The sequence below is a fragment of the Pantoea sp. Fr+CA_20 genome (assembly GCF_024520835.1).
GTDB classification, from domain to species: domain Bacteria; phylum Pseudomonadota; class Gammaproteobacteria; order Enterobacterales; family Enterobacteriaceae; genus Pantoea; species Pantoea allii.
In genome coordinates, this window is sequence record NZ_JALNPN010000010.1 from 57,672 (window position 1) to 115,342 (window position 57,671).

Sequence of the window (57,671 nt, forward strand, 5' to 3'; positions counted from 1 at the left end):
CTCTTTTGGTTGGCACCTGATTCAACTGCTGGATACTCGCCAGGTTGATAAAACCGATGCGGCCCAGAAAGAGCGCGCCTATCGCATGCTGTTTAACCGTAAGTTTGCGGAAGAAGCGCAAACCTGGATGCAGGAACAGCGCGCCGGGGCTTACGTGAAAATCCTGGATAACAATGCGCAGTGATTTTCGTGTGGTGATCACGCCCGGCGAACCCGCCGGGATTGGTCCCGATCTTGCCGTTCAACTGGCCCAGCAGGCCTGGCCCGTTGAACTGGTTGTCTGTGCGTCCCCTCATCTGTTGCTGCAACGTGCAGCACAGCTGAGGTTGCCGTTGACGTTGCGCGTTTACGATCCCGCCCGCACAGCCGAACCGCAACAGGCCGGCACGCTTACCGTCCTTCCCGTTGAGCTACCGCAGCCGGTCACGCCAGGCACGCTATGCGTCGCCAACAGCAACTACGTGCTGGAAACCCTGGCCCGCGCCTGTGACGGGTGCTTATCCGGGGAGTTTTCGGCCTTAATTACCGGCCCCGTGCACAAAGGCGTGATTAACGACGCGGGCATTCCGTTTACCGGTCATACCGAATTTTTTGCCGATCGTGCAGGTGCTCAGCGCGTGGTGATGATGTTGGCGACTGAGCAGCTCCGTGTGGCTCTGGCCACCACCCATCTGCCGTTAAAAGACGTTGCCGCCGCCGTTACCCGTGATTGTCTGCATGAAGTGATCACGATCCTGCATCAGGATCTCAGAAATAAGTTTGCCATTGCCCAGCCGCATATTTTTGTCTGCGGACTGAATCCTCATGCGGGAGAAGGCGGTCACATGGGGCGGGAAGAGATAGATACGATCATCCCGGCATTGAATGAACTTCGTCAGCAAGGCATACAACTGACCGGTCCGCTGCCTGCGGATACCCTGTTCCAGCCGAAATATCTGCAACATGCCGATGCAGTGCTGGCGATGTACCACGATCAGGGTTTACCGGTACTCAAGTTTCAGGGATTTGGTCGGGCGGTCAATATTACCCTCGGCCTGCCGTTTATCCGCACCTCAGTTGACCACGGCACCGCGCTTGAATTAGCCGGCCTGGGTCAGGCTGACGCGGGCAGCTTTATCACGGCGCTTAACCTCGCCATCACTATGATCAAGAGCAGTAATGAATAATCGCGTCCATCAGGGGCACTACGCCCGTAAACGTTTCGGGCAGAACTTCCTGAACGATCAATATATTATCGACAGTATCGTCTCCGCCATTCACCCACAACGCGATCAGGCGATAGTGGAAATTGGCCCCGGCCTTGGTGCACTCACTGAACCGGTAGGCGAACGCCTCGACAGTTTAACGGTGGTGGAGTTAGATCGCGATCTTGCTGCACGCCTGCAAACCCATCCGTTTTTGGGCCCCAAGCTGACGATTTTTCAGCAGGATGCCATGACGTTTGATTTCGCCGCGCTGGCCAAAGAGAAAGGCCAGCCGCTGCGTGTCTTTGGTAACCTGCCGTACAATATCTCGACCCCGCTGATGTTCCATCTGTTCAGCTATACTGGTTCGATTAAAGATATGCACTTTATGCTGCAGAAAGAGGTGGTTAATCGTCTGGTTGCCGGTCCTGGCAGTAAAGCCTATGGTCGTCTGAGCGTCATGGCTCAGTACTATTGTCAGATCATTCCGGTGCTGGAAGTTCCGCCGCACTCCTTTACCCCGCCACCGAAAGTGGATTCGGCGGTCGTGCGGTTAGTGCCTTATATGGCACCGCCTCATCCGGTTAAAGACGTGCGTATTCTGAGCCGTATAACCACTGAAGCATTCGGTAAACGCCGTAAAACACTGCGCAACAGCCTGAGCCATATGGTAGAGGCAGGCGCGCTGGACGCGCTGGCGATCGATACCGGCTTACGTGCCGAGAATGTTTCGGTTGCACAGTATTGCCAGTTAGCAAACTGGCTGGCAGACCATCTGGATAAAACCCAGGAGTAACCCATGAGTGAACCGGCCCGCGTATCGCTACACGTACAAAGTCTGTATGTCGCCTCTCAGTCCTCACCGGACGAAGAGCGCTATGTCTTTGCTTATACCGTCACGATTCGCAACGTAGGCCGGTCTTCTGTGCAACTGCTCAGGCGTTACTGGCTAATTACGAACGGTAACGGCCGTGAAACAGAAGTTCAGGGTGAAGGCGTGATCGGCGAACAGCCGCATATTGCGCCGGGAAATGAATATCAGTACACCAGTGGTGCTGTTCTTGAAACCCCAATGGGCACCATGCAAGGTCACTATGTGATGGTCGATGAGCAAGGCGACGAATTCCACGTTGAAATCCCGGTATTCCGCCTCGCGATTCAAACCCATATTCATTGATTTTGATGTCTCTCGCCCGTGTCTCGGGCGACTGTTTTAGTTGGATAATCCTCTATGAATACTTACCTGATTGGCGACGTTCACGGTTGTTACGATGAATTACGTGCTCTGCTAAACCAGGTTAACTATGATCCCAGTCAGGATACATTATGGCTGACGGGTGATCTGGTCGCGCGGGGCCCTGGCTCGCTGGACGTTCTGCGCTACGTCAAGTCACTGGGTGACAGTGTTCGTCTGGTGCTGGGTAATCACGATCTGCATCTGCTGGCTGTCTATGCCGGTATCAGCCGTAATAAGCCAAAAGATCGCCTGACGCCGCTGCTGGAAGCGGAAGATGCTGATGAGCTGATCAACTGGCTGCGCCGTCAGCCGCTGCTTCAGGTGGATGAAGAGAAAAAACTGGTGATGGGCCATGCCGGGATTACCCCGCAGTGGGATTTGGATACAGCGCAACGCTGTGCACGCGAAGTGGAAGCCGTGCTGTCCAGTGACAGCTATCCGCTGTTTCTTGATGCGATGTATGGTGACATGCCTAACAACTGGAACGACTCTCTGACCGGTCTGGCACGCCTGCGTTTCTCCACCAACGCCCTGACCCGGATGCGCTTCTGCTTTCCCAATGGTCAGTTAGATATGATCTGTAAGGATGCGCCGGAATCCGCGCCGCCGCCTTTAAAGCCCTGGTTTATGATTGAAGGCCCGGTCGCACGCGATCACACGATTGTCTTTGGTCACTGGGCGTCACTTGAGGGTAAAGGCACGCCGGCAGGTATTATCGGTCTGGATACCGGTTGCTGCTGGGGCGGTAACCTGACGCTCCTGCACTGGGAAACGCAACGCTATTACGTTCAGCCATCGAACCGCCAGTTATCCTTACCGGACGACCTTGCTCCGCAGCAGTCAGCCCGCTAATCCGCAGCCATAAAAAAACGCCTTGTTATGACAAGGCGTTTTTTTTACTGCGTATTCATTAACGGCGGCGTTCAAGAATCTCGAAGCAGTAACTGTGGGAGTTCTGCGCATCCGCATCATGAAACTCACTGAACGTCGAGTGCCACTCATCCGGTTCGTAATCCGGGAATTGCGTATCACCTTCGACTTCCGCATCAATGTGCGTCAGATAAAGACGGTCGGCGCGCGCCAGCATTTGCGCATAGATACGACCACCGCCAATTACCATGATCTCTTCAGCGTCACCCGCCGCGTTGATCGCATCATCCAGCGATGTCACCCAGGTGACGCCTTCCGCTTTACCCGGCTTGCTGCTGACCACAATATTCAGCCTGCCAGGCAATGGACGACCAATCGATTCAAAGGTCAGTCGGCCCATAATCACTGGTTTTTTCAGGGTGTTACGCTTAAACCACGCCAGATCTGCAGGCAGGTCCCACGGCATGGCGTTTTCCATTCCAATAATGCGATCTGCTGCTAATGCCGCGATAAGACTAATCATGTTAAAAGGCTCGCTGAAAAAAACAGGCGCCATGATACGTAAAGGTTAAACCTTCGTCGATAGGCGAAAGGGGGTTATTGCATAAAGCGGCATTGCCACCGTATTTCAGACTTTGTGCAGGGTTTTACTCCGTAAGACGGGCCACGCGCCCCAAAAGTCGCCAGATAATGGTGCCGCGTCGCGATAAACAGAGAGAATAAAACGGCTCCCGTGGGAGCCGTGGCAGGTCATCAGAAATCGTAGCGGAAACGAACCAGATTCATATCGCCCTGATTGTCCGTGCTCGACGTGAAGACATGTTCGTAATCAACACGGAAACCGTAGTCCAGGAACAGGGTTACGCCCAGACCGTTATCAATGCGCTGGTAATTGCGGCCATTCACATATTCTAAGCGGTCACCCATGACATAAGGCTGAACGGCTTTGACGCCATACTGCGCAACCGGAATTTTATAACCGGCATAATATTCAATGCCCCAGGCATCATCAGCAAAATAGTTATTCACATCGCGCTGTCTGGTCGTCAGGAAATTCTGGTACCAGCCGCCTCCTGCTGACAGGGTCCAGTTGCCTGGCGTCCAGCTTAATGCGGTACCAAAGATGTTCTGGTCGTAATCTTTATTGTCGCCGGTGACAGGATTACGCATGGTGGCGCGGGTGTAGTTCCACGCGGTGCCCCAGGCCAGATTGTTCGTGATGTTGTAATTCACACCCAGCGAGCCGCCGCCCTGACGCTTATAGCGCAGTCCGTTGCCCGGCAAATATTCGTTATCGCTAAACAGGTAAGAGGCATAAACATCAAATGCACCATAACTGTTTTTGTATTTCAGCTGCTTGCGTGAGCGGTATGAACCGTCGTAATCACCGTTAATGCCGTTACCCGGTGCCTGGGCCAGCATGTCGTAATCCCAGATATCCGTCTTGGCACCCACAACGTCGTAATACACGCTGTTCTGCTGACCGAAGGTCAACTGGCCCCAGGTTTTACTTTTCAGGCCCGTATAGAGCTGGCGACGCGTGGTTTCATGCGCCCCTTCAGCGTAGTGATTATCCCAGTTGAATACGGCCGGAATGTTAACGCCCAGCTCGTAGTAGCTGGTCCAGCTGATATCGTCGAACAGGTAGTAATCCGCGCTAAAGCGGAAACGGGAACCACCGTCAAAGCCGTTACGCTTGTAGGACTGATCCTTCCCGCCGGTTTGATGGTTGAACTGGGGACGAATGCTGCCACCGAATTTAAAATCGAGACGGCTAAGGGGATCGCCTGCTTGTGGGTCTTGTTTAAGAAGAGTGATTTCAGCCTGGCTGGAAAAAGACACCAGGGCCAACAGTGCAGCCACTGCACTCAGTGAAAAAAAACGCGCTTTCATTGTTATTAATATCCTGTTTAGGCTCTATTAATGAGCGAGCCGGATATTACAACGGTGAATGTCAGCCTGGTAGTTTTTTATATTATAGATTTGTGCGAATCAGCGGATTAGGCATGATTGGCTAAAAATTAAATCAAATTAACTTAAGCATATTAACGTCAAGCTAACAGGACGCCACGCATACCGGGTTTGTCCTGTGCGATTTCCCCCTCAGGCCGCTCTTATCTCCCGCCGCTTCATGCCGTCCGCACAGAGACGTTCAGTTTACCCCGGGCAGGTTGGCCAGCACCTTTTCGATTAACGTGGCGATGCCTCTTACCCTGACAGGAATAAAGCGTGCATCCGGAAAAACGGCATACAGAAAGCGGTCAGGATGGCGATAAGCGGGTAAAACCCTGACAAGCGAGCCGGATTTCAGTGCCTCCATTGCAAGCGGTAGCTGCATACCACCGACACCGATGTCCGCCTGCAATGCCTGCAATAATCCCTCACTGCTGTTTGCCCTGAAGACCGTATTCACCGCCAGCTCCACGGTTTCATCATCTCTGACAAGCCGTAATGGCGCAGACTCGTCGATGCTGCTAAAGCGAACATGCGGGTGAAGCGCCAGCGCATCCAGCGAAACGATTGGCGGAAAACGCGGTGACGCGAAAAGCGGCGTTTCAATTCGGGCGATCTTCCTTGCCGGAAACACATCCGGTGCGTCATGGGTCAGTCGGAAGGCAATATCCACGCCTTCTCTGGCCAGGTCAGATATCCGGTCGTCGAGCGACAGCGTCAGATTCAACCCCGGATTCGCCTTTTGCAGCGCGAGCAGGTGGGGAAGAAAAAGCCGCCCTAACCCGCCGGGCAACTGGATGTTTACCTTGCCTTGCCACTGCTGCGTGGCAGAAGACAACTGGCTCTCGACTGCCAGCATCGCCTCAAGTATCGGCCGCATCTGGCCACGGTAATATTCCCCTTGCGCCGTCAGTACCATCACGCGCGTCGTTCGGTGCAGCAAGACGACGCCCAGCTCGGCCTCAAGTGCGACGATCTGCTGACTGACCGCTGACTGCTTGATACCCAACTGGCGCGCGGCGGCAGAGAAGGAACCGGCCTCGGCTACACGTAAAAAGGTGCGAATGGCATTGAGCTTGTTATTCATTTACGCATTTCTCTTATAAGTGACATCAGCTTGCGGGGATATCGGCGAAAAGAAATTTATATCACGCTGTCTGCAACCTAACCGGAGGAAAGAAAATGTCACAGAAGCCTCAATCTAAAGTTGCACTGGTGGCTGGCGCAAGCGGTATTGTCGGCAGCCAGTTGGTCAAAACGTTGTTGCAGAATGCGTGGCAGGTTATCGGACTGTCACGTTCAGGCACCGATCGGCATGGCGCGGTCCCGTTTGTAAAAGTCGATCTGCTGGATGAGAAAGACAGCGCGCGTGCCCTTACGCCACTGAGTAACGTGACACATATTTTCTATAGCGCCTGGCTTAATGCCGCCAACTGGCAGGAGATGGTTGAACCCAACGTGACCCTGCTGCGTAATCTGGTCACCCAGGTTGAGAAAGTTGCCCCGCTGGAAACGGTGAGCCTGATGCAGGGCTACAAAATTTACGGCGCTCACCTTGGCCCCTTTAAAACGCCCGCCAGAGAAAATGATGCTGCCATTCCCGGCGCGGAATTCAATACGGCGCAACAGGCCTGGCTAAGCGACTTTCAGCGCAATAAAACCTGGAACTGGCATGCGCTTCGCCCCGGCGTGGTTGGCAGCGCATTACCCGGCAATACCATGAATCTTGCGCTGAGTATCGCGATATATGCCTCACTGTGCAAAGCGCAGAGCCTGCCCCTGCGATTTCCCGGGTCACAAGCAGCCTGGCATAGCATTGTCGATCATACGGATGACGGCTTACTTTCCGCCGCCACGCTGTGGGCCTCGACCGCCCCTGCCGCCAGAAATCAGGCATTCAATGTTAACAACGGTGACATCTGGCGGTGGAGTGAACTCTGGCCGGTCATTGCGGGCTGGTTTGAACTGGAGATGGCCCCGCCGGTCCAGCTGTCGTTTCAGCAACTCTTTAGCGATTACCGCAAGACCTGGCAGGCTCTGGCTGAAAAAATGCTGTTGGTCGAGCCTGATATCATGAAGTTGAGTAACGGTCAGTTCGCAGACTTTGTGTTTAGCTGGGATTACGACATGTTTGGTGATGGCAGCAAACTGCGGCGGGCGGGGTTTACGGATTTTCGTGCGACCGATGAGATGTTTATCCGTCTCTTTACTCAGTTCAGAACGGCGAAGATTATCCCCTGACAGATGTAGCAGGCACGTTTCCCCTGCCACCGCGCTGGCAGGGGAAAGTGTGCAGAATAATGCGAAAAAGGCCTGTTTGGCGGGCAACGCCCGATGGCGCGGGCATGAATAAAGGGCGTTTCGCCTCGCGCAGTCGCATTCCCAATATCATCGACTGACTCAGACGGGCAACAATGCGGCCTTGCCGATCTGAGCAATCAGATAATGACACGACCATTATTGACCGAATGGCACCACCGGTTTTTATAGTCCCCGGACATCGATCCATAGGAGTAATAGAGCGGGAGCTGCGTATCGGCAGCGTCCTGATACACAGACGTCAGGTTCTTCCACATCAACATCGTACCCACAGCGCCTGCGTTGCTGTCCATCCGGTAGCCGATATTAATAAAATCAACGAACATCCCGGCGCAGCTGGATACGGATAACAACAGCTGCAGCGCAACAGGTTCATTATTCAGGAACATGATGTAGCCTTTGAAACAAGGCTGAAATTCCCGGAAGAACGCTTTATTGATTTCCCTGTCAGCGATAGCCTGATTTCGTCTCGCCTGGTAAAGGGTCTCAAATACGTCAAAAATGTGTTCGCCATCCAGCTGGCTGACGTTGAGAAAACTGCCCCCGTCATTAAGAAACTTTCGTAACTCACGTTCCCGCGTGGAGACGGTTTTCCGGGAAAAGTCGGCGGCAGGGTTCTTGGTAAAAGCAGCATGGCTTTTACTCAACAGGCCATAAGACGTATTAAGAAACCGCTGACTCTGCAAGTGATGCAGCGACTTACAACGGAAAGGTAAAAGCACCTTTTGCGGAACCTCGTTGCAAAAAGGCACATAGACGGATGTTGACGGTGTAAGCAGTGCGGGAAGAGAACGTTGCCGGTGTCTGCCGTCGTTGGCAAGCCAGCCATTTTCGACGCAAACGCTCCCCACTATTTTGCCTTTACGTTTATAAGCATAAAACTCAAAGGACTGCTCATGTCGCATTTTAAATGCAATAAATCCCGGCGCTGACTCGCAGTTGTAACCAAAACTATTACAGGCTATTTGATAATCGTCAAAAGAGCACTGTCCCCACCTGAAAAATTTGGGAATAAACATATTAAACACGAGCTCTTAATTAAGTCTTTAAACTTCAGAAAAACGAGGTTGTTCTCTGAAAACGTAAAACCTTGCAAAACACAGGGCATCTTAAAGTTAAGCGGAACAACTGAACAGTTGATTATCAGGCGTGATCGACAGCAATGCAGGTTCGTTTAAAATCTGTTTAATAACAGTCAAATGGCCAGGAGAAGGCAGAGAAAGAGGAATCAACAGGGAATGAGTTGATATTATTAACAAGTATTTAAATGACAACATATCCCTATTTAGTGCGCCACGTTTCGCAAAGCAGGATTAAACATCTTTTTATTCGTAATTTGTCATGATTTTGAAAAGAACAGGTAAAACCAAATACAGAACAGCGTGTTATTCAGCACCAGCCATCATGATTAACAGCCTGTATTGCGCTGAATTTAAATAGGGTTTAACAGAGTTTGTCTGATCGGCTATGAACAGCGGTCTGATAAAACCCAGCCCCAGCAATAATGCCTGCGGCACCTCACCTTGATGAAGTCTTCGCTTGCCACTGACCGCCGATAGCAGGAACCGTATTTCCGCCATCTGTAAAACAGCCGCTGACGCCGCTCTTTGCGCGCAATGCAACGGCCTGCTGGCCGATGTTGTCCCGACAGGCTTCCTGGGATTAAACACAAAAAAGCCCCTGCAGGCAGGACGGTCTGTCAGCCTACTGACAGACGATCCCCCACAGGGGCGATGACGCGCGATCAGCCTGCGCTATTTCTGCGCAAGGATTTGTGCGTGCATCTCCTGGACTGAAATCACTTTTTCCGTTGGGTCCGCATTGAGCGCCATCGCCGTTGCAAAACCCCCGTTCAACGTGGTGTCGTAATGCACTTTATATTGCAGCGCACTGCGGCGAATCAGCTTGGAGTCTTCAATCGCCTGGCGACCTGCTGTGGTATTCACGATGTAGGCATATTCGCCGTTCTTCAGGCGGTCCTGAATATGTGGACGACCTTCATGAACCTTGTTAACCAGACGAGGATTAATGCCCGCCTCGCCCAGCACCACAGCCGTACCGTGAGTGGCATCCAGCTCAAAGCCAAACTTCTGCAGCTTAGCGGCCAAATCGACGATACGTTTCTTATCGCCCTCACGCACGGACAACAGGGCACGTCCGGTTTTCTTCATGTTGCTCTGCGCGCCCAGCATCGCTTTGGCAAAGGCTTCAGCGAAGGTCCGGCCCACGCCCATGACTTCACCGGTTGAACGCATTTCCGGACCGAGAATCGGGTCAACACCCTGGAACTTGTTAAAGGGCAGCACGACTTCTTTAACAGAGTAATAAGGTGGGATCACCTCTTTGGTTACGCCCTGCTCTGCCAGCGTTTTGCCTGCCATCACGCGCGCGGCAACCTTCGCCAGCGGGACGCCTGTCGCTTTTGACACGAAAGGCACGGTACGCGCGGCACGTGGGTTCACTTCGATCAGGTAGACTTCGTTGTCTTTCACCGCGAACTGCACGTTCATCAAACCGCGCACGCTCAGCTCAAACGCCAGTTTTTCGACCTGCTGGCGCATCACGTTTTGAATCTCTTCGCTCAGCGTATAGGCTGGCAGAGAACACGCGGAGTCACCCGAGTGGACGCCTGCCTGCTCGATATGCTCCATGATGCCGCCAATCAGTACGCGTTCGCCGTCGCAAATGGCATCGACATCAACTTCTACGGCGTCATCAAGGAAACGATCCAGCAAGACGGGTGCATCGTTGGAAACCGACACCGCCGTCTGGAAGTAACGTTTCAGATCGATTTCGTCATAGACGATTTCCATTGCACGTCCGCCCAGCACGTAGGAAGGACGCACCACCAGCGGATAACCAATGCCGGCGGCTTTCTCTACGGCCTGCTCCAGCGTGGCAACGGTGGCGTTAGCCGGCTGCTTCAGGTTCAGACGGTCAACGGCCTGCTGGAAGCGTTCGCGATCTTCTGCCCGGTCGATAGCGTCCGGGCTGGTACCGATCACCGGTACGCCTGCCGCTTCCAGGGCGCGAGCCAGTTTCAGCGGCGTCTGACCGCCGTACTGCACGATCACCCCTTTCGGTTTTTCGATGCGTACGATTTCCAGCACGTCTTCAAGCGTAACCGGCTCGAAGTAGAGGCGGTCGGAGGTGTCATAATCCGTCGAGACGGTTTCCGGGTTACAGTTCACCATGATGGTTTCAAAACCATCTTCACGCAGCGCCAGCGCCGCATGAACGCAGCAGTAGTCAAACTCAATGCCCTGGCCAATACGGTTTGGTCCGCCACCCAGCACCATGATTTTGTCACGATCCTGATTAGGATTCGCTTCGCACTCTTCTTCATAGGTGGAGTACATGTAAGCCGTATCGGTAGAGAATTCTGCTGCGCAGGTATCGACACGCTTATAAACCGGGTGCAGATTATGTTGCTGACGCAATTTACGAATTTCACCTTCCGCTACGCCCGCCAGTGAAGCCAGACGCGCATCCGCAAAACCTTTACGCTTCAGCGCACGCAGGAAATCGACGTTGAGGCCGTTCATGCCTTCACGCGCAACCTGCTCTTCCAGGCGCACCAGCTCTTCAATCTGCACCAGGAACCAGCGGTCAATGTTGGTGAGGTTAAATACGCCGTCTACAGACATCCCCGCGCGGAAGGCATCGGCGATGTACCAGATACGATCCGAACCGGCATCTTTCAGCTCACGGCGGATACGGGTTAACGCCTCTGCGTCGTCCAGGTGAACTTTCGGGTCGAAGCCATTCGCCCCGACTTCCAGGCCGCGCAGCGCTTTCTGCATCGACTCCTGGAAGGTACGACCGATCGCCATGACTTCACCCACAGATTTCATCTGCGTGGTCAGGCGGTCATTCGCACCGGCAAATTTTTCAAAGTTGAAGCGAGGGATCTTCGTGACGACGTAATCGATTGAAGGCTCAAACGAGGCCGGCGTGCGTCCACCGGTAATGTCGTTCATCAGTTCATCCAGCGTATAGCCAACCGCCAGTTTCGCTGCCACTTTCGCAATCGGGAAGCCGGTCGCTTTAGAGGCCAGTGCCGAGGAGCGCGACACACGGGGGTTCATCTCGATAACGATCAGGCGACCATTTTTTGGGTTCACCGCAAACTGTACGTTGGAACCGCCGGTTTCGACACCAATCTCACGCAGTACCGCCAGCGAGGCGTTACGCATAATCTGGTATTCCTTATCGGTCAGCGTCTGTGCTGGCGCAACCGTAATGGAATCACCGGTGTGAATGCCCATGGCGTCAAAGTTTTCGATGGAGCAGACGATAATGCAGTTGTCGTTTTTGTCACGTACCACTTCCATCTCGTACTCTTTCCAGCCAATCAGCGATTCGTCAATTAACAACTCGTTGGTAGGAGAAAGGTCGAGGCCGCGTTCGCAGATCTCTTCAAACTCTTCGCGGTTATAGGCGATACCGCCGCCGGTGCCACCCATGGTGAAAGACGGACGGATAATGCAGGGAAAGCCGACGTCTGCAGCCACCGCCAGCGCTTCATCCATGGTGTGCGCAATACCGGAGCGCGCCGTATCCAGGCCAATGCTTTTCATCGCCACATCGAAGCGACGACGGTCTTCTGCTTTATCAATGGCATCGGCGGTCGCACCGATCATGGTGACGCCGAATTCTTCCAGTACGCCCTGACGTTCCAGTTCCAGCGCACAGTTCAGCGCTGTCTGGCCGCCCATGGTGGGCAGCACCGCATCCGGGCGCTCTTTTTCAATGATTTTACGCACCACTTCCCAGTGAATCGGCTCGATGTAGGTCGCATCGGCCATTTCCGGGTCGGTCATAATGGTCGCCGGGTTTGAGTTGACCAGAATAACCCGGTAACCCTCTTCACGCAGGGCTTTACAAGCCTGGGCACCGGAATAGTCGAATTCGCAGGCCTGACCGATCACAATCGGACCGGCACCAAGAATCAGGATGGATTTTATGTCTGTACGTTTTGGCATGATTAGCTCCTGATTACTTTGCTTTCGAACGGAATGCGTCAATCAACTCAATAAAGTGGTCAAACAGCGGTGCGGCATCACCCGGTCCCGGGCTGGCTTCCGGGTGACCCTGGAAGCTAAACGCTGGCTTATCGGTGCGGTGAATGCCCTGCACGGTCTTATCAAACAGGGAGATATGGGTAACACGCAGGTTCGCGGGCAGATCGGTTTCATCAACGGCAAAACCGTGGTTCTGCGCGGTAATCATTACGCGGTTGTTATCCAGATCTTTCACCGGGTGGTTACCACCATGGTGGCCCAGCTTCATCTTGACGGTCTTCGCACCGCTGGCCAGAGCCAGCAACTGATGACCAAGGCAGATACCGAATACCGGAATATCCGTTTTCAGAAAGGCCTGAATGGCTTCAATCGCATAGTCGCAGGGTTCAGGATCGCCAGGACCGTTAGACAGGAAGATGCCATCCGGATTCATCGCCAGTACCGTTTCGGCTGGTGTTTTGGCCGGCACAACCGTCAGGCGGCAGCCACGGTCTACCAGCATACGCAGGATATTGCGCTTCGCACCGTAATCGTAAGCCACGACATGGTAGGGCAGGGCTTCCGCCGGTGTTTGTTCCGGTAAATCCCCTTCCAGTGTCCAGCTCCCCTGCTGCCAGGCGTAGGTTTCCGCCGTTGTCACTTCTTTCGCCAGATCCATACCTTTCAGGCCGGGGAAAGCCTGCGCTTTTTGTAAGGCCAGTGCGGCATCCAGGTTGTCGCCCGCGATGATACAGCCGTTCTGCGCCCCTTTTTCCCGCAGCAGACGCGTCAGCTTGCGGGTATCAATATCGGCAATCGCGACGATGTTATTGCGCTGCAGATAAGCCGATAAGCTCTCTTCGCTGCGATAGTTACTGGCAATCAGCGGCAGGTCACGAATCACCAGGCCCTGCGCATGAATTTGACTGGATTCTTCGTCGGCGGCGTTTGCACCAACATTGCCGATATGGGGATAAGTAAGAGTAACGATTTGGCGAGAATAGGAGGGATCAGTGAGGATTTCTTGATAACCGGTCATTGACGTATTGAAAACGACTTCCCCCACTGCCGACCCTGTAGCCCCGATGGCCCGACCGTGGAATTGGGTTCCGTCTTCCAGAACCAAGAGCGCTGACTTAATCAAAACATCCTCCAGGGAATAAACAGTCACAATATCTGCATATTAATTCATAATAGTGATCTGAATCAATGCAAAAACTGCCTGAGTGGTCAATTTTTGGCAAATTGCGCGCATTCTAATGATCGTCCTGATACTTGTCCACCCTGAAGCAACATTTTTAACATCTTTTCGGGCTCAGAACGAAAATGCAGAGGATAAGCGGCAAAAACAGGGGTAAACACAGCCGAATAATCGTTTGCCAATCGCAATCAACGTTTATTCTGATAGTGCACACGATTAATTTTGACCAAATGGTCAAAATTAACAGGTTTATGACAAAAACAGGGACGTAATAACCTTTATTTTAAGCCATTCACTGAAAAATTTAGCCAAACCCCTTATTTTAAATAAAATTAAGGGCAATTAAAAAATTGCCCTTTCCAATCAATTCACTAGCGATTGAAATCACCACATCACACAGGTAAACCCATTACAAACTCGATAAATCCAGCACGTCGCGCATGTCATAAAGCCCTGTTTTCTTCTCACTCACCCATAACGCTGCTTTTATCGCGCCCTTTGCAAAGGTCATGCGGCTGGAAGCCTTGTGGGTTATCTCAACGCGCTCACCGTCATCGGCAAACATCGCCGTATGTTCCCCGACAATGTCGCCTGCTCGCACGGTGGCAAAACCAATAGTGTTCGCATGACGCTCGCCGGTATGGCCTTCTCGGCTGTAAACGGCATGTTCATCCAGTTCCCAGTCCATTGCCTCTGCAATTGCCTCGCCCATCGCCAGGGCGGTCCCTGAAGGCGCATCCACTTTGTGGCGATGGTGGGCTTCGATAATCTCAATATCCGCATAATCGCCCATGACTTTGGCCGCTTTCTCCAGCAGCTTGAGTACCAGGTTAACGCCAATACTGAAGTTGGCGGCAAACACAATGCCAATCTCTGCCGCAGCATCACGAATCGCTGCCTTGCCTGCTTCGTCAAATCCTGTGGTACCAATGATCATGGCCTTACGGTGCTCACGACAAATGGCCATGTACTCCAGCGTTCCTTCGGGGCGGGTAAAATCGATCAAGACGTCAAAATCATCGATCACGGCGCGTAAGTCATCGCCCAGGATAACGCCCGCGTTGCCGGTACCGGCCAGTTCGCCTGCGTCGCTGCCGATCAACGACGATCCGGGACGGGCTAATGCAGCGCCCAGTTCAACGCCTTCCATCTGCGCAACCGCCTGGATGAGATTGCGCCCCATGCGCCCCGGTGCGCCCACGATGGCAATGCGGATATTCTTCATATTTATTCATTCCTAAAACAAAACTATGCATGCAAGCGCAATCAGGTTAACGATGAGATAACAACTGCGCCACTCTTTATCAGGGATAATAAGAATTTTTATGCCAGGCAAGGCGGATTATCAGTAAAAGCAATTTCAGCTGCCGCAGGCCTGGTCTGAAAAGCAAAAAGGCCGAACAGAGTCGGCCTTTTAATAACTGCGAGTGTGCGGTTACTGCACATTGCGGACGTCAACCCGCAACTCTTTGGGGACTTCAAACACAATGTTTTCTTCCCGCCCTTCCAGCACTCTCGCTTCGCCACCGCCCAGTTCCTGCAGGCGAGCAATCACGTTCTGAACCAGAATATCGGGCGCTGACGCACCGGCCGTAACGCCAACACAACCTACAGAGACTACCCACTCAGGCTGAATGTCCGCCGCATCATCAATCAGATAGGCAGCTTTACCCATGCGCTGTGCCAGCTCGGCCAGTCGATTGGAGTTGGACGAGTTTTTCGATCCGACCACCAGCACCACATCGGCCTGTTGCGACATTGCCCTTACGGCTTCCTGACGGTTGGTGGTGGCATAGCAAATATCGTCTTTGCGTGGCCCCACGATTTTCGGGAAACGGGCGCGCAGCGCATCAATCACGTCTGACGTATCATCCACCGACAACGTGGTTTGGGTCATAAAGGACAGGCGGTTGTCATCTTTAACGTCCAGTTTCCAGACGTCGTCCGGCGACTCCACCAGATACATCCCGCCCTTGGGGTTATTGTACTGCCCCATGGTGCCTTCCACTTCCGGATGGCCTGCGTGACCAATCAACACCGACTCTTCACCCCGACGGCTGGCACGGGCGACTTCCATATGAACTTTAGTGACTAAGGGACAGGTGGCATCGAAGACGGTGAGCTCACGCCCCTTCGCCTCATTGCGCACCGCCTGAGACACGCCGTGGGCAGAGAAGATCAGGATAGCGCCATCGGGCACTTCCGCGATCTGCTCAATAAAAATGGCCCCGCGCTGACGCAGGCTGTCCACCACGTAGCGGTTATGTACCACTTCATGACGCACATAAACCGGCGCACCAAACAGGGTGAGTGCGTTTTCAACAATGCTGATGGCACGATCGACACCCGCACAAAAACCACGTGGATTAGCCAGCAGAATTTGCATTGTTCGCCTCCAGTGCCGGATCGATATCCAGCACCTCAATATCAAACTGAACGCGGTGGCCTGCCAGCGGATGATTGAAATCCACAGTGATTGAATCACCGGAAATCTCCCGAATCACGCCCGGCATTTCACTACCGCCCATTCCGGTAAACAGCATGATGGCACCGATCTCCGGCTCGCCCGTATCGATAAAATCACGACGGGAAAAGTACTGGATAAGATCGGGGCTGACGCTACCAAAGGCATCTTCTGGCGCCAGCGTGAAATGATGTTTTTCACCCGCTTTTAATCCCAACAGTGCCTGCTCCAGCGGGCCAGACAGGCTACCGTCGCCGAGCCGAAACAGCGCAGGTTTACCGTTGGCGCGGGTGGATTCTGCCACAGAGCCGTCTTCCAGCTTCATGACGAAATGCAACAACACCGCGCTGTCGCCCTGTACAGACTCAGTCATGCTTTACCCTTTTTTAACCTGCTTGCTGGAAGGGTTGAAAAAGCCCTCCAGCACCACCAACGCGGCACCGATACAGATGCCGCAGTCAGCGATATTAAATGTAGCAAAGTGCCAGTTACCGACATAGAAATCGATAAAATCCACCACGAAGCCATGATACGAACGGTCAAACAGATTGCCCACTGCGCCGCCAATGATCAATGCATAGGCGATATTGGCTATCTTCTGACTGGCGCTGTTGCGGTACATCATCACCAGCAACGAGATCACAATTGCCAGCGCAATACCGGCAAAGAACCAGCGCTGCCAGCCGCCTTTATCAGCAAGGAAACTGAACGCTGCGCCGTAGTTGTGCGCATAGAACAGGTTAAGGAACGGCATTAGCGGCTGCGTTTCATGCAGCATCATGTTGTTCATTACCCACTGCTTGCTGACGAAATCAACAACGATAACTAACAGCACCAGCCACAGCCAGCGCAATCCGGTGGAGAAAACAGGTTTACTCATCAGGCAAACTTACGCTCTTCGCCGTTTCCGGCTACGTTGGTGTAACAGCGACCGCACACCGCAGCGTGCTCGGGATTCTGACCGACGTCAGTAGTGTAGTGCCAGCAGCGAGGGCATTTCTCGCCTTCTGCTTTATTCAGGCCGATTTTCAGACCTTTTAACAGTTCGCTCTGCTGCGCGTCACCGCCTGCCTGGGCGTAATCAGCAACCTGTGCGCCAGAGGTCAGCAGCACAAAACGCAGTTCGTTACCTAACGCCTGCAGTTTCGTCGCCAGGTCCGCATCGGCATACAGCGTCACGGACGCTTCCAGCGCGCCGCCGATACGTTTGTCGCTACGCGCCTGCTCAATCACCTTGTTCACTTCACCACGTACTTTAAGCAGTTCTGCCCAGTAGGCATCGTTCAGCGCTTCGTTTTCTGGCAGACCAAACAGGCCGGTATACCACTCTTCTGTGAACACGTACTTCGCCCGATCGCCTGGCAGATAGCCCCAGATTTCGTCGGCCGTGAAAGACATGATCGGTGCCATCCAGCGCACCAGCGCCTCAACAATGTGCCACAGTGCCGACTGGCAGCTGCGACGCGCCAGGCTGTCGCCTTTCGCGGTGTACTGACGGTCTTTGATGATATCGAGGTAGAACGACCCCATTTCCACGGAGCAGAACTGCATCAGGCGCTGAATTACCTCGTGGAAATCGTAGTTCTCGTAGGAGGCAACGATATCAGCCTGCGCAGCCTGCGCACGTCCGACTGCCCAGCGATCGACCACCACCATCTCTTCTGGCTTAACCAGATCGGTTAGCGGATTAAAGCCGCTCAGGTTGGCTAACAGGAAGCGCGCCGTATTACGGATGCGACGGTAGGCATCCGCAGAACGTTTCAGGATTTCGTCCGATACCGCCATCTCACCCGAGTAATCGGTGGAGGCGACCCACAGGCGTAAAATGTCCGCACCCAGTTTGTCCATCACATCCTGCGGTGCAACGGTGTTGCCAATGGATTTGGACATCTTGCGGCCCTGACCATCGACGGTGAAACCGTGCGTCAGCACCTGACGATAAGGCGCTTTGCCCTTCATCGCCGTGGAAATCATCAGCGAAGACATAAACCAGCCACGATGCTGATCCGAACCTTCCAGATACATATCCGGTGTATTTCCGCCAAACTCCGGACGCGCATCGACAACCGAATAGCTGGTTGAACCGGAATCAAACCAGACGTCCAGGGTGTCCGGCACTTTAACGTAGTGATCGGCATCGTCGCCCATCAGATCGCGCGGATCGAGATCCCACCAGGCCTGAATGCCCTCTTGCTCAACACGCTGGGCCACTTTTTCCATTAGCGCCAGGGTTTCAGGATGCAGTGCTTCGGTCTCTTTATGCACGAACAGCGCCATGGGCACGCCCCAGGTACGCTGACGGGAAATACACCAGTCAGGGCGGTTGGCAACCATGGATTCAATACGCGCCTGGCCCCAGTCCGGAATCCACTGAACGCCTTTGATCTCCTGCAGTGACTGAGCACGCAGGCCTTTCTGATCCATGCTGATAAACCACTGCGGCGTGGCACGGAAAATAATCGGGGTTTTGTGACGCCAGCAGTGCGGGTAGCTGTGCAGCAGTTTTTCAACATGCAGCAGGGCACCCTTCTCTTTCAGCAGTTCAACGATCATGTCGTTGGCTTTAAAGACGTTGATGCCGTCAAGACCGGGATAAGTCCCTGGCAGGTAGGCGCCATCGGGGCCGACAGGATTCGCCGTCTCCAGACCATATTTCTGACCAATCACGTAGTCATCCGGGCCATGACCGGGTGCGGTGTGAACGGCACCCGTACCGGCATCCAGCGTGACGTGTTCGCCTAAGACGACTTTGGACTGAATCTGCTCAAGCAACGGATGCTGGAACAGCTGCAATTCCAGTGCCGCGCCCTGGCACTCACCCAGCACGGTCCAGTCGCTGATGCCTGCGCGTTTCATCACGCTCTCAACCAGATCTTTTGCCAGGATCAGGCTGCGGCCATCAATCTGCAGTAGCTGGTATTCGAACTCAGGATGCAATGAAATGCCGCGGTTAGCCGGCATGGTCCATGGTGTTGTGGTCCAGATCACCAGCGAAACCGGGCCTTCTGAGGCGGTGACGCCAAAGGCTGCACGCACCGCATCGGCATCAAGGGCATTGAACATCACGTCGATGGACGGCGAGGTTTTGTCGTAGTATTCCACTTCGGCTTCGGCCAGCGCAGAACGGCAATCCATGCACCAGTGCACCGGCTTGGCGCCTTTGTGCAAGTGGCCATTGCCGATGATTTTACCCAGCGCACGAATGATATTAGCTTCGGTGGTGAAGTCCATGGTGAGGTAAGGACGATCCCAGTCACCCAGCACGCCCAGGCGAATAAAGTCGGCTTTTTGCCCCTCAACCTGTTCGGCGGCATACTGACGGCAGGCGGCGCGGAATTCGGCGGCGCTGACTTTTTCGCCCGGCTTGCCGATCATCTGCTCAACTTTATGCTCGATAGGCAAACCGTGACAGTCCCAGCCCGGCACATAAGGCGAGTCATAACCTGCCATGCCTTTAGACTTCACAATAATGTCTTTCAGAATCTTGTTAACGGAGTGACCAATATGAATGCTGCCGTTCGCATAAGGAGGGCCATCATGCAGGATAAAGGTTTTTTTCCCTTTCTTGGCTTCGCGGATGATGCCGTACAGATTGTCATCATACCAACGTTGCAGCATTCCCGGTTCGCGCTTGGCCAGATCGCCACGCATGGGGAACCCCGTTTCCGGCAAATTCAGGGTTGATTTATAGTCACTCATCAGATTCTCGATTCCGTTTTTCGCTCAGGTTACAGACCAAAAAATTGTCGGGCCGTTACCGTATCTTTCGCAATTTGCTCTTTCAACGCATCCAGTGAAGCAAAGCGCTGCTCGTTTCGTATTTTCTGCTTCAACACCACATCAATGTGGCGACCATAGAGATCCATATTGATGTCCAACAGGTGAACTTCAAGCTGTTGGCGTAAACCTTTTACCGTTGGGCGCGTACCAATATTGGCCACGCCGGGCAGCGGCGTTGGCCCCAGGCCCTCGACTTCAACTGCATAAACGCCTTTGACCGGCGATACGCAGCGCCGTAACGGGATATTGGCCGTAGGGAACCCCAGTGTCCGTCCCAGTGCATCACCGTGCACGACGCGCCCTGAGATACTGAAAGGATGGCCCAATAGCGACTGCGCCAGCGCTAAGTTGTCCTCAGCCAGTGCCTGACGCACCGCTGTGCTGCTGATGCGCTTACCGCCATCACAAAACGTTTCTGTGCTGACCACATCAAAACCATACTGGGCACCGGCTTTCTGTAATAGCAGGAAATCCCCCTGGCGACCAGCGCCAAAGCGGAAATCATCCCCGACAGCCAGATAGTTGACGCCCAGTTTGTTCACCAGCAGTTCGCTGATAAAACTCTGCGCCGATAACGCGGCAAAGCGATGGTCAAAACGCACACAGAGCACGTAATCCACGCCAATTTCTGCCAGGTATTTTAGCTTTTCCCGCAAGCGGGTGAGCCTGGCGGGTGCGCTTTCGCCCGCAAAGAGTTCTAGCGGCTGCGGTTCAAACACCATCACCATCACCGGCAAATTACGTTTGCGTCCTTCTTCCAGCAACCGCCCCATCAGCGCCTGATGACCGCGGTGCACACCATCGAAATTACCGATGGTCAAAACGCAGCCGTGATGCTGCGCATTAAGATTATGAATACCGCGGATAAACTTCATGGCTGACTCAAACCTGTGGAAATCGGCGGATTATACCCTCGAAAGCCGTCAAGGTTAACCCGTGAACACGCCTTTCATGCGTAACAGGCCGTATTTACTGACATGCAGAGCCGTTGAGAGAATTTTGTTGCGAAATACTGTATTCAGGGAGCGGAAGCTGGTAGAATCTTGCGCCATCAAATACGTAACCGAGTGTCGTACAGGTTATCACGAGTAACGACGCTTATTTGCACAAATCCATTGACAACAGAAGGTCCAAAAGGCATAGTCCTCGGCCTTTGATTTGTCTCTATCGAACATATTTGGGAGTTGGACCTTGGCTAATATCAAATCAGCTAAGAAACGTGCCGTAACATCTGAGAAACGTCGCAAGCATAATGCAAGCCGTCGCTCTATGATGCGTACCTTCGTTAAGAAAGTATACGCGGCGATCGCTTCAGGCGACAAAGCTGCTGCGCAGAACGCATTTAATGAAATGCAACCAATCGTGGACCGTCAGGCTGCTAAAGGTCTGATCCACAAAAACAAAGCTGCACGTTATAAAGCAAACCTGACTGCACAGATCAACAAACTGGCTTAATCGCTATTTGTTCATCGCTTTGTTGAAAGAACCGGCGCTACGCCGGTTTTTTTATGCCTGCTGTTTAGCGCCGCCAGGCAACTGTCTCTTCCTGACTTTATCTTCCTGCCCTGCCAGACAACCCACCGCCTCTGCACTGCTCTCAACCTGCCGAACCATGCTGCCGTTCAGGCCCGTAGCGCTCCGGACAGCCTCTCTCACGAGCCCTCTGTCGGGTTATCAGGCCCAGGGTTAACAGAGAAGGTCAATCACGGCGTCCTTGCGAGTTCAGACCGGCCGCAGAGCAACGCGATAACAGCCAGTCAACGCGCGATGTCATCGCGGGTCACAGGCCATATTGAGATGTTGAGATGTTGAGATGTTGAGATGTTGAGATGTTGAGATGTTGAGATGTTGAGATGTTGAGATGTTGAGACAGGAACCAGCATTGCTGCAACACCGGATGAATGTGTTGCAGCAATGGCTTTTTTATCGCAGCTTGATGCGCAATAAGGTGTAGCCCAGCACGGCGGAGAGCAGTGAACCGCTAAGGATACCGAGCTTAGAGAACGTCACTAACTGCTCGTGGGCAGCGTCAAAGGCTAGCGAACTGATAAATATCGACATGGTAAAGCCAATGCCGCACAGCACGCCAATCGCCATGATATCGCGAATAGTCGTGCCGCCGGGCAAGGCTGCCAGCCTCAGCTTCACCGCCAGCCAGCAAAACAGCGTAATCCCCAGTGGCTTACCGATTAACAGGCCCAGGATGATACCCAGTGGTTCCGGCGACAACACGTCGCCAAAGGTGATGCCCGTCAGCGAAATGCCAGCGTTAGCAAAGGCAAACAGCGGCAGAATCAACCAGTTCACCCACGGCATTAAACCGTGCGCAAGGTGTTCCGCTGGCGAATGACCGTTTTTCTCTTCCAACGGCACGAAGAAGCCCACAATGACGCCCGCCAGCGTGGCATGCACGCCAGACTTCAGAACCGCGGTCCACAACACCATCCCAACCAGCATGTATACCGCGATGTTCCGCACGTTACAGCGGTTCAGCACGGCCAGCACCACGATAGCGCCTGCCGCCACGCTCAGGGACATCACAGACAGGTCGCTGGTGTAAAACAGCGCGATGATGACGATGGCACCCAGGTCGTCGATAATCGCCAGCGCCATCAGGAACACCTTCAGGGCGGGGGGAACACGACTGCCAAGCAGGGCAAGCACGCCGAGCGCAAACGCGATATCAGTAGCAGTAGGAATCGCCCAGCCATTTCGGGCTATCTCATCACCATGGTTAAACAGCAAAAACACAATGGCAGGTGCTGCCATGCCACCGACTGCGGCGATAACCGGAAAGATGGCCCGATCGCGACTGGCGAGTTCACCAGAGATCAGTTCGCGCTTCACTTCCAGACCAATCAGCAGGAAAAAGAGCGCCATGAGCGCATCGTTGATCCACAGAAGCAGATTTTTACTGATATCCAGTTCGCCGAAGCGAATCTGTACCGGTGTGTCCAACAAAGCCTGGTAGCCCTGGGCGGTGGAAGCGCCATTAGCGAGGATCATAGCGACGACCGCAGCCAGAATGAGCACCATGCCGTTACTGGCATCACTCTCAATAAAACTTTTCAGTAAATGCTTGATACGACGAGGTTTTGACAAAACGCACTCCTCCTGAGCGGAAAACACAATGCCGAGCAGTGTAACGATTCACTGAACCCGAGAAAAAGCTTATTTATCTGCTTTTACACTAAGTCCGACGTTTTGTTACATCAAAGGGTGAGCCAGAGCAGGCCGGAAAGAGGACGATATCGGTGAAAGGGGCAGCATAAAGTGCGCGAGAAACCGTGTCAGCCGCGCAGAGCGCATAAAAAAACGGAGAGTCTCCTCTCCGTTTTTAATCACGCCAGACCGCTGTGAATTAACGGGTTAAGTCGTCGAAGAATTTCTTCACGCCGTCGAAGAAGCTTTTGGAGCGCGGGCTGTTATGTTCGCCGCTGGGTCCACCAAAACTCTCTTCCAGCTCACGCAGTAACGCTTTTTGCTTGTCGTTGAGGCTGACAGGGGTTTCCACCACCACACGACACAGCAGATCGCCTACCGCACCGCCGCGCACCGATTTCACACCGCGTCCACGCATACGGAACAGCTTGCCGGTTTGGGTTTCTGCCGGCACTTTCAGCTTCACCCGACCATCCAGCGTGGGCACTTCAATCTCACCGCCCAGGGCAGCCATCGCAAAGTTGATCGGTACTTCGCAGTACAGGTTATTCTCTTCACGCTCAAAGATCGGGTGTTTTTTCACCGACACCTGAACGTAGAGATCGCCCGCTGGCGCGCCCTGCTCACCGGCTTCGCCTTCACCGCTCAGACGAATACGGTCACCCGTATCCACACCAGCAGGAATTTTCACCGACAGGGTTTTCGATTTCTCTACGCGACCGTGGCCGTGACAGGCATTGCAGGGATCTTTAATCACCGAGCCGCGACCGTGACAGGTCGGACAAGCCTGCTGGACGGTGAAGAAGCCCTGACGCATCTGTACCTGACCTGCACCATGACAGGTTGAACAGGTTTGCGGTTTGGTGCCCGCTTTTGCGCCGCTGCCATGGCACACGTCGCACTCTTCCAGCGTCGGAATACGGATCTCTTTGGTCACGCCGCGAACCGCTTCTTCCAGCGTCAGCTCCATGTTGTAGCGCAAATCTGCACCACGGGATGCACGCTGACGGCGGCCACCACCAAAGATGTCACCGAAAACGTCGCCAAAGATATCGCTGAAATCTGCACCGCCGCCGCCAAAGCCGCCACCGCCGTATCCGCCACCGCCCATGCCACCTTGTTCAAAGGCAGCATGACCGTACTGATCGTAGGCCGCACGCTTCTGCGGGTCGGTCAGAATTTCGTAGGCTTCTTTCGCTTCTTTAAATTTGGTTTCCGATTCTTTATCACCGGGATTGCGGTCCGGGTGATGTTTCATCGCCAGGCGTTTGTAAGCCTTTTTGATTTCACGCTCGTCTGCAGATTTGGCGACGCCTAAAATCTCGTAGTAATCACTCTTCGCCATTTATTTAGCCCTTAACATGATCGCACGGGCGTGGAGAAAACTCCTACGCCCGTGCTGGTTTCAACGGCTGTCAGGGCAACCGTCGCGCCCGGTCAGGGGCAATTATTTCTTATTGTCTTTCACTTCTTCGAATTCAGCATCGACAACGTCGTCATCTTTTTTCGCTGACGCTTCGCCGGCTTCCGCTGCACCCGCCTGAGACTGCTGTGCTGCTTCCATCAGTTTGCTGGAGACTTCCATCAGCGCCTGCATTTTCGCGTCGATTTCTGCTTTATCTTCGCCTTTCAGCGCAGTTTCCAGCGCACTCAGTGCAGCTTCGATAGGCGCTTTGTCGTCGGCTGACAGTTTATCGCCCACTTCGTCCAGTTGCTTACGTGTGCTGTGAGCAATCTGGTCGCCCTGGTTACGGGTCTGCACCAGCTCTTCGAACTTACGGTCAGATTCAGCGTTAGCTTCCGCATCACGTACCATTTTCGCAATTTCATCTTCATTCAGACCTGAAGAGGCTTTAATGGTGATCTTCTGCTCTTTACCGCTGTTTTTGTCCTTCGCCGATACGTGCAGGATACCGTCCGCATCGATGTCAAAGGTTACTTCAACCTGCGGCATGCCGCGTGGCGCAGGCTGGATGCCGTCCAGGTTAAACTGGCCCAGTGACTTGTTGTCATTGGCACGCTTACGCTCACCCTGCAGCACGTGAATCGTTACCGCAGACTGGTTGTCTTCTGCCGTTGAGAACACCTGGCTGTGCTTGGTCGGGATGGTGGTGTTCTTGCTGATCAGCGAGGTCATCACGCCGCCCATGGTTTCGATACCCAGCGACAGCGGGGTTACGTCCAGCAGCAGAACGTCTTTAACATCACCACCTAACACACCGCCCTGTACCGCAGCACCCACGGCAACCGCTTCGTCCGGGTTAACGTCTTTACGTGGTTCTTTACCAAAGAATTCCGTTACTTTTGCCTGAACCAGTGGCATACGCGTCTGACCACCCACCAGGATGACGTCGTTGATGTCAGAAACGGACAGACCGGCATCCTGCAGAGCGACTTTCAGCGGCTCGATAGAGCGGGCAACCAGATCTTCAACCAGTGATTCCAGTTTCGAACGCGTTACTTTAATGTTCAGGTGCTTAGGACCGGTTGCATCCGCCGTGATGTACGGCAGGTTAACGTCAGTCTGCTGCGCAGAAGACAGCTCGATCTTGGCCTTCTCTGCGGCTTCTTTCAGACGCTGCATCGCCAGCGGATCGTTGTGCAGGTCAATGCCCTGATCTTTCTTGAATTCCGCAACCAGGTAGTTAATCAGACGGCTGTCGAAGTCTTCACCACCCAGGTGGGTATCACCGTTGGTCGCCAGTACTTCAAAGGTTTTTTCGCCATCAACTTCATCGATTTCGATGATAGAGATATCAAACGTACCACCACCCAGGTCATACACCGCGATAGTGCGGTTGCCCTGGCCTTTATCCAGACCGTAGGCCAGCGCCGCGGCGGTAGGTTCGTTGATGATACGTTTTACTTCCAGACCTGCGATACGGCCGGCGTCTTTGGTCGCCTGACGCTGCGCATCGTTAAAGTAGGCTGGAACAGTGATAACCGCTTCAGTAACGGGCTCACCCAGAAAATCTTCAGCCGTTTTCTTCATCTTTTTCAGGACTTCCGCAGAAATCTGCGGTGGTGCCATTTTCTGGCCTTTGACTTCCAGCCATGCGTCGCCGTTATCGGCACCCACAATTTTGTATGGCATGATTTTGATATCACGCTGTACTTCTTCGTCCTGGAAGCGACGGCCAATCAGGCGCTTGATCGCAAACAGGGTATTCTGCGGGTTGGTGACAGCCTGACGTTTAGCCGGTTGTCCGACCAGAGTTTCCCCGTCCTGGGTGTAAGCGATGATCGAAGGCGTGGTGCGATCGCCTTCCGCGTTTTCAAGCACACGCGCTTTCGTGCCGTCCATGACCGCAACACAAGAGTTGGTTGTACCCAGGTCAATACCAATAATCTTACCCATCTAAACATCTCCCACTTAAATTCGTTGCCAGTTTGGGTTGTGAACCTTTTATGTGGGCGGGTTGCTTACATTCAACCCATCCTCACATGCTTTTTTTTACAACGTTCACAACGCTCGATGACAAGTAAATGGGGTCGCTTAGAAGCGCATCAAGGGTTAAATGAAAAAAAATTTTCAGTACCTGTCAGACCAGGATCAAAGACGGTGATGATTACGCTGAAGATTATGCGGCTCGCCGCGCTCATTCTGCGTTAAGCCGACCACCCGATTAACGAGGAGAATTGCGCTGAGTAACGCTGACAACAACAATGGCTACCCTGCCCCTGAGAGTTAACAGGATGTGGCATGGGCTGTTGTTTGCCACGCAACAGTACACAGGACGCAAGTGTACCCTTCTGCCGACTGGCGCGCACGCCGCCCGCTCAAAGCAACACGCGAAGCCAGGCTCCGCGTGTGATTTATGCCTGTTTTATCCCGTCGTACAGGTCCGGCTCATGACTGATATCTTGTCTGAGCCAGAGACCGGTCAGCAATCCCACCAGCGCAAGCGCCATGACATACCAGCCAGGCGCCATAGGGGAGACCGCTGTCAGCAGCGTCACGCAAATCGGCGTCAGGCCGCCAAATACCGCATAAGAAAGGTTGTAAGAGAAGGATAATCCGGTGAAACGGACCTCAGCGGGGAACGCGCGAACCATGATAAAGGGCACAATCCCGACCACGCCAACGCTAAAACCCACCAGCCCATACAGCGGAAACAGATAGTCGGGATACTGGGGAGCCAGGGAATAGAACATCCAGCTACACAGCGCCAGCAGCAGGCTTCCGATGCTTAGCGTCCGGCTGGCCCCGAAACGGTCCACCAGCAGCCCGGCAACGATGCAGCCCACACACAACATGATAATCGCCATGCTGTTCGCCTTTAAGGTGAGCGCGGGGGCCATACCATGCTGTTTCTGCAGCCAGACCGGCGCCATTAAAATCACCACCACGATGCAGGCCGACAGCATCCAGGTCAGCAGAATCGAAATCACCACCGATTTTTGATGCTTCATCACCACGGTTTTCAGCGGTAGCTCCTGTGCCAGGGTTTTACGCTGCTGCATTTCGACAAAAACCGGGGTTTCATGCAGCCAGCGGCGTAAATACATTGCGCCGAGGCCAAACAATCCGCCCAGGAAGAACGGAATGCGCCAGCCACCATCATGAATGGCCTGCTGGGTCATAGAAGTATTCATTAAGGTCGCCACCACCGAGCCCAACAGGATGCCGATAGTGAGTCCGGCGGTCAGTGTACCGCAGGCGATGCCAATCCGTTTGTAAGGCACATGCTCCGCCACAAAAACCCATGCTCCAGGGACTTCGCCGCCAATGGCCGCGCCCTGCAACATGCGCATCAGCAACATCAACAAAGGTGCAGCCAGGCCAATCGTGTCCCAACCCGGCAGCGCGCCCATGGCAAGCGTTGGCAGCGCCATTAACAAAATGCTCAGGCTAAACATTTTTTTGCGCCCGACTTTGTCGCCAAAGTGAGCCATGACAATCCCGCCCAGCGGACGTGCCAGATAACCCGCAGCGAAAATGGCAAACGTCTGTAGCTGGCGGAGCCATTCAGGAATGTCGCTGGGGAAGAAGATTTCGCCAATCACGGCGGCAAAAAAAACGAAGATGATGAAGTCGTAAAATTCCAGCGCGCCACCCAGCGCCGCGAGGGCCAGCGTTTTATAATCCTGGGGTTTCAGGCGCGGTGTCTCAAGTGTGGTCATAAGCGTCCATAGAAAGTGAAAGCAGTTGTAAAGCTGCGCTTACTATACCGTCAATTGATCACCACACCAGCGAGCCTGTAGCTTATTCCTGAAAAGCAGAATATTTAGTTATTTATCTCACGTATCGCGCTTTTGGGGCGAAAAGCTGCTACTACATCGGCGTTCGTTTCAACATAGGGACCTTCGAGCAACTGTAAACAATAAGGTACGGCGGCAAAGATACCCGGCACCTTCACCTTACCCTGCGCGTCTTTAAGCCCTTCCAGGGTTTCCTTGATCGACTTCGGCTGGCCTGGCAGATTAAGAATAAGTGACTGCTTACGGATCACCCCCACCTGACGCGACAGAATGGCGGTAGGCACAAACTGCAGGCTGATTTGCCGCATCTGCTCACCAAAACCCGGCATCTCACGATCGGCCACGGCGAGCGTGGCATCGGGCGTGACATCACGTCGCGCCGGGCCGGTCCCGCCGGTGGTCAAGACCAGATGGCAAAAGCGTTCATCGACCAGTTCACAAATCGCCTGTTCGATCATGGGCTGTTCATCAGGGACCAGGCGCGTTTCCACTTCAAAAGGGGTGCCGATCGCGCTGTTGAGCCAGGCTTCCAGGGCAGGAATCCCCTGATCCTGATAAATCCCGTTCGCGGCGCGATCGGAAACCGAGATCAATCCGATACGTAATGTGTTCATGATGATATTCGCTGTGATTTACCGCAGGGCGGTGGATGAGAAAGGACGTACTAAGAAGAATAACAAACGGTGGCGGAAAGGGAAAACCGTGGCGACAGTGCCGCCACGGTAGAAAAGATTACAGCATTTCTGCCAGCATCTTCTCGAGTTTGCCCTGGTCGATGGCAAAATTACGAATGCCTTCGGCCAGCTTGCTGACGGCCATTGGGTCCTGGTTGTGCTGCCACAGGAACTCAGATTCGGTCATCCTGGCCGGACGCGCTTTGACTTCGCCGCTATAGCTCAGCTTACGCTCCAGGGTCCCTTCACTTTCCGCCAGCTCTTTCAGCAGCGCAGGAGAAATAGTCAAACGGTCACAGCCAGCCAGTTCAATGATTTCGCCGACGTTACGGAAGCTTGCGCCCATCACCACGGTTTCATAACCATGCTGCTTGTAGTAGTCATAGATTTCAGACACGGAAACCACGCCTGGATCTTCGTGTGGCGCGAACTCTTTCTTGTCCGTGTTCGCTTTATACCAGTCGAGGATACGGCCCACAAAGGGTGAAATCAGATACACGCCCGCTTCAGCACAGGCACGCGCCTGAGCGAAAGAGAACAGCAGAGTCAGGTTACAGTTGATGCCTTCTTTTTCCAGCTGTTCTGCCGCGCGAATGCCCTGCCAGGTTGACGCCAGCTTTATCAGGATACGATCGTTGCTGATACCGGCGTCGTTATACAATTTGATCAGGCTGCGTGCTTTCGCGATGCTGGCGTCGGTGTCATAAGAAAGGCGAGCATCCACTTCGGTGGAAACACGGCCCGGCACCAGCTTAAGGATTTCCAGACCAATGTTAACGGCCAGCTTGTCGGATACCAGCTGCAGCTGCTGTTCTTTGTCGCTGCTCTGCTGGCGCGCCCAGGCGATCGCTTCATCAATCAGTTTGCGGTATTCAGGGATTTGAGCAGCGTTGAGAATCAGAGAAGGGTTGGTGGTCGCGTCCTGGGGCTGATACAGCTTCATCGCTGCGATATCACCGGTGTCGGCCACTACGGTGGTCAGTTGACGCAGGGAGGTCAGTTTGTCCGTCATGTTTTTTCTCTTAGTTAACTGTCAGGGTGATAAAAGGCTGTTGGGATAATATCACGCGGTAACGGTGGTGCAAGGTCAGGGAATGCCGTTTACGATAGCGCGAACAAATAGGAGTGATTTGCCGATCCTTGCGGCTTTTTTGCTACACTGCGGGCGACAATTACAGGCTAACCCCTTAAAAAAAGGGACTCATTGAGGACGCGACGATGTTGATGGTGATCTCTCCCGCCAAGACGCTGGATTATGAAAGCCCCCTGGCGACACAGCGCTTTACCCAGCCTGCGCTGTTAGAAAAGTCACAACAGCTGATTAAAATTGCGCGCAAGCTGTCGCCTGCGCAGGTCGCGTCATTGATGAGTATTAGCGACAAGCTGGCGCATTTAAATGCTGAGCGTTTTAACAGCTGGCAGCCCGATTTCAGCCTGGAGAATGCCCGTCAGGCCATTCTGGCGTTTAAAGGCGACGTCTATACCGGTTTGCAGGCCGAAACCTTTAGTGAAAAAGACTTCGACTTTGCTCAGGATCATCTGCGCATGCTGTCTGGCCTGTATGGCCTGCTGCGTCCGCTGGATTTAATGCAGCCTTATCGGCTGGAGATGGGCATCAAACTGGCTAACCCGGCAGGTCAGGATCTCTACAGTTTCTGGGGCGATCTGTTAACGGAAAAACTTAACGACGCGCTGGCAAGCCAGAGGGATGACGTGTTGATTAATCTGGCTTCCGATGAATACTTCAAAGCGATTAAGCCGAAGAAGCTACACGCGCGCCTGATTAAACCGGTCTTTCTGGACGAGAAAAACGGCAAGTTCAAAGTGATCAGTTTCTACGCGAAAAAGGCCCGGGGATTGATGAGTCGCTATATCATTCAGCACCGCCTGACGAAGCCAGAACAGTTAACGCGGTTTGACGTTGATGGCTATGCGTTTGCCGCTGATGAAAGCCGTGAGAACGAACTGGTGTTCAAACGCGCCGAACAGTAAAACTGCCGACGTATCGGTCTTTCAAGACGCAGAGGGGGTGAGTGCCCCCTCTGCGTGATGACCTGAACACTACTTAAGCAAAAATGCCCGCAGTTGAGCAAAATCCGCGTTCATCTTGTGCGACAGCAAGGGCAAATCCGCACGCTCAGCCAGTTCTGCAGGCAAGGCCAGTTTCTGATCCAGAATGCTTTCCACGCTCTCCAGAAACTTAGCCGGATGCGCCGTGCCAAGGAATAAACCAAACTCCCCGTCCTGCAGTTGATCACGTAACAAACGCCAGGCAATTGCCGCATGTGGCTCAGATACGTAACCCAGTTTAGCCAGTTCGCGCATGGCTTCGCGCGTCACATCGTCCGTTACCGCGCCGTAAGCCAGATCGCCCAAACGCCAGGTTTTGCGACGGAACAACTCTTCCACACGCGGCCAGTTGTTTGGCTGGCTGACGTCCATCGCATTCGACAGCGTCGCGACGGTAGCGTTAGGCTGCCATTCGCCGTTGCCAAGGAAACGTGGCACGGTGTCGTTGGCATTGGTCGCGGCGATAAAACGCTTAATTGGCAAGCCCAGTGACTTCGCCAGCAGACCGGCCGTTAAATCACCAAAGTTTCCGCTTGGCACTGACACGACCAGTTGATTACGTTTCTCCTGCGGCAGTTGGGCAACCGCTTCGAAGTAGTAACAAATCTGCGCCAGCAGGCGGCTGATATTAATTGAGTTGGCGGAGTTCAGGCCGATGGCCTTCTTTAGTTCCTGATCGTCAAACGCCTGCTTAACCAGCGACTGACAGGCATCAAAATCCCCCTCAATGGCGATGGTTTCAATGTTGCCGCCAAGGGTACAGAACAATTTTTCCTGTAACGGGCTAATTTTTCCCTGCGGATAGAGAATAACGACACGCACGTTTTCCATACCGTAAAACGCGTGGGCCACGGCGGCACCGGTATCCCCGGAGGTCGCTGTCAGAATGGTGATCTGCTCATCTGAACCGCTGACGTAGGCCAGCATTTGAGCCATAAAACGACCGCCAAAGTCTTTGAACGCCAGCGTCGGACCGTGAAACAGCTCAAGACAGGCGATATCGTCGCTCACTTCTTTCAGCGGGGCCGGGAAGGTAAAGGCGGTTTTAAGACGTTCGGTCAGATGCTGCGCCGGGATTTCATCACCAATATAGGCCGACAGGATTTTACTACTGCGCGTAACAAAATCCATTTCCAGCATGGCATCGATGTCGGTCAGTTCAAATTCCGGCAGTTCGAGCGGAAAAAACAGCCCTTGCTGTGAACCCAAACCCTGTTTCACCGCCTGGGCGAAGCTGACCTGCTCGTTGTGATCCTTAAGATTGTAGAGTTTCATGCGTTATCCCAGTTTACGTGCGCCAGCCGTATCAAGACGGCAGATATGGACGAAGCCTTCATCGTTCTGCAGATAGTGCTGGCTCAGCCAGTCGGCCACCTGCTGTGCCGTTTCCATTTGGTTGCAAATGGCGAATAGCGTGGGGCCTGAGCCCGAAATCCCGCAGGCCAGCGCCCCAATGTCCAGAGCGGCCTGACGAGCCTGGGCAAAGCCCGGTAACAGCTGAGTACGATAAGGCTCAGCAATGACATCCTGCATCAGTTTAGCGGCCAGCGCAGGTTGGCGCGTATGACAGGCGTGAACAAAACCTGCCAGCAGACGACCGTGTTTGATGCAGTCCTGTTTAGCATACTGCGCCGGTAAAATCGCCCGCGCTTCAGCGGTCGAGACTTTAATGCCCGGATAGGCCATCACCCACAGCCAGTCGTCAAATCCCGGTACTGGCTGACTGATAATACCGTTTTCTTGCAAAATCAGCTGAATGCCGCCAAGGAAACAGGGCGCAACATTATCGTAATGGACGCCACCGGAGACGCGCCCTTCCAGTTCGCCCATCAGGTTCAGAAGCCGGGTATCATCCAGGGGTTTACCGCAAAACTCATTCATCGCCATCAGTCCTGCCACTACAGAGCAGGCGCTGGAGCCAAGGCCTGAGCCAATCGGCATATTTTTTTCCAGCGTCATCGCCACCGGCACCGTTTTGCCAATCGCTTCACAGAAGCGCTGCCAGCACTGATAAACGATATTCTCTTTGGGGTCGCTGGGCAGTTTACTGACAAACCGGCCCGAATTGATCAGGCTAAAGCTGTCAGCGGCCTCAACGGACACGCAATCCCCCAGCAACGAACCATCGGCTGGCGATACCGTCGCGCCCAACACGTCAAACCCCACGCTGACGTTACCGATTGAGGCTGGCGCATAAATTTTTACCATCATTACACTCCCAACTTCCATGACAGTGTGCGCAGCAGATCGGCGAAAACGCCTGCGGCTGTCACATCATTTCCTGCACCGTATCCGCGTAATACTAACGGAATCGGCTGATAATAGCGGCTGTAAAAAGCCAGCGCGTTTTCGCCATTTTTGACTTTGAAAAGCGGATCGTTACCGTCAACCGCATCGATCTTCACTTTGCAGGCTCCGCCCTCTTCGATCACGCCAACCAGACGTAACACTTTCCCTTCAGCACGCGCCTGTTCCACTCTGGCTGCAATCGCCGCATCGGCGTCGGGTAACTGCTGCATAAACTGTTCAACATCGGCAATCGCGTTCAGGTGCGCGGGCAGTAGCGGTTCGATATCAACATCGCTCATCTCCAGCGAATGGCCTGCTTCACGTGCCAGAATCAGTAGCTTACGCGCAACATCCGTACCAGAAAGATCGTCACGTGGATCGGGCTCAGTAAAGCCCATCTCACGTGCCATGCGCGTCGCTTCTGACAACGATACACCTTCGTCCAGCTTACCAAAAATATAAGACAGTGAACCTGACAGAATACCGGAGAACTTAATCAACTCATCGCCTGCATTCAGCAGGTTCTGCAGGTTCTCGATCACCGGTAATCCCGCGCCGACGTTCGTGTCATACAGGAACTTACGACGCGAGCCGGCCGCGGCAACACGCATCTTCTGATAGTATTCCCACGACGAAGTATTGGCCTTTTTATTTGGCGTGACCACGTGAAAACCTTCGGCCAGAAAGTCCGCGTACTGGTCAGCAACCGCCTGACTCGATGTACAGTCCACAATCACCGGATTCAGTAGATGGTACTCTTTGACCAGGCGGATTAAGCGCCCCAGATTAAACGGCTCTTTGGCCTGTGCCATTTCGCCTTTCCAGTTGCTGAGATCGATACCGTGGACGTTGGTTAACAGCGCGCGGGAATTGGCGATGCCGCAAACACGCAGATCAATATGCTTTTGCTTGAGCCACGCCTGTTGACGATGCAACTGATCCAGCAATGCACCGCCGACACCGCCGACCCCTACTACAAAGACTTCAATCACCTGGTCGGTGGCAAACAGCATCTGGTGCACGACGCGCACGCCCGTGGTGACGTCATCATTATTGACCACGACCGAAATGGAGCGTTCAGACGAGCCCTGAGCAATGGCGATAATATTAATGTTGGCGCGCGCCAGCGCAGAGAAGAACTTCGCTGAAATTCCGCGCAGGGTGCGCATCCCGTCACCCACGACCGAGATAACCGCCAGATTTTCGATAACGTCCAGCGCATCCAGTAAGCCATCTTTCAACTCAAGGTAGAACTCCTCTTCCAGCACGCGGCGCGCACGCGCCTGCTCGCTCTGCGGTACGCAGAAGCTGATGCTGTATTCAGAGGACGACTGCGTGATTAACACCACCGAAATGCCGGTGCGCGACATGGTGGCGAACACGCGGGCCGCCATGCCGACCATGCCTTTCATTCCCGGGCCGGAGACGTTAAACATCGCCATATTATTCAGGTTAGTGATGCCCTTAACCGGGAAGTCGTCCTGTTCGCCATGACCGCTAATCAGCGTGCCGGGGGCTTGCGGGTTAGCGGTGTTTTTGATCAGGCAAGGGATTTGAAACTGTGCAATAGGCGCGATAGTGCGTGGATGCAGGACTTTAGCCCCGAAATAGGACAGCTCCATGGCTTCCTGATAAGACATGGATTTAAGCAGGCGAGCATCCGGCACCTGGCGCGGATCGCAAGTATAAACCCCGTCCACATCGGTCCAGATCTCACAGCAATCGGCGCGCAGGCAGGCAGCCAGCACCGCCGCCGAGTAGTCAGAACCGTTACGTCCCAGCACGACCAGCTCACCCCGCTCGTTCCCGGCGGTAAAACCGGCCATCAGGATCATATTTTCTGCGGGAATTTTACTGGCTTCAATGCGGCGGGTTGATTCGGTGATATCGACAGTCGACTCAAGATAGTGGCCAATGGCTAAGAGTTTCTCGACCGGATCGATAACGCTGACGCCATAGCCTCGCGCCTCAAGCAGCTTTTCCATAATGGCGATAGAGAGCTTCTCACCACGACAAATAATGGCGGCATTGACGCTGTCCGGGCACTGTCCCAACAGGCTGATACCGTGCAGCACCTGCTTGAGTTGGGCAAACTCGCTGTCCACGCGGCTTTTGAGTCCGTCATAGTCAAAACCGGGTTGAGCCTCGGCCAGGCCCTGCAACAGTTCAGCAAAGATGCGCGTAGCGTCACTGATATTCGGCAGCGCATCCTGGCCGCTGATGGTTTTTTCAATCATCGCGACCAGATGGTTGGTGATCTTAGCAGGCGCAGAAAGCACGGTGGCAACCTGTCCTTGTTGCGCATTACTTTCCAGAATATCGGCCACGCGCAGAAAACGTTCTGCATTCGCAACCGAGGTCCCACCGAATTTCAGCACTCGCATGATGTCAACTCTCCTGATTTTGAGTCAAAAAAAAACCCGCACTCGTGAGGTGCGGGCTTCTTTTCTGTTTTTCCTGGATGCGTCAGCCCGCCCCTTTACCGATGGTAATGGTAATGGTGGTGGTAATAATTGTGGTGTTCAGGCTGTGATTACGCATTCAGATTTATTTTTTTCTGTCTGTCATTGATTGTCCGTCTGCGTCAAGAAGTAAAGCAAAGCGCACATCAAGTCAACGGTTTTATCCTTTGCGCAAATATAAACCACAATGTTTAGCATCCTGTTAAACAAAAAAAACCTGGCGAATCGTTTGGCATACCGCGCTTCATTAACATCTGTCACTAGATAGTCAGGTTTAACCCGAGGATTTATCTGCCAGCTTTTTTTCCACGTCATGCAGTAAACGATGCAGCATGGCACTGTCGCGCTGCTCCAGCAGGCCAATGCGCTGGTTAATCCAGTCTGACATTTTGCTGTCGTCACTGACCTCTAACTGCAACAGTAGCTGTTCAAACCGCTGGCGCAGCGCATGGAGCTGTTGTGCATCGGCAGACGGTGCCACCGGCGCGGCCACCTGGTTGAGCGCCGACAGCTGGTAGCAGTAAACCATGACCGCCTGCCCCAGGTTCAGTGAGGGATAGTCATTTGCCATCGGAATACCGGTGAGCAGGTCGACCTGTTCAAGCTCTTCGTTGGTCAGGCCGCTGTCTTCACGGCCAAACACCAACGCCATGCTGTTCACCCACTGCCGTTTCTCAAGCAACTGGGCCTCAACCTGTTGTGGCGTCGCATAATAGCGGAACCGGGCCCGGCTTCGCGCAGTGGTGGCGACGGAAAAATCGATATCCGCCAGCGCGTCGGTCAGTGTCTCAAAGGTTTTTACCCTATCCAGAATGTCTCCCGCACCATGTGCCACGCGCCGTGCTGCCGGGTCCTGCCATGCATCGCTGGCAACAATCCGCAATTCGCTGAATCCCATGGTTTTCATGGCGCGGGCAGCCGCACCGATATTTTCGGCCCGGGCAGGTGAAACGAGGATAAGAGGAAAAAGCATGATTGTTCCATCAGTTAATGTGTACGCCAGTAGTGTAACATGGCCCCTTATTATTAAGGGATATAGGCAGTCAGGTTAAGACCCTGAAATACATGTTAAAACACGTTAAAAAAGGCCGGAGAGTGTGTTTTTATCATAAAGTGCACATTATCAGAATAGTCCAAATAAAAGCCTTTCATTTCAGTCCACTGTAATAGTAAGTTCCTAACATCATATTTTGTGACAACCCCGTCTCACCGGCACAAAGATGATGCTTTATGTCAGCCAGCACGCTATTTTTTGAGATGTTTTTCACAGAAATGTTAACGTGCTACAATTGCATTTGATATAAGTCAACGAAGCGTTGTTTTTATGCTTACCAGTTGTTGTTATTGCTGTTAGGTTGCTGTTAATACAGTTAGTATATGTTTCAAATTATTTATTCCGCAGGGCATGGAATCTTTATCCCGGCTGGCTGAGCTAACACTGTTGTTGACCTTGATAAAAGCTTATCAAAATTTACTTTCGTACAACGGTTCAGCAAAGCTTGCCGTTCTCCGCACTGGAGAGCACCTAACCGCTGTACGCCCTGTTTTCAATTTAGTTGGCAAAATTAGGTAGCTAAACATGCAGACCCCGCACATTCTCATCGTTGAAGACGAACTGGTCACGCGTAATACCCTCAAAAGTATTTTTGAGGCGGAAGGTTATGTCGTATATGAAGCCACCGACGGTGCAGAAATGCATCAGGTGTTGACCGACAATGATGTCAATCTGGTTATCATGGACATCAACCTGCCAGGCAAAAATGGCCTGTTACTGGCGCGTGAACTGCGTGAGCAAGCTAATGTGGCATTGATGTTCCTGACCGGACGCGATAATGAAGTCGATAAGATCCTTGGGCTGGAAATTGGTGCAGATGACTACATCACCAAACCGTTCAACCCACGTGAATTAACTATTCGTGCCCGTAACCTGCTGTTGCGCACCATGAATTTGCCTTTGCCTAATGAAGAGCGCCGCCAGGTTGAAAGCTACAAGTTCAACGGCTGGGAGCTGGACATCAACAGCCGATCGCTGATCAATCCCAACGGTGAGCAGTACAAACTGCCGCGCAGTGAGTTCCGTGCGATGCTGCACTTCTGCGAAAATCCGGGCAAGATTCAGACACGTGCTGATTTGCTGAAGAAGATGACCGGACGCGACCTCAAGCCACACGATCGTACCGTTGACGTGACGATCCGTCGTATCCGCAAACATTTTGAATCCACGCCAGATACCCCGGAAATCATCGCCACCATTCATGGTGAAGGCTATCGTTTCTGCGGCGACCTGCAGGATTAATCTGTCGTTTTTTAAACGCCCTCACGGGCGTTTTTTATGTCCTGGCCTTAATGCCACGGCATAATCGGTACGGCGCTCAACGCATTTTTGGGTGAGCCATCCACCACTTTGTCTGAGTACGCCAGATAGACTAATGCGTTACGCTTGCTGTCAAAGAAACGCACAACCTGCAGTTTCTTAAAGATCAGCGACGTCCGCTGGCGGAACACCACGTCCCCTTCTGCTTTACCTTTGGCAATTTTTTCACTCAGTTCAATCGGCCCAATTTGCTGGCACGAAATGGCCGCGTCAGATGTATCCTCCGCTAATCCCAGCCCGCCCTTAATGCCGCCTGTTTTAGCCCGGCTAATGTAGCAAGTGACATTTTTTACGTCAGGATCGTCAAACGCCTCCACCACAATTTTATGATCAGGTCCAAATATCTTAAACACGGTGTTGACGGAGCCAATCTCTTCAGCCAGCAGCGGACCGGAAAACAGTAAACCTGCGAAGGTGAGGATTACAAGACGAAGTGTTGTCATTGAGTTACCATTGCAAATGTAATAGATGAGCATGTAATGTACTGTTAATTGATGCAATCACCAACGTAAAAAGGGTAGAAATTCCCGCGTAGATAGCACAACAATCCCTGTCAAAACCGAACATGTCTTTTAAGCAATAAGTGCTATTATTCGTCGACTTCATTTAGCTGCGCCACCAGAGTATGAGGATGTTTTATGGACCAAGCCGGTATCATTCGCGATTTGCTTGCCTGGCTGGAGAGCCATTTGGATCAACCACTTTCACTGGATAATGTTTCCATTAAAGCGGGTTATTCTAAATGGCATCTACAACGGATGTTTAAAGACGTTACCGGACACGCCATTGGCGCTTACATCCGGGCACGACGTCTTTCCAAAGCAGCGGTAGCACTTCGCCTGACCAGCCGCCCGATTCTCGATATTGCTCTGCAGTATCGTTTTGATTCACAACAAACCTTTACGCGAGCCTTTAAAAAGCAGTTTAATCAAACACCTGCATGGTATCGCCGTTCGTCAGAATGGAACTCCTTTGGTATCCGCCCGCCGATTCGGTTAGGGAATGAACAGCAGCCGGAACCGCAGTTCGTGACGCTTCCGGAAACCGTGCTGGTGGGACAGACACAGAGTTATACCTGTACCCTGGAACAAATCTCCAGCTACCGTGATGAGATGCGTGTTCATTTCTGGAAACAGTTTCTGCTGGAAACGGATACGGTTCCGCCCGTGCTTTATGGGTTGCACCAGGTCCGTGCCAGTCATGAAAAGGATGATGAGCAGGAGATTCTGTACACCACGGCCGTTCCTGCCGACAGCGCAACCACGATGTATTCAGGGCAGAAGGTGATTCTTGAAGCGGGGGATTACGTTCAGTTCAACTACAATGGCCCGCGCGTGGAACTGCAGGAATTTATTCTGTTGCTGTACGGAACCTGTATGCCAACGCTGGGCCTGACGCGCCGTATGGGGCAGGATATTGAACGCTTTATTACCCATGGCGGCAAAAAGCGCAGCGAGCCGCCAACAGAGATTCACTGTGAATATCTGATTCCGATTCGCCGTTAAACGCTTGCGGTTATGCCGTCATCATGACGGCATAACCGATTAACGCTGAAGCTCGTCCATCGCAGGCGCGTCGAGGTGGGTGATATCACCCGCGGTCTCCACGACCCAACCCTGCGCCAGCCACGCGCTCTGCTGATGATCGACGCGTGAGATCGAACAGTTGCGCAGGCGAAGACGACGCTCGGCATAAGCCGGCAGCCCCAGAATCGTGCTGACCAGAACCCCCAGCGCCATACCGTGGCTGACCAATAATGGACGGCTACCTGCTGGCAGCGCAAGACAGGCATCCAGAGCAGCCTGCATACGTTGCGCCAGCTCCGTCATTGACTCGCCCTGAGGAATACGGCCACCCTCGGTTCCGTTAACCAGCGAAGCGCGCCAGCGCTCTTCTTCCGCGCTCAGTTCGTCAAGCAGACGCTTTTCCAGTACGCCCATATTCAGCTCCCGCAAACGCGGGTCGAAGGTAATGTCACATCCACAGGCATCAGCAATGATTTCAGCGGTGCGCCGGGTGCGCCCTAAATCGCTGGAAATGATATGTGTGATACCTGCGTTTTTGATACGTTCACCGACCTGACGGGCTTGTTGCTCACCTTTTTCCGTCAGCGGACTGTCGGAGTGCCCTTGAATGCGACGCTCTGCATTCCATACCGTTTCACCGTGACGAACAAGATAGACCTGTAGCATGCTTAGTTTCCGTTATACTGCGACCAAAATCGCCTTTATTACCTGAGGGTTCAATTGATTATGTACCATGTTGTCGCAGCTACCATTAATCCAGCAAAGATTCGTGCAATTGCTCAGGCATTCAACGACGTTTTCGGCGAGGGATCCTGCCATATTGAAGGGGTCGAGGTCGAGAGCGGCGTTGCCGCACAGCCATTAACCAATCACGAAACGCGAACTGGCGCACGTCAGCGTGTCATGAATGCCCGTCAGGTTCGCCCGGAAGCCGACTTCTGGGTGGCGATTGAAGCCGGTATTGAAGAAGAGTCTGCCTTTGCCTGGATGGTGGTGGAAAACCAGAAACAGCGTGGCGAGTCGCGTTCGGCCAGTTTTACCCTGCCGCCGGTTGTGATGGCCGGATTACGTGAAGGTCGCGAACTGGGCGAAGAGATGGCACGTCTGACCGGGGTCGAAAACATTAAACACAAAGGTGGCGCGATCGGTACCTTGACCAATGGCCTGCTTAGCCGCACCAGCGTCTACCACCAGGCCTTGATTCTGGCGCTCTGCCCGCTCACGCATCCGTTCTATCAGCAATAATCAGCGGCGATGAAGTTGCGCTTCCAGCCAGCGCTTCAGCTCTGGAGGGGCTTCTTTCAGGCTGTTTGAACCACGGGTTATCGTGGCAATTCCCACGCCCAGTTCATTTTTCAACTCACGCTGGCTGATATCGCCATTCAGCAAGGATTCAATGATACGCAAGCGTGTACCAAAAGCCTCTCGCTCATCAGGCGTCATCATCAGTTGCAACAGCGGCAGCGCGTGATGGTCCGCAAAAGCCTGTTGCATCAGGTCAACAAAACGCAGCCAGTCAGCGTCCGCAGCCGGTTCAGTGTTGGATGGCACAGAGGGTTGATTCATGAAAGGCTTCCGTACTCGCTAAAGAGTACGGAAGCTTAACACAGCTAGTAGCGGCGATTCCACTCAGCATCTGACAGGATCTTGTCAGGCTGGCCCATGAAATACCGGTAGTAGGCATCATAAGCCAGCACGTTCTTCACGTAACCTCGGGTTTCGGAAAACGGAATGGTTTCGATAAAGGCGACCGCGCTCAGATTCCCTGCGGTACTGCCCTGCCACGTCCGTACCCGGCCCGGCCCGGCGTTGTATGCCGCGGACGAGAAAATCCGGTTCTTATCAAACTGCTGGTAAACATACTCCAGATACTGCGTCCCGATCTGGATATTGGTTTGCGGATCGAACAGCTGAGACGGATTGACATAGCCGGGTATGTTGAACATCTTCACGGTGTGCGTCGCTGTCGCGGGCATAATCTGCATCAGCCCACTGGCCCCCACCGGTGAACGCGCTTTGGGGTTCCACGCACTTTCCTGACGGGAAATGGCCATCGCATAACTTTGCGGAATGGTTTTCCCCTGGGTGTTCTGCTTATACAGATCCTGCCATGCCAGCGGGAAACGTTCTTTCAGGCTGTCCCACATTTTCGCGGTAATCGTCGCCTGTACGCTCAGATCCCACCAGTCCTGTTCGCTGGCATAACGCGCCAGCATCTGCTGCTGCACATGGGTTTTGCTGCCAATCAGGTTAGCCCATTCGCTGCGTGCCAGGTTGTCCATCCCCCAGTACATCAGCTCACGCACACGTGCCAACTCCGGCCCCTGGATTGTTGCACTGTCCGGTTTTGGAGCGGCATCCACCTGGAGTGGATATTCCACGCCCAAACGTTGCGCGGCGACCATGGGATAAAAACCGCGTGACTTCATCAGCTTATGCAGTATTTCATCCGCTTCTTCTTTGCGATCTTTTGAATAAAGCAGATCGGCCTGCCAGTATTGCCACTCATCTTTCTCTTTTGCCTCAACCGGCAGACGAGCAATCCAGGTGTTCAGACCACGGCGATCGTTTTCAGTGAGCGCCAGGCGCACCCGCCGCTCTATTAACGCGGTAGACTCACTGTCCATCACCACCGCATCGCGCCAGCGCGCCTGCTCGGACGTCAGATCGCTCCCCATCATGCGCCAGACCACAATTTCTTTCAGCGCCTGCTCATCTTCGGGGCCCATTTTTTGCGCCCGCACCAGTTGCGGGATCATGCTACGGGCATTTTCCATATCGGCACGCGCGACGCGGGTGAACGCAAAAATCGTGGCCTGCCGTGTGAAATCGGTCGCACCGACGCTGTTGGCAAAGGTTGTAACGGATTGGGGATCTTTCTGCAGTGCCAGCAACGCATCCGACATCGTCTTATAATCGGCGGGCAGCGTTTTCGCCAGGTAGCTGACCAGGCTGTCATTGCCCGCTTTCATCGCCAGACGGATACGTTCAAGAATGGTGATGGGAGAAAGCTGACCGCTGGCCTGCCAGACAGAAAATAACTTGTCACAGTCATTCGGCAGGGCCGTACCACGCAGCCAAATCGCTTTTGCACCGTCAAAGGCGACCTGCTGCTGACCGGTTGACCATTTGGCATAGTACCAGTTACAGCGCGCCTGAACCGGCGTGGGTTCATCGGGGCTGAAGTTGAGCACGCCTTGCCAGTCCTGACGATGTGCCAGTACGTTAACAAAACGCGTTTTCAGCGAGCGGGCGGGCGGTAACGTGGGATACTTTTGAATGAAATTCTGTACCGCCAGGCTGGTTTCCTGATCGAGATCCTGTGCCAGCAGACGATATTCTAAATACGGGTAAAGCGGATAATCCTGCAGCGTCGGTAACAGCTGTTCGACTGTCGCCATTTGATTACTGTCCCACGCCTGCTTAATCTGTTGATATCGTTGCCGTTGTTGATCAAGCGAATCAGCCCATGCGCTGCCTGCCGTGCTGACCAGGCAGATCCCTATCATCCAGTTACGCCACTTCTCCACGTAAATCTCCTCTGTTGCTGGGCGCTGGCTACGTGCCAGACGTTATTCATGCTAACCAGGGGAAGCCACTCTTGCCATGTTCTTCACAAAATTTACCTTAGCAGACGTTCAACGCACCGCGATGTCACAATGCCTGCGCGACAACTGTGCATTTTATCATCACATATACTTATGGATGGCTGAATTATCTTATTGATTCATATAATTAAAATTCTGGCACAGGCTTTGCTTTGTTGAATCCCATCTTGTATACCTGTTGGAATTCACTGCATGGCTTCGACATTTGGCTTAACCCTAAAAGAGTGGCAGCAACGCGCTCAGCAGCACCCTGAGCAGATCCACACGCTGCTGGCGGCCCATCTTTCTGAGCTGGACCCGGAAGATAATGCCTGGATCTACCTTGCCACGCCGTCCCAGTTAATGGCGCAAACTGAGCCGCTCCTGGCGCGCTACCAGCAGGACCCGGACTCGCTCCCACTGTTTGGTGTGCCCTTTGCAGTGAAAGACAACATTGACGTGGCTGGCTGGCCGACAACCGCCGCCTGCCCTGCTTTCAGCTATACCGCTGTTGATGATGCATTTGTGGTGGCGCGACTCAAAGCGGCGGGCGCGGTGGTGATGGGAAAAACTAACCTCGACCAGTTTGCTACCGGCCTGGTCGGCACACGTTCACCCTACGGCGCGGTATGTAATACCTTTGACCCGGATTTTGTCAGTGGCGGTTCGAGTTCCGGCTCTGCCTCGGTCCTGGCACGGGGCCTGGTGGCGTTCTCACTGGGTACCGATACCGCGGGTTCAGGCCGGGTACCGGCAGGATTCAACAACATTGTCGGCCTAAAGCCAACCAAAGGCTGGCTGTCCGCTCGCGGCGTCGTCCCTGCCTGTCGCCTGAATGACACGATCTCGGTGTTTGCACTGAGGGTAGAAGAAGCCTTTACCGTGGCCAGCCTGGCGGGTGGATACGATGCGCAGGACGCTTACTCCCGCGTTAGCCCACGCACGGCCCCCGCCGGCATGAAAACCCATCCTGATTTCGCCATTCCTGCTTCACCGCCGTTTTTTGATGATGCGGCTGCCGAAGCGGCATGGGATGCGGCGCTGGCCGCACTACAGGAGAGCGGCGCAACGCTGCATCCCATTGATTTTACGCCTTTCAGCCGACTCGCTGAACAGCTTTACCACGGCCCCTGGGTGGCCGAGCGTACCGCCGCCGTGGGTGAGATGCTTGCCCAGCCCGAGAAGATGGACCCGGTGGTGCACGGCATTGTCTCCAATGGCCTGAAATACAGCGCGGTCGACGCTTATCAGGCCGAATACCTGCGCGCCGATTTGACCCGCCATATCCAGCAGGTTCTGGCGCAGTTTGATGCGCTCGTCGTGCCCACCTCCCCCACGATTTACACCCTGGAGGAGATGCAGCAAGAGCCGGTGCTTTATAACTCACATTTTGGAACGTACACCAACTTCACTAATCTGGCCGATCTCGCGGCGCTGTCACTGCCCGCCCCTTTCAGAAACGATGACCTGCCGGCAGGTATTACCCTGATTGCGCCCGCCTGGCACGACCGCGCCCTGGCGCAGTTTGGCCTGCGCTGGCAGCAGGCTATCGCCCTGCCGCTGGGGGCGACCGGCAGAGCCCAACCTGCTGCGCCTGCACCACTTCCCCTTTCCAGCGACCACGTTCGCATTGCGGTGGTGGGCGCGCACCTGACCGGCATGCCACTTAACTTTCAGCTCACGCAACGCCAGGCAGTCTGGGTAGAAGAGACGCAGACCGCCACGCAGTATCGCCTGTTTGCCCTGTTGGATGGCCCCATCAAAAAACCCGGTCTGATGCGAGCGGAACAAGGCGCAGCCATCACCGTCGAGTTGTGGGATATCCCACTGGCGCGCTTTGGCGAGTTCGTGGCCGAGATCCCAGCGCCATTAGGCATTGGCAGCCTGACGCTCGCCGATGGTCGCGTAGTGAAAGGCTTTATTTGTGAAGGTTCCGCGCTCACACACGCGCTGGAGATCACCGAATTCGGCGGCTGGCGTCACTGGCTCGCCTCTCTGGAGAGTCAATAAATCATGTTCAGCACCGTCCTGATTGCCAACCGTGGCGAAATTGCCTGCCGCGCTATCCGTACCCTGAAACGTCTGGGCATCACAAGCGTCGCGGTCTTTTCCGATGCCGACCGCAACGCGCAACATGTTAAAGATGCCGATATCGCCATCGGTCTGGGCGGTGACAAAGCCAGCGACAGCTATCTGCGCATTGATAAGATTCTGGCCGCCGCGCAGGAAAGCGGGGCGCAGGCTGTCTGGCCGGGTTACGGCTTTCTCTCTGAAAGTCTGCCGTTTGCGGCCGCCTGTGAGCAGGCCGGTATCGTGTTTGTTGGACCGACCGCGCAGCAAATTGGTGAGTTTGGCCTAAAACATCGCGCGCGTGAGCTGGCAGCGCGCGCCGGAGTGCCCATGACGCCGGGTACGGCGCTGCTCGACTCACTGGATGACGCCCTGGCCGCCGCAGACAACATCGGTTATCCGGTGATGTTAAAAAGCACTGCCGGTGGCGGTGGGATTGGGCTGACACGCTGTGCCGACGCCGATGCGCTGCGTCAGGCCTGGGAAAGCGTCCGTCGGCTTGGCGAACAGTTTTTCAGCGACGCAGGCGTATTTCTTGAACGCTGCATCGATCATGCCCGTCACGTTGAAGTGCAGATCTTCGGCGATGGCAAGGGTACCGTGGTCGCCCTGGGTGAGCGCGACTGCTCACTGCAACGCCGCAACCAAAAAGTGGTAGAAGAAACGCCCGCGCCCTGTTTACCCGCCGCAACCCGTGATGCACTGCTGGCCTCAGCGGTGCGGCTGGGCGAGGTGGTCAATTACCGCAGCGCGGGAACCGTCGAGTACATTTACGATGCACAACAGGACGCCTTCTATTTCCTGGAAGTGAACACTCGCCTGCAGGTTGAGCATCCGGTCACCGAATGCGTCACCGGTCTTGACCTGGTGGAGTGCATGTTGCGCGTCGCGGCCGATGACGCGATCGACTGGCCACGCCTGCAGCAGGCACCTCAGGGTGCCTCGATTGAAGTTCGGTTATACGCCGAAGATCCGCTCAAAAACTTTCAGCCCAGCCCTGGCGTGTTAACCCACGTCAGCTTTCCCGACGATGTGCGCGTCGATAGCGGGATCGCCACCGGTAGCGAGGTTTCAAGCTACTACGATCCGATGATTGCCAAACTGATCGTACACGCCGAAACCCGTGACGCCGCGCTGACCAAACTGCAAGCCGCACTGGATGCCACCCAGTTGCACGGCATCGCCACCAATCTTGACTACCTGCGACAGATTGTCGCCACCGACGCGTTTCGCACTGGCAAGGTCTGGACACGTTTTCTGGATAATTTCACACCGTCGGCAGCCGTGGTGGAAGTCCTGCAGCCCGGCACCTTCAGCTCCGTGCAGGATGTACCAGGTCGCCTTGGCTACTGGGATATCGGTGTGCCGCCGTCAGGCCCGATGGATGACTATGCTTTTCGCCTGGCCAACCGCATCGTCGGCAATCACGAGGCCGCTGCCGGGCTGGAATTTACCTTACAAGGCCCGACGCTGCGTTTCCATTGCGCGGCGACGATTGCCCTGACCGGCGCTGACTGTGCCGCCACGCTGGACGGTGAACCCGTCGCTAACTGGCAGCCTGTTACGGTCAGGGCAGGACAAACGCTCACGCTGGGACGCGCTCAGCGCGGCTGTCGCTGTTATCTGGCCATTCGTAACGGTTTTGATGTGCCGGAATACCTTGGCAGCCGCGCCACTTTCTCGCTCGGGCAGTTTGGCGGGCACGCGGGGCGGACGCTGCGGGTCGCCGATATGCTACCGGTTTCCCAGCCATTGCTGGCGGCCTGTACCACGCCAGCGCCAGTCAGCGCACCTCAGGCACTCAGCCCGGCGCTGATACCGGATTATACCAACGAATGGCGCATTGGCGTGCTGTACGGACCGCACGGCGCACCTGACTTCTTTACTCAGGCGGCCATCGATGACTTCTTTGCCAGCGACTGGCAGGTTCACTACAACTCCAACCGTCTTGGCGTACGCCTGGTCGGGCCAAAACCCAGTTGGGCACGCGCCAACGGTGGTGAGGCGGGCCTGCATCCGTCTAACGTGCATGACTGTGAGTACGCCATTGGCGCGATCAACTTTACCGGCGACTTTCCGGTGATTCTGACCCATGACGGCCCAAGCCTTGGCGGTTTTGTCTGCCCGGTGACGATAGCGAAAGCCGAGCTGTGGAAAGTGGGTCAGGTCAAACCCGGCGACAGTATTCGTTTTCACCCCATCAGCGTTGAAGAAGCCACCGCGCTGGAAAACGCCCAGAGGCAGGCAATTGCCACACTGCGCCCCCAGCCTGCGCCAGCCTTTCCCGTGCCCTCACTGGCCGAAAACCGCTTTGGTTCCGGCACGCTGCTTGCCGCCGTTGCGGCCACGGAGACCTCTCCACAGGCGGTCTATCGCCAGGCTGGCGATAAGTACATCCTGATTGAATATGGCGATAACGTCCTCGATCTGGCGTTGCGCCTGCGCGTGCATTTGTTAATGGAAGCGCTACGTGACCGGCCCGTTGCCGGTATTGAAGAGCTCTCTCCCGGCGTGCGCTCGCTACAAATTCGCTATGACAGCCTGGTCTTGAGCCAGTCGCAGTTGATGGCCGGGTTACTGGAACGTGAAGCCCTCCTTGGGGATGTGAGCCAACTGAAAGTCCCGTCACGCATCGTCTGGCTGCCGATGGCATTTGAAGACAGCGCCACGCTCGGGGCCGTTGAGCGCTATAAAGAAACCGTGCGGGCCAGTGCGCCCTGGCTGCCAAACAACGTCGATTTTATTCAACGTATCAATGGATTACCCCACCGCGAACAGGTGCGTAAAACGCTTTTTGACGCCAGTTACCTGATTCTGGGTCTGGGCGATGTGTATCTCGGCGCGCCCTGCGCCGTGCCTGTCGATCCGCGCCATCGCCTGCTGAGTTCCAAGTACAGCCCAGCCCGTACCTTTACGGCAGAAGGCACCGTCGGCATCGGCGGTATGTATATGTGCATTTATGGCATGGACTCGCCCGGCGGCTACCAACTGGTCGGTCGCACCTTACCCATCTGGAACACCTTCCTGAAAAACCCGCAGTTCAGCGCCGGTGAGCCGTGGCTGCTGCGCTTCTTCGATCAGGTGCGCTTCTATCCGGTGACGGAAGAGGCGTTAACGCAGCTGCGTGACGATTTCCGCGAAGGTCGCGCCACGCTTCGTATCGAAGAAACCGAATTTGATTTTGCCGCCCACCAGCAGTTTCTGACAGATAACGCTGAAGATATCGCGGATTTCCGCCAACGCCAGGCTGCGGCTTTCGACCAGGAGGTCACGCTGTGGTCGCAGGAGGAACAGGAGGTCGCGTCCCCTTCTGATACTGCACCGGATGCCGCCGTGGAGGACGACAGTGCCCTGTCCGTACAGGCGGATATGAACGGCAACATCTGGAAAGTCCTGGTGCAGCCCGGTGACGACGTCAGCGCCGGTCAAACGCTGGTGATTGTTGAAGCGATGAAAATGGAGCTGGCAATTGTCGCCCCGACGGCGGGTCGGGTGAAACGCGTCGACTGTCAGGCAGGCCGCGCCGTCAATCCCGGCGATTCGCTGCTGTGGCTGGAATAAGGAGAGCCGATGACAACCCGATCCCCTCGTCATAAAGGTCGCCCGGAAGCGCTGGCGGAACGCGTTTATCAGACACTGAAAAACGACATTTTTGAATTTCGCCTGATGCCCGGTGACCGCTTCAGCGAAAGTGAAATCGCTGAACGTATGGCGGTCAGCCGTACGCCGGTGCGCCAGGCGCTGTTCTGGCTGGAGCGTGAAGGTTATGTCGACGTCTGGTTTCGCAGCGGATGGCAGGTAAAAACCTTTGATTTCGCCTATTTCGAGGAGCTGTACGACCTGCGAACGGTGCTGGAGTGCGAAGCCGTGAAGCGCCTGTGTGAGCTGCCCTCGGCGCAGTGCGCCGCCCGGCTGCGCGAGCTTTATCAGTTCTGGTGTGAGGCCGCCCGTCTGGATGAGGGCAAGAAGGTGTCCCAGCACGATGAAGCCTTTCATATGACGCTGGTTGCCGCCGCTGGCAACAGTGAAATCGCACGTATCCACGCCGAACTGACCGAGAAGATCCGCATTATCCGACGTCTCGATTTTACCCGCGAAGACCGGATCGCGGCGACGTATCGCGAGCACGCGCAAATTTTACAGGCCATTTTATTGCAGCAAACCGGTGAAGCCCAGCAGATGTTGAGTGGGCACATTGCCGCCAGTAAGGCAGAGGTCAGAAAAATCACAATCCATATGTTACAGCAGGCCAGGCTCCAACCCATCGAATAACGTATCCATCTAACCAGGGGTTTAACATTGATGAAAAGACGTTCATTGCTTAAGGCTTTTGCGCTCTCCGCTACCGTCGCAGGTATGGGATTCTCATGGAGTGCTCAGGCGGCTGACACGATTAAAGTGGGCATTATGCACTCGCTTTCCGGCACCATGGCGATTTCTGAAACGCCGCTGAAAGATGTCGCCCTGATGACCATTGATGAAATCAATGCAAAAGGCGGCGTGCTGGGTAAAAAGCTCGAACCGGTGGTGGTGGACCCGGCATCAAACTGGCCGCTGTTTGCAGAAAAAGCGCGTCAGCTAATGACCCAGGATAAAGCGGCCGTCGTTTTCGGCTGCTGGACATCGGTATCGCGAAAATCCGTGCTGCCCGTCTTTGAAGAACTCAACGGCCTGCTCTTCTACCCGGTGCAATATGAAGGCGAAGAGATGTCCCCCAACGTTTTCTATACCGGGGCAGCGCCTAACCAGCAGGCCATTCCTGCAGTGGAATACCTGATGAGCGAAGATGGCGGCAGTGCCAAACGCTTCTTCCTGCTGGGAACAGATTATGTTTATCCCCGCACCACCAATAAGATTTTGCGCGCCTTCCTGCATGCCAAGGGCGTACAGGATAAAGACATCGAAGAGGTCTACACGCCGTTTGGCTACAGCGATTACCAGACCATCGTGTCGAATATCAAAAAGTTTGCCGCTGGCGGGAAAACGGCGGTGGTCTCCACCATCAATGGCGACTCCAACGTGCCGTTCTATAAAGAGCTGGCTAATCAGGGCATCAAAGCCACCGAGATTCCGGTAGTGGCGTTCTCTGTGGGCGAAGAAGAACTCCGGGGGATTGATACTAAACCTTTAGTCGGTCAGCTCGCCGCATGGAACTACTTTGAGTCGCTGGATAACCCCACCAACGCTAAATTCGTCGCCGATTATCGTGCTTATGCCAAAGCCCATAACCTGCCCAACGCCAGCAGCGTTGTCACCAACGATCCGATGGAAGCCACCTACGTTGGCATTCACATGTGGGCGCAGGCGGTAGAAAAAGCGGGCACCACCGATGTAGATAAGGTGCGTGCCGCCATGGCCGGTCAGACCTTCAAAGCGCCGGATGGCTTTACCCTGACGATGGACCAGACCAACCACCATCTGCATAAACCCGTGATGATTGGCGAAGTGGAAGAGAACGGTCAGTTCAACGTGGTCTGGCAGACCGACAAACCGGTACGCGCCCAACCCTGGAGCCCGTATATCCCCGGTAATGACAAAAAACCCGACCACCCTGTGAAAACATCCCAGTAAAACAGGTGCCGCCCTTGTCCCGGAATAAGGGCGGCAAAAAGGACTTTCCATGCTCGCTTATTCAATGAGGCTCACTCATGACGCTTCGCCTGTGTTTCTTTAGTTTTTTGCTGCTCCTGCCGCTGTTTGCCAGCGCCGGACCGGCAGCCGACTACGCTGCGGCCAGCCGAACCCAGCAGGCGGCATTGCTGCAACAGTGGGCGGCTGCGCCGGATGCCAGTCGCCTACCGCTGCTTCAGGCGCTGAAAGCCGAAACCGTGGTCACGGATCAGGATCGCCATCCCTTCAGTAAAACCGATAGCAGGTTGCTGCCGCTGGATGCCGCCCTGCAGCCGACGGGTGAAGTGAAAAAACTGTTTATGAACAACCGGCTGCGCGTGCTGGTTGCCAGTGCCCTCGCCGCCCATCAACTGGTGAGCAATGATGCCAGCGTGCGCCTGAGCGCAGCTCAGCAGTTACAAAATGATGCGGCCAGCGATCTGCTTCCGCTGATTACGCAGCGCCTGAGCGTCGAAAAGGATGCGCGAGTGCACGCTGCGCTGGCAATGACAGCAGCCAACCTGCAACTGACCAGCTCTCAGCCCATGGTTCGGCTGCGGGCGGTAAAACTATTGGGCGAGTCCAGCGATCCCAATACCCAGGCCAGCCTGCAACGGCTGACGCAGCCCACAGCGGAACCCGATGAAACCGTCCGTGAAGCGGCGGCAGACAGCCTGAAACAGATCAAAAGTCGCCTGATGTGGGGCGATCTGCTGGGTCAGGCGTTTAGCGGCTTATCGCTGGGTTCGATACTGCTGCTTGCCGCGCTGGGTCTGGCAATCACCTACGGTCTGCTGGGGGTGATCAATATGGCGCACGGGGAAATGTTGATGCTGGGTGCCTACGCCACCTGGATGGTGCAAAACCTGTTTCAGCAGTTCGCGCCGCACTACATCGACTGGTATCCGCTGCTGGCGCTGCCGGTGGCCTTTTTGATGACCGCCGCTATCGGTATGGCGCTGGAACGCACCATTATCCGCCATCTTTATGGCCGCCCGCTGGAAACGCTGCTCGCCACCTGGGGCATCAGCCTGATGCTGATTCAGCTGGTGCGAATGCTGTTTGGCGCGCAGAACCTCGAGGTCGCTAACCCCACCTGGCTGTCTGGCGGTTTGCAAGTGCTGCCTAACCTGGTCCTGCCCTGGAACCGCATCGCGGTCATTCTGTTCGTGGTGTTTGTGCTGATGCTGACCTGGCTGCTGCTGAACCGCACGCGCCTGGGAATGAACGTGCGCGCGGTAACACAAAATCGGGCCATGGCCGACTGCTGCGGCGTACCGACGGGACGCGTGGACATGCTGGCTTTTGGCCTGGGCTCCGGCATTGCCGGGCTGGGCGGCGTGGCCCTGTCCCAGTTGGGTAATGTCGGCCCGGAACTCGGCCAGGGCTACATTATTGACTCCTTCCTGGTGGTGGTGCTCGGCGGGGTCGGTCAACTGGCCGGAACCGTCGTGGCGGCGCTGGGGCTGGGCATTCTCAATAAAGTGCTGGAGCCGCAAATCGGCGCGGTGCTGGGGAAGATCCTGATTCTGGTCATGATCGTGCTGTTTATTCAAAAACGTCCGCAAGGACTGTTTGCGGTGAAAGGAAGGGTGACTGACTAATGACGCAACCGATCACCTTACGTCTGACTCGCCAGGCCCCGCGCCTGACGCTGTGTATTGGCGCACTGGTTACGCTGATGCTACTGATGATGCCGTTTCTGGCGCTGCTGCCTGCCGCCCATCCGCTGGCGATATCAACCTATACCTTAACGCTGGTGGGGAAAATCCTGTGCTATGCCGTCGTCGCGGTGGCGCTGGATCTGGTCTGGGGCTATGCCGGTTTACTCTCTCTGGGGCACGGTCTGTTTTTTGCGCTGGGCGGTTATGCGATGGGCATGTACCTGATGCGTCAGGCGGCGGGCGACGGCGTACCGGCCTTTATGGCCTTTCTCTCCTGGGATCGCCTGCCGTGGTTTTGGGCGGGCACCCAGCATTTTGCCTGGGCGCTGTGCCTGATTGTGCTGGTGCCCGGCCTGCTGGCGCTGGTGTTTGGTTTTTTCGCCTTCCGCTCGAAAATCAAAGGGGTTTATTTCTCGATCATGACCCAGGCGCTGACCTATGCCGGTATGCTGTTGTTTTTCCGCAACGAGACCGGCTTTGGTGGCAACAACGGCTTTACCGGTTTCACCACCCTGCTCGGCTTTAACGTCACCGCCACCGGCACGCGCATCGGGCTGTTTATCGCCACCGTTATGCTGCTGTTAGCCAGTTTGGGCCTGGGTTTTGCCCTGGCTCGCAGTAAATTTGGTCGGGTGCTGACTGCGGTTCGCGACGCGGAAAACCGTCTGATGTTCTGCGGTTACGATCCGCGCGGCTTTAAGCTGTTTGTCTGGACGCTGTCCGCCGTGTTGTGCGGTGTGGCGGGCGCGCTCTATGTGCCGCAGGTCGGCATTATCAATCCCGGTGAAATGTCCCCGACCAACTCCATCGAAGCCGCCATCTGGGTCGCACTGGGCGGGCGTGGCACGTTAATTGGCCCACTGCTTGGCGCCGCAATTGTTAACGGCGCGAAAAGCGTTTTCACCGTCGCCTTTCCAGAATACTGGCTGTTCTTCCTGGGAATGATGTTTATCCTGGTCACGCTGTTTCTGCCGCGTGGTGTGATTGGCCTGCTGCGTCGGAGAAAACATGACTGAGCACCCGTTTACCCAATCGTTTCCTTCGGATCGCCATCGTGTTCAGCGCGATCCGGTGTTGCAACTGGAACAGGTCACCGTCTCCTTTGATGGCTTTCGCGCGCTGACCGATCTTTCCTTAGCGATCGGCGTTGGCGAACTGCGCTGCGTGATTGGTCCCAACGGGGCAGGGAAAACCACGCTGATGGACGTGATTACCGGCAAAACACGGCCAGATAAGGGCCGGGTCATTTACGATCAGGATCACGATCTCACGGCACAGTCACCTGTGGAAATTGCCCGCCGTGGTATCGGGCGCAAGTTTCAGAAGCCCACGGTGTTTGAAGCCCTGACGGTGTTTGAAAATCTGGAGCTTGCCCTGAAAACCAGCAAAACTGTCTGGGCCAGTCTGCGTGCACGGCTTAACAGCGAGCAGCGGGATCGCATTGACGAGGTCCTGCTCCTGCTGCGGCTCACCGGTTCGCGCCAGCGCCAGGCGGGCTTGTTGTCACACGGGCAAAAACAGTTTCTGGAGATCGGCATGCTGCTGGTACAGGAACCGCACCTGCTTCTGCTGGATGAGCCCGCCGCGGGCATGACCGATGCGGAAACCGACTATACCGCCGAGCTGTTCCGCGGTCTGGCAGGGAAACACTCACTGATGGTGGTTGAGCACGATATGGGCTTTGTGGAAACCATTGCCGACCACGTGACGGTTTTGCATCAAGGCAAGGTGCTGGCGGAAGGGTCGCTGCGCGACGTTCAGGCCAATGAGCAGGTCATCGACGTTTATTTGGGGCGCTAAATGTTACAGGTATCGGAACTGCATCAATATTACGGCGGCAGCCATATTCTACGTGGCCTGTCCTTTGAGGTTAAGACCGGTGAGATCACCTGCCTGCTGGGCCGCAACGGCGTGGGAAAAACCACCCTGTTGAAATGCCTGATGGGGTTGATTCCGGCCAAATCGGGTGAGGTACGCTGGCAGGACAAGTCGATTGGCGCGCGAAAGCCTTATCAGCGCGTGCAGTCCGGCATCGCTTACGTCCCACAAGGACGCGAAATTTTTCCGCGTCTGACGGTCGAGGAGAATCTGCTGATGGGGCTGTCACGCTTTCCCGCTGCCAGGGCGAAACAGGTTCCTGATGAGATTTATCAGCTTTTCCCCGTGCTGTTCGACATGAAGTCACGTCGTGGCGGCGACCTGTCGGGGGGACAACAGCAACAGCTGGCCATTGGACGCGCGCTGGCAAGCCGTCCGCAGTTGCTGATCCTCGACGAGCCCACCGAAGGGATTCAGCCGTCGGTGATCAAAGAGATTGGCATGGTGATCCGTCAGTTGGCGCAACGCGGCGATATGGCGATTCTGCTGGTCGAACAATTCTATGATTTTGCCGCTGAGTTAGCCGACAGCTACCTGGTCATGTCGCGCGGCGAAATTATTCAACGCGGTCGGGGTGACGATATGGAAACGGATAACGTGCGGAGCCTGGTCGCGATCTGAGGTGACAGCCACGTAGCAGGTCAGAAACGCTTGCTGACCTGCCCATCTTGTTTACCTGGCGAGTGCCGCACGAGCCGCCATTTTCCCCCGCTGAAATCGACCTGAGCCCACCCGCCATCCACGCCGTTTTCCTTCTGCCTGCAATTTCTTCAGCCATAACGGTGAACATGTCTTGTAATGATTAACAGTAAAGGCAATAATTCTCATTTGCATTCAATGCGCATTATCTGATCGTAATCAAAATTTACGCTCCTTTCCTCTGACAGGAGCAGGGTATTTACCTTTTGTAAGGGATAAACAATGAGAATGCCTTTCGGCCCGAAACGGTTAGCGTTGCTGTGTTCCATCGCCATTGCCACACCGGCAGTCACGTTTGCCGCCAACACGCTGGTGGTGACGGCAAAGCCTGAAGAAACGTCGACAACCCCAACAGAAGGCTATACGGCGACCGTCAGCAAAGGCGCGACCAAGACCGATCGCCCGCTGATCACCACCGGTCAGTCGGTGTCGGTGGTGACGCGCCAGCAGATGGACGATCAGGGCGCAATGGATGTGAATCAGGCGCTGAACTATACCGCGGGCGCCTTTACGAACTTCGCCGGCGCGGCCACCCGCTACGATACGGTGTCGCTGCGCGGTTTCCACGGCGGCGATGTGGATAATATTTTCCTCGACGGCCTGCGCCTGATGAGCGATCCCGGCAGCTACAACGTGCTGCAGGTTGATCCCTGGTTCCTCGAACGCATTGATGTGATCAAAGGGCCTTCTTCCGCCCTGTACGGCCAGACCGTTCCGGGTGGCTTAGTCATGGAGACGTCTAAGCGTCCGCAGTATGCCCCCGCCGGTCACTTCCGCCTGTCCACCGGCACTCACAACACCAACAGCGCCGCATTTGATTACACCAATGCGATTAACGATCAGTGGGCTTTTCGTCTGACCGGCATCACGCGCAACAGTGATACGCAGTACGATCATACCCGCGAAGAAAAATATGCGATTTCACCCTCGCTGCTGTGGCAGCCTGATGAGGATACCTCACTGCTGTTACGCGCCTATCTGCAAAAAGATCCTTCCGGTGGCTACCACAGCGCCGTGCCGGGTGACGGCAGCATCACCGAGCATAACGGACGTAAGCTCAGCACCGGTTTTTATGACGGCGACAGCACGCTGGATCAGTTCAAACGTCGTGAGCAAATTTACAGCGCGGAGTTCGCTCACCGCTTTAACGAAACCTGGGCCTTCCGTTCCAACGCCAGCTACTCCCATTCCAATGTGGATTTGGATCAGGTTTATCAGGCTGGCTGGGATTCCCCTCAGTCTGAACTGCTCAACCGCTACTACTCCGGTTCACGTTCCTCACTGCAGGCGTACGCGATCGATAATCAACTGGAAGCCGATTTTGATACGGGCCCGGTGGATCATAAGGTGGTGCTGGGCGCGGAATATCATCAGTACACCAACGATTTGCGGGATGCCAGTGGTTTAGCCAGCCAGCTCAATGCGCTGACAGGCCAGGCCGTGGGACCGAATCCGGCTTACGTGTTCCAGAACTCGCAGCGCCGTTACTATCAAACCGGTATGTACCTGCAGGATGAGATGAAATGGGACAAGTGGCATCTGGATCTTTCCGGCCGCTACGATCGGATCGTCTCTGAAAACAGACAGTACAGCAGCGATACGCAGTATCGTCGTCAGGACGATCACGTGAGCGGTCGCGCGGCGCTGCTGTATGCATTCGATAACGGTATCTCTCCGTACGTCAGCTACAGCCAGGCCATTACGCCGCAGTCCCTTTCCGGACAGGATGGCAATCTGCTGAAACCCACGACCTCGGAACAGTACGAAACCGGCATTAAATACCAGCCGGTGGGCACGTCCGATCTCTACTCGGCGGCTATCTACGATCTGACCCAAAATGACGTCGGCAATCGTGTGGTGGTGGGGTCCTATTATGAACCGGCCGGGAAAGTGCACTCGCAGGGGCTTGAGCTGGAAGCACATAATCAGTTAACCCCGCGACTGAGCACGCTGGCGAGCTTTACGCTCAACCACGTGCGCTTTAAAGATTCCATCGACGGTAATAACGGTCATACGCCTTACGTCACGCCTGATTCGATGGCTTCCGCGTGGGCGAAATACCAGTTTGACGCCGGGATCAGCATCGGTGCAGGCGTGCGTTACATTGGTCGGCAGTGGGCAGACAATGAAAATACCACCCGTCTGCCGTCTGCCACGCTGTTTGATGCCTCGGTACGTGCCGATTTAGGCGCCTGGAACAGCAGTCTGAAAGGGGCTTTTGTGCAGGTTAACGCCAATAACCTGACCGACCGCGACTATGTGTCCGCCTGCTACGGCACCGGTTTCTGCTACTGGGGCGCGGAACGGACCGTCGTTGCCACTGTCGGCTACGATTTCTGATCGCTACCGAACAGGCGGCAAACCCTGCCGCCTGTCTCACCCTATACTGCGAC

General features: G+C 54.6%; 49 protein-coding genes and 1 other annotated feature (2 of these 50 cut by a window edge). Of the genes, 20 read left to right on the top strand and 29 right to left on the bottom strand.

Annotated features, from left to right (window positions below):
• The 5 genes in view from surA to apaH are tightly spaced (at most 54 nt apart) and all read left to right on the top strand, a layout consistent with a single transcriptional unit that may run on beyond the window.
• Positions 1-184, top strand: partial view of a peptidylprolyl isomerase SurA gene (gene surA / locus NR177_RS13555; RefSeq protein ID WP_063878375.1) — the end only. 1,112 nt of this gene lie to the left of the window's left edge; the window shows 184 of its 1,296 coding nt (coding positions 1,113-1,296); the start codon falls outside the window, past its left edge; it ends in the stop codon at positions 182-184.
• Positions 174-1,166, top strand: a complete 993-nt coding sequence (gene pdxA, locus NR177_RS13560) for a 4-hydroxythreonine-4-phosphate dehydrogenase PdxA (protein WP_256853065.1) — start codon at positions 174-176, stop codon at positions 1,164-1,166. The genes surA and pdxA overlap by 11 nt, the downstream gene beginning before the upstream one ends.
• Positions 1,159-1,980, top strand: coding sequence for a 16S rRNA (adenine(1518)-N(6)/adenine(1519)-N(6))-dimethyltransferase RsmA (gene rsmA / locus NR177_RS13565; protein WP_063878373.1), 822 nt, complete (start codon positions 1,159-1,161; stop codon positions 1,978-1,980). Before pdxA ends, rsmA begins: the two co-directional genes overlap by 8 nt.
• A gap of 3 nt (positions 1,981-1,983) precedes the next feature.
• A complete protein-coding gene (apaG, locus tag NR177_RS13570) occupies positions 1,984-2,361 on the top strand; it encodes a Co2+/Mg2+ efflux protein ApaG (RefSeq protein WP_063878372.1) in 378 nt (125 codons plus the stop codon).
• A 54-nt stretch (positions 2,362-2,415) separates the two neighbouring features.
• Entirely contained in the window at positions 2,416-3,273 is an 858-nt protein-coding gene (gene apaH / locus NR177_RS13575) for a bis(5'-nucleosyl)-tetraphosphatase (symmetrical) ApaH (RefSeq protein ID WP_063878371.1), read from the top strand.
• Between the two features lie 58 nt (positions 3,274-3,331).
• On the opposite strand, the gene folA is transcribed toward apaH, so the two are convergent.
• The 3 genes from folA to NR177_RS13590 form a co-directional block, all read right to left on the bottom strand.
• Complete coding sequence (gene folA / locus NR177_RS13580; RefSeq protein ID WP_063881105.1) at positions 3,332-3,814, bottom strand: type 3 dihydrofolate reductase; 483 nt, start codon at positions 3,812-3,814, stop codon at positions 3,332-3,334.
• Positions 3,815-4,044: 230 nt separating this feature from the next.
• On the bottom strand, positions 4,045-5,184 hold the full coding sequence (locus tag NR177_RS13585; protein WP_063878370.1) for a porin: 1,140 nt from the start codon (positions 5,182-5,184) through the stop codon (positions 4,045-4,047).
• Between the two features lie 259 nt (positions 5,185-5,443).
• Positions 5,444-6,331: a LysR family transcriptional regulator gene (locus NR177_RS13590; RefSeq protein WP_096010962.1), complete on the bottom strand. Its 888-nt coding sequence runs from the start codon at positions 6,329-6,331 to the stop codon at positions 5,444-5,446.
• 95 nt (positions 6,332-6,426) lie between these two features.
• On the opposite strand from NR177_RS13590, the gene NR177_RS13595 reads away from it, so the two are divergent.
• Positions 6,427-7,485, top strand: a complete 1,059-nt coding sequence (locus NR177_RS13595) for an SDR family oxidoreductase (RefSeq protein WP_256853066.1) — start codon at positions 6,427-6,429, stop codon at positions 7,483-7,485.
• Positions 7,486-7,682: 197 nt separating this feature from the next.
• Here NR177_RS13595 and NR177_RS13600 read toward each other — a convergent pair whose 3' ends face one another.
• From NR177_RS13600 to ribF, 10 genes are all read right to left on the bottom strand, one after another.
• A complete protein-coding gene (locus NR177_RS13600) occupies positions 7,683-8,582 on the bottom strand; it encodes a transcriptional regulator (RefSeq protein WP_063878367.1) in 900 nt (299 codons plus the stop codon).
• Positions 8,583-8,948: 366 nt separating this feature from the next.
• Positions 8,949-9,233 (bottom strand): hypothetical protein, encoded by a 285-nt coding sequence (locus NR177_RS13605; RefSeq protein ID WP_256853067.1) that lies wholly within the window; start codon positions 9,231-9,233, stop codon positions 8,949-8,951.
• Positions 9,234-9,317: 84 nt separating this feature from the next.
• Positions 9,318-12,548, bottom strand: a complete 3,231-nt coding sequence (gene carB / locus NR177_RS13610) for a carbamoyl-phosphate synthase large subunit (RefSeq protein ID WP_096010959.1) — start codon at positions 12,546-12,548, stop codon at positions 9,318-9,320.
• 13 nt (positions 12,549-12,561) lie between these two features.
• Positions 12,562-13,710, bottom strand: a complete 1,149-nt coding sequence (gene carA, locus NR177_RS13615) for a glutamine-hydrolyzing carbamoyl-phosphate synthase small subunit (RefSeq protein ID WP_218994955.1) — start codon at positions 13,708-13,710, stop codon at positions 12,562-12,564.
• Between the two features lie 466 nt (positions 13,711-14,176).
• Positions 14,177-14,992: a 4-hydroxy-tetrahydrodipicolinate reductase gene (gene dapB, locus NR177_RS13620; protein ID WP_256853068.1), complete on the bottom strand. Its 816-nt coding sequence runs from the start codon at positions 14,990-14,992 to the stop codon at positions 14,177-14,179.
• Between the two features lie 210 nt (positions 14,993-15,202).
• On the bottom strand, positions 15,203-16,153 hold the full coding sequence (ispH, locus tag NR177_RS13625) for a 4-hydroxy-3-methylbut-2-enyl diphosphate reductase (protein ID WP_063878362.1): 951 nt from the start codon (positions 16,151-16,153) through the stop codon (positions 15,203-15,205).
• The gene (gene fkpB, locus NR177_RS13630; RefSeq protein ID WP_096010957.1) at positions 16,134-16,604 is read right to left on the bottom strand and encodes an FKBP-type peptidyl-prolyl cis-trans isomerase; all 471 of its coding nucleotides are present in this window, start codon (positions 16,602-16,604) and stop codon (positions 16,134-16,136) included. Before fkpB ends, ispH begins: the two co-directional genes overlap by 20 nt.
• A gap of 3 nt (positions 16,605-16,607) precedes the next feature.
• Positions 16,608-17,111 carry a signal peptidase II gene (gene lspA / locus NR177_RS13635; RefSeq protein WP_063878360.1) on the bottom strand — a complete coding sequence of 168 codons (504 nt, stop codon included), beginning with the start codon at positions 17,109-17,111 and terminating at the stop codon, positions 16,608-16,610.
• The gene (gene ileS, locus NR177_RS13640) at positions 17,111-19,930 is read right to left on the bottom strand and encodes an isoleucine--tRNA ligase (protein ID WP_256853069.1); all 2,820 of its coding nucleotides are present in this window, start codon (positions 19,928-19,930) and stop codon (positions 17,111-17,113) included. Before ileS ends, lspA begins: the two co-directional genes overlap by 1 nt.
• 29 nt (positions 19,931-19,959) lie before the next feature.
• Positions 19,960-20,886 (bottom strand): bifunctional riboflavin kinase/FAD synthetase, encoded by a 927-nt coding sequence (gene ribF / locus NR177_RS13645; protein ID WP_063878358.1) that lies wholly within the window; start codon positions 20,884-20,886, stop codon positions 19,960-19,962.
• A 316-nt stretch (positions 20,887-21,202) separates the two neighbouring features.
• Here ribF and rpsT point away from each other — a divergent pair, with 316 nt between their 5' ends.
• Positions 21,203-21,466: a 30S ribosomal protein S20 gene (rpsT, locus tag NR177_RS13650; protein WP_006117633.1), complete on the top strand. Its 264-nt coding sequence runs from the start codon at positions 21,203-21,205 to the stop codon at positions 21,464-21,466.
• Between the two features lie 468 nt (positions 21,467-21,934).
• Here the strand turns inward: rpsT and nhaA are convergent, their stop codons facing one another.
• The 6 genes from nhaA to tal form a co-directional block, all read right to left on the bottom strand.
• The gene (nhaA, locus tag NR177_RS13655; RefSeq protein WP_145393595.1) at positions 21,935-23,113 is read right to left on the bottom strand and encodes a Na+/H+ antiporter NhaA; all 1,179 of its coding nucleotides are present in this window, start codon (positions 23,111-23,113) and stop codon (positions 21,935-21,937) included.
• A gap of 259 nt (positions 23,114-23,372) precedes the next feature.
• Positions 23,373-24,518, bottom strand: a complete 1,146-nt coding sequence (dnaJ, locus tag NR177_RS13660; RefSeq protein ID WP_063878356.1) for a molecular chaperone DnaJ — start codon at positions 24,516-24,518, stop codon at positions 23,373-23,375.
• Positions 24,519-24,620: 102 nt separating this feature from the next.
• Entirely contained in the window at positions 24,621-26,531 is a 1,911-nt protein-coding gene (gene dnaK, locus NR177_RS13665; RefSeq protein ID WP_063878355.1) for a molecular chaperone DnaK, read from the bottom strand.
• Between the two features lie 458 nt (positions 26,532-26,989).
• Positions 26,990-28,297: an MFS transporter gene (locus tag NR177_RS13670; protein WP_172898098.1), complete on the bottom strand. Its 1,308-nt coding sequence runs from the start codon at positions 28,295-28,297 to the stop codon at positions 26,990-26,992.
• Between the two features lie 104 nt (positions 28,298-28,401).
• On the bottom strand, positions 28,402-28,989 hold the full coding sequence (gene mog, locus NR177_RS13675; protein WP_063878353.1) for a molybdopterin adenylyltransferase: 588 nt from the start codon (positions 28,987-28,989) through the stop codon (positions 28,402-28,404).
• 118 nt (positions 28,990-29,107) lie between these two features.
• Entirely contained in the window at positions 29,108-30,061 is a 954-nt protein-coding gene (tal, locus tag NR177_RS13680) for a transaldolase (RefSeq protein ID WP_256853070.1), read from the bottom strand.
• Positions 30,062-30,267: 206 nt separating this feature from the next.
• On the opposite strand from tal, the gene yaaA reads away from it, so the two are divergent.
• Positions 30,268-31,041: a peroxide stress protein YaaA gene (yaaA, locus tag NR177_RS13685; RefSeq protein ID WP_256853071.1), complete on the top strand. Its 774-nt coding sequence runs from the start codon at positions 30,268-30,270 to the stop codon at positions 31,039-31,041.
• Between the two features lie 69 nt (positions 31,042-31,110).
• Here yaaA and thrC read toward each other — a convergent pair whose 3' ends face one another.
• From thrC to NR177_RS13710, 5 genes are all read right to left on the bottom strand, one after another.
• Positions 31,111-32,394 (bottom strand): threonine synthase, encoded by a 1,284-nt coding sequence (gene thrC, locus NR177_RS13690; protein ID WP_063878350.1) that lies wholly within the window; start codon positions 32,392-32,394, stop codon positions 31,111-31,113.
• A gap of 3 nt (positions 32,395-32,397) precedes the next feature.
• A complete protein-coding gene (gene thrB / locus NR177_RS13695) occupies positions 32,398-33,327 on the bottom strand; it encodes a homoserine kinase (RefSeq protein ID WP_256853092.1) in 930 nt (309 codons plus the stop codon).
• Positions 33,328-33,329: 2 nt separating this feature from the next.
• Positions 33,330-35,792, bottom strand: a complete 2,463-nt coding sequence (gene thrA, locus NR177_RS13700; RefSeq protein WP_256853072.1) for a bifunctional aspartate kinase/homoserine dehydrogenase I — start codon at positions 35,790-35,792, stop codon at positions 33,330-33,332.
• A 25-nt stretch (positions 35,793-35,817) separates the two neighbouring features.
• Positions 35,818-35,942 (bottom strand) — a sequence feature (Thr leader region).
• A complete protein-coding gene (gene thrL, locus NR177_RS24025) occupies positions 35,875-35,949 on the bottom strand; it encodes a thr operon leader peptide (protein WP_109707012.1) in 75 nt (24 codons plus the stop codon). It overlaps the preceding feature by 68 nt.
• A gap of 195 nt (positions 35,950-36,144) precedes the next feature.
• Positions 36,145-36,843 carry a tRNA/rRNA methyltransferase gene (locus NR177_RS13710; RefSeq protein ID WP_096010952.1) on the bottom strand — a complete coding sequence of 233 codons (699 nt, stop codon included), beginning with the start codon at positions 36,841-36,843 and terminating at the stop codon, positions 36,145-36,147.
• A 606-nt stretch (positions 36,844-37,449) separates the two neighbouring features.
• On the opposite strand from NR177_RS13710, the gene arcA reads away from it, so the two are divergent.
• Complete coding sequence (arcA, locus tag NR177_RS13715) at positions 37,450-38,166, top strand: two-component system response regulator ArcA (protein ID WP_013024548.1); 717 nt, start codon at positions 37,450-37,452, stop codon at positions 38,164-38,166.
• A gap of 47 nt (positions 38,167-38,213) precedes the next feature.
• Here arcA and creA read toward each other — a convergent pair whose 3' ends face one another.
• A complete protein-coding gene (creA, locus tag NR177_RS13720; RefSeq protein WP_063878346.1) occupies positions 38,214-38,687 on the bottom strand; it encodes a protein CreA in 474 nt (157 codons plus the stop codon).
• A gap of 195 nt (positions 38,688-38,882) precedes the next feature.
• On the opposite strand from creA, the gene robA reads away from it, so the two are divergent.
• The gene (robA, locus tag NR177_RS13725) at positions 38,883-39,749 is read left to right on the top strand and encodes an MDR efflux pump AcrAB transcriptional activator RobA (protein ID WP_256853074.1); all 867 of its coding nucleotides are present in this window, start codon (positions 38,883-38,885) and stop codon (positions 39,747-39,749) included.
• Between the two features lie 39 nt (positions 39,750-39,788).
• On the opposite strand, the gene gpmB is transcribed toward robA, so the two are convergent.
• Positions 39,789-40,436: a 2,3-diphosphoglycerate-dependent phosphoglycerate mutase GpmB gene (gene gpmB, locus NR177_RS13730; RefSeq protein WP_063878344.1), complete on the bottom strand. Its 648-nt coding sequence runs from the start codon at positions 40,434-40,436 to the stop codon at positions 39,789-39,791.
• 60 nt (positions 40,437-40,496) lie between these two features.
• Between gpmB and yjjX the strand changes: the two genes are divergently transcribed.
• Positions 40,497-41,015 (top strand): inosine/xanthosine triphosphatase, encoded by a 519-nt coding sequence (yjjX, locus tag NR177_RS13735; protein WP_096010951.1) that lies wholly within the window; start codon positions 40,497-40,499, stop codon positions 41,013-41,015.
• Here yjjX and trpR read toward each other — a convergent pair whose 3' ends face one another.
• Positions 41,016-41,336 (bottom strand): trp operon repressor, encoded by a 321-nt coding sequence (trpR, locus tag NR177_RS13740; RefSeq protein WP_063878342.1) that lies wholly within the window; start codon positions 41,334-41,336, stop codon positions 41,016-41,018.
• A 44-nt stretch (positions 41,337-41,380) separates the two neighbouring features.
• Positions 41,381-43,300: a murein transglycosylase gene (gene sltY, locus NR177_RS13745; protein ID WP_096010949.1), complete on the bottom strand. Its 1,920-nt coding sequence runs from the start codon at positions 43,298-43,300 to the stop codon at positions 41,381-41,383.
• Between the two features lie 270 nt (positions 43,301-43,570).
• On the opposite strand from sltY, the gene atzF reads away from it, so the two are divergent.
• From atzF to NR177_RS13790, 9 genes are all read left to right on the top strand, one after another.
• Entirely contained in the window at positions 43,571-45,367 is a 1,797-nt protein-coding gene (gene atzF, locus NR177_RS13750; protein WP_256853075.1) for an allophanate hydrolase, read from the top strand.
• Positions 45,368-45,370: 3 nt separating this feature from the next.
• A complete protein-coding gene (gene uca / locus NR177_RS13755; protein ID WP_256853076.1) occupies positions 45,371-48,988 on the top strand; it encodes an urea carboxylase in 3,618 nt (1,205 codons plus the stop codon).
• A gap of 9 nt (positions 48,989-48,997) precedes the next feature.
• A complete protein-coding gene (locus tag NR177_RS13760) occupies positions 48,998-49,699 on the top strand; it encodes a GntR family transcriptional regulator (protein ID WP_063878338.1) in 702 nt (233 codons plus the stop codon).
• A gap of 30 nt (positions 49,700-49,729) precedes the next feature.
• Complete coding sequence (gene urtA, locus NR177_RS13765; protein ID WP_256853077.1) at positions 49,730-50,998, top strand: urea ABC transporter substrate-binding protein; 1,269 nt, start codon at positions 49,730-49,732, stop codon at positions 50,996-50,998.
• A 77-nt stretch (positions 50,999-51,075) separates the two neighbouring features.
• Positions 51,076-52,641: an urea ABC transporter permease subunit UrtB gene (gene urtB / locus NR177_RS13770; protein ID WP_256853078.1), complete on the top strand. Its 1,566-nt coding sequence runs from the start codon at positions 51,076-51,078 to the stop codon at positions 52,639-52,641.
• Entirely contained in the window at positions 52,641-53,717 is a 1,077-nt protein-coding gene (gene urtC / locus NR177_RS13775; protein ID WP_145393586.1) for an urea ABC transporter permease subunit UrtC, read from the top strand. The genes urtB and urtC overlap by 1 nt, the downstream gene beginning before the upstream one ends.
• Positions 53,710-54,501 carry an urea ABC transporter ATP-binding protein UrtD gene (gene urtD, locus NR177_RS13780; RefSeq protein WP_063878334.1) on the top strand — a complete coding sequence of 264 codons (792 nt, stop codon included), beginning with the start codon at positions 53,710-53,712 and terminating at the stop codon, positions 54,499-54,501. The genes urtC and urtD overlap by 8 nt, the downstream gene beginning before the upstream one ends.
• On the top strand, positions 54,502-55,200 hold the full coding sequence (urtE, locus tag NR177_RS13785) for an urea ABC transporter ATP-binding subunit UrtE (protein ID WP_063878333.1): 699 nt from the start codon (positions 54,502-54,504) through the stop codon (positions 55,198-55,200).
• A 300-nt stretch (positions 55,201-55,500) separates the two neighbouring features.
• The gene (locus tag NR177_RS13790; protein WP_218994928.1) at positions 55,501-57,618 is read left to right on the top strand and encodes a TonB-dependent siderophore receptor; all 2,118 of its coding nucleotides are present in this window, start codon (positions 55,501-55,503) and stop codon (positions 57,616-57,618) included.
• Positions 57,619-57,659: 41 nt separating this feature from the next.
• Here NR177_RS13790 and NR177_RS13795 read toward each other — a convergent pair whose 3' ends face one another.
• Positions 57,660-57,671, bottom strand: partial view of an MFS transporter gene (locus NR177_RS13795; RefSeq protein ID WP_256853079.1) — the 3' portion only. Its footprint extends 1,221 nt past the window's final position; 12 of the gene's 1,233 nt are visible here — the last part of the coding sequence; its start codon lies beyond the right edge, outside the window; its stop codon occupies positions 57,660-57,662.

Excerpts from the sequence above, each read along its gene's own strand:
- ribF (WP_063878358.1), bottom strand. The coding sequence starts at position 20,886 with ATGAAGTTTATCCGCGGTATTCATAATCTTAATGCGCAGCATCACGGC.
- uca (WP_256853076.1), top strand. The coding sequence starts at position 45,371 with ATGTTCAGCACCGTCCTGATTGCCAACCGTGGCGAAATTGCCTGCCGC.
- NR177_RS13670 (WP_172898098.1), bottom strand. The coding sequence starts at position 28,297 with ATGACCACACTTGAGACACCGCGCCTGAAACCCCAGGATTATAAAACG.
- rsmA (WP_063878373.1), top strand. The coding sequence starts at position 1,159 with ATGAATAATCGCGTCCATCAGGGGCACTACGCCCGTAAACGTTTCGGG.
- thrB (WP_256853092.1), bottom strand. The coding sequence starts at position 33,327 with ATGGTAAAAATTTATGCGCCAGCCTCAATCGGTAACGTCAGCGTGGGG.
- dnaJ (WP_063878356.1), bottom strand. The coding sequence starts at position 24,518 with ATGGCGAAGAGTGATTACTACGAGATTTTAGGCGTCGCCAAATCTGCA.
- NR177_RS13590 (WP_096010962.1), bottom strand. The coding sequence starts at position 6,331 with ATGAATAACAAGCTCAATGCCATTCGCACCTTTTTACGTGTAGCCGAG.
- creA (WP_063878346.1), bottom strand. The coding sequence starts at position 38,687 with ATGACAACACTTCGTCTTGTAATCCTCACCTTCGCAGGTTTACTGTTT.
- apaG (WP_063878372.1), top strand. The coding sequence starts at position 1,984 with ATGAGTGAACCGGCCCGCGTATCGCTACACGTACAAAGTCTGTATGTC.
- arcA (WP_013024548.1), top strand. The coding sequence starts at position 37,450 with ATGCAGACCCCGCACATTCTCATCGTTGAAGACGAACTGGTCACGCGT.
- NR177_RS13790 (WP_218994928.1), top strand. The coding sequence starts at position 55,501 with ATGAGAATGCCTTTCGGCCCGAAACGGTTAGCGTTGCTGTGTTCCATC.
- lspA (WP_063878360.1), bottom strand. The coding sequence starts at position 17,111 with ATGAGTAAACCTGTTTTCTCCACCGGATTGCGCTGGCTGTGGCTGGTG.
- urtB (WP_256853078.1), top strand. The coding sequence starts at position 51,076 with ATGACGCTTCGCCTGTGTTTCTTTAGTTTTTTGCTGCTCCTGCCGCTG.
- NR177_RS13595 (WP_256853066.1), top strand. The coding sequence starts at position 6,427 with ATGTCACAGAAGCCTCAATCTAAAGTTGCACTGGTGGCTGGCGCAAGC.
- urtE (WP_063878333.1), top strand. The coding sequence starts at position 54,502 with ATGTTACAGGTATCGGAACTGCATCAATATTACGGCGGCAGCCATATT.
- folA (WP_063881105.1), bottom strand. The coding sequence starts at position 3,814 with ATGATTAGTCTTATCGCGGCATTAGCAGCAGATCGCATTATTGGAATG.
- thrA (WP_256853072.1), bottom strand. The coding sequence starts at position 35,792 with ATGCGAGTGCTGAAATTCGGTGGGACCTCGGTTGCGAATGCAGAACGT.
- yaaA (WP_256853071.1), top strand. The coding sequence starts at position 30,268 with ATGTTGATGGTGATCTCTCCCGCCAAGACGCTGGATTATGAAAGCCCC.
- mog (WP_063878353.1), bottom strand. The coding sequence starts at position 28,989 with ATGAACACATTACGTATCGGATTGATCTCGGTTTCCGATCGCGCCGCG.
- gpmB (WP_063878344.1), bottom strand. The coding sequence starts at position 40,436 with ATGCTACAGGTCTATCTTGTTCGTCACGGTGAAACGGTATGGAATGCA.
- NR177_RS13760 (WP_063878338.1), top strand. The coding sequence starts at position 48,998 with ATGACAACCCGATCCCCTCGTCATAAAGGTCGCCCGGAAGCGCTGGCG.
- trpR (WP_063878342.1), bottom strand. The coding sequence starts at position 41,336 with ATGAATCAACCCTCTGTGCCATCCAACACTGAACCGGCTGCGGACGCT.
- yjjX (WP_096010951.1), top strand. The coding sequence starts at position 40,497 with ATGTACCATGTTGTCGCAGCTACCATTAATCCAGCAAAGATTCGTGCA.
- atzF (WP_256853075.1), top strand. The coding sequence starts at position 43,571 with ATGGCTTCGACATTTGGCTTAACCCTAAAAGAGTGGCAGCAACGCGCT.
- NR177_RS13585 (WP_063878370.1), bottom strand. The coding sequence starts at position 5,184 with ATGAAAGCGCGTTTTTTTTCACTGAGTGCAGTGGCTGCACTGTTGGCC.
- urtA (WP_256853077.1), top strand. The coding sequence starts at position 49,730 with ATGAAAAGACGTTCATTGCTTAAGGCTTTTGCGCTCTCCGCTACCGTC.
- apaH (WP_063878371.1), top strand. The coding sequence starts at position 2,416 with ATGAATACTTACCTGATTGGCGACGTTCACGGTTGTTACGATGAATTA.
- pdxA (WP_256853065.1), top strand. The coding sequence starts at position 174 with ATGCGCAGTGATTTTCGTGTGGTGATCACGCCCGGCGAACCCGCCGGG.
- urtC (WP_145393586.1), top strand. The coding sequence starts at position 52,641 with ATGACGCAACCGATCACCTTACGTCTGACTCGCCAGGCCCCGCGCCTG.
- urtD (WP_063878334.1), top strand. The coding sequence starts at position 53,710 with ATGACTGAGCACCCGTTTACCCAATCGTTTCCTTCGGATCGCCATCGT.
- ispH (WP_063878362.1), bottom strand. The coding sequence starts at position 16,153 with ATGCAAATTCTGCTGGCTAATCCACGTGGTTTTTGTGCGGGTGTCGAT.
- NR177_RS13600 (WP_063878367.1), bottom strand. The coding sequence starts at position 8,582 with ATGTTTATTCCCAAATTTTTCAGGTGGGGACAGTGCTCTTTTGACGAT.
- dapB (WP_256853068.1), bottom strand. The coding sequence starts at position 14,992 with ATGAAGAATATCCGCATTGCCATCGTGGGCGCACCGGGGCGCATGGGG.
- thrC (WP_063878350.1), bottom strand. The coding sequence starts at position 32,394 with ATGAAACTCTACAATCTTAAGGATCACAACGAGCAGGTCAGCTTCGCC.
- fkpB (WP_096010957.1), bottom strand. The coding sequence starts at position 16,604 with ATGACTGAGTCTGTACAGGGCGACAGCGCGGTGTTGTTGCATTTCGTC.
- robA (WP_256853074.1), top strand. The coding sequence starts at position 38,883 with ATGGACCAAGCCGGTATCATTCGCGATTTGCTTGCCTGGCTGGAGAGC.
- ileS (WP_256853069.1), bottom strand. The coding sequence starts at position 19,930 with ATGAGTGACTATAAATCAACCCTGAATTTGCCGGAAACGGGGTTCCCC.
- tal (WP_256853070.1), bottom strand. The coding sequence starts at position 30,061 with ATGACGGACAAACTGACCTCCCTGCGTCAACTGACCACCGTAGTGGCC.
- NR177_RS13710 (WP_096010952.1), bottom strand. The coding sequence starts at position 36,843 with ATGCTTTTTCCTCTTATCCTCGTTTCACCTGCCCGGGCCGAAAATATC.
- dnaK (WP_063878355.1), bottom strand. The coding sequence starts at position 26,531 with ATGGGTAAGATTATTGGTATTGACCTGGGTACAACCAACTCTTGTGTT.
- carB (WP_096010959.1), bottom strand. The coding sequence starts at position 12,548 with ATGCCAAAACGTACAGACATAAAATCCATCCTGATTCTTGGTGCCGGT.